The sequence below is a fragment of the Microbacterium sp. X-17 genome (assembly GCF_039615055.1).
The window spans coordinates 720697-777924 of record NZ_JBDHNI010000002.1 but is presented as its reverse complement, the minus strand read 5'-3'; the positions used below and the strand labels follow the sequence as shown (position 1 = coordinate 777924).

Genomic DNA, 57228 nt, shown 5'->3' with positions numbered 1-57228 from the left:
CCGCCCGCCTCGCGCACCGTCAGCACCGGCCGGTCCTCGTGGTCCCGACCGACGAGCCGGCGCGCGACGACGAGGAGCTCTGGCCGAGCTAACCGCGCAGCGCGCGGGTGACCTCGCGGGAGGCCAGGTCGAGCGCGGACGAGAGCGTGTCCACGACGGATGCCGGCAGGTCGCCTCCACGGGCCACGTGCATGCGAAGGTCGGCGCGGATTCGCGCGCGGAACTCCGCCACGATCGTCTCGGCGCGCTGCACCTCTCCGCGCGCGCGGACGCGGGGATCGTCGGACGTCGAGGCCGACGGCTGCGACGCCTCGGACTTCGCCGCCGCGGCCAGGTCCGCGCGGAGGCTCCGCATCGCGTCGCGCACGCTGCCGCGGACCTCGTCCGCGATGAGGCGCACGGAATCGGCCAGGTCGGCTTCGATCCCCTCCAGGTCGCCCGCCCGGGCGGCGACCTCGGCGCGGCCGGCATCCGTGATCGCGTAGATCGTCTTACGGCCGTCGACCGTCTTGGTGACGAGGCCCTCCTCCTCGAGCTTCGCGAGGCGAGGGTAGATCGTGCCCGCGCTCGGAGTGTAGGTGCCGCCCGTGCGGTCGGTCAGCGCCTGCATGATGTCGTAGCCGTGCCGCGGGCCCTCGTCGAGCAGGCTCAGGAGGTAGAGGCGAAGGTCGCCGTGCGAGAAGACGGGAGGCATCACCGCTCCTCGGTGGTCGCATCCACCGGCTGGCGGAGAACCGTGGTGTCGCCGGAGACCGAGTGCGTGCGGACGTCTGCGAACGAGCCGCTGAGCTCGCCCGACGACCCGGCGTAGTTGGTCGTGCGACCGGAGCCGCGGCCGGACTGCACCACGCCGTCGATCAGCACGCGTCCGCTCACGCTGCGCACGACGTAGTTGGCGGGAACGCCCTCGTCGAGCCGGATGGTCGCGTTGCCGCTCACCGTGTTGAGCGAGATCTCGTGCACGTCGCCGCGGGCGTCCGCCAGCATGCTGCCCGAGACGGTGTCGACGGAGACCTTGTGCAGCTCGCCGGTGACGGCGACGTCGCCGGACACGCTGTTCGCGTTGAGGCTGCCCGTCATGTTGCGCACCTGCACGTCGCCGGACACCGAGTTGGCGGTCACGTCGCCGGTCACGCCGTCGACGATGAGGTCGCCCGAGACGGTGTTGAGGGAGACGTTCCGCGTGAGCCCGGACACGAGCGCGCTCGCGCTCACCACGCCGAGCGTGAGAGCCACGTCGCGGGGCACCGCGACGGAGATCTCGGCCTTCCGGCTCGAGGGCCCGAAGTTCTGGAACACCTCCAGGAAGTTGTCCCAGCGCAGCTGGGGGTGATCGATCTCGACGTGGTCGTCGGTCGCCTCGATGCGCAGGTCCTTCGAGGTGACCGAGTGGACCTCGATCCGCACACCGGGCTCGTCATGGGCGACGATGTCGATCTGCCCGCCGACGAGGCCGACCTTCAGACTGCGGATCGGCTCGAGGTCGATCACACGGGTCTCGCCCGGGTGGACGATCCACTTCTCGAGTGTCATGCTGATTCCTCCGTGATCGCGATATAACGCGTTTATAGAGTAACACGATATATCGCGATCACAAGAGCGGGGGAGCATCCCGCTTGACCTTGACGTAACGTCAACCTCTACCGTCGAAGACATGACGACGGATGCCGGGGAGTACACGATCCACCAGCTCGCCCGGCTGACCGGGACGACGAGCCGCACGCTGCGCCACTACGACTCCGAGGGCCTGCTGTCGCCCGCGCGGCTGGGCGCGAACGGATACCGGTTCTACGGCCCCGACGAGCTCGTGCGACTGCAGCGGATCCTGTTGCTGCGCGAGCTCGGCGTCGGGCTTCCGCAGATCGCGGAGGTGCTCGATCGCGACGGCGACGAGATCGCCGCCCTGGAGACGCACCTCGTGTGGCTCCGGCGCGAGCAGGAGCGGCTGACGCGGCAGATCGCCGCCGTCGGCCGGACGATCGAGGCGAGGAGAGGAGGTGAGCATCTGATGGCAGAGGACATGTTCGACGGGTTCGACCACACGCAGTACCGCGAAGAGGTCACGCAGCGCTGGGGGGCCGAGGCCTACCGCGCCGGCGACCGCTGGTGGCGGGGCATGACGGCCGACGACCGGACCGCCTGGCAGCAGGCCAGTGCCGCGCTGCAGCGGGACTGGGCGGACGCCGCGGCGCGCGGCATCGCACCCGATTCCGACGAGGCGCGTGCCCTGGCGGCACGCCACGCGGCGTGGCTGCGCAGCATCCCCGGAACGCCCGCAGGCGAGGACTTCCCGGGCTACCTGCGCGGCCTCGGCGACCTCTACGTCGCCGATCCGCGGTTCACGCGCAACTACGGCGACCTGACCGGCGCGGAGTTCGTGCGCGACGCACTGCAGGACTACGCCGAGTCGCTGTAAGCGGCCGGAACGCGCGTCAGGTGTTGCGGCGCATGACCCTGAAGAGGAAGACGATCAGCGCGATGATGCCGACGATGATCGCGACCCACAACAGCCAGTTGAGCGCGGCGTTCAGTCCGCCGACGATCGCCAGCACGATCGCGACGATGATGATGATCAGCAGGGCGATGTTCATGGGATCCTCCTCGTTTCTCCCAGGTGCCGGGCGGACGGGCCCCGAACGTGTCAATACGTTAGGGACCCCGGCCGGGAGGGACGAGGGGCTTGCGCACGGCCCGCGATGGCCCTAGGGCGAAACGGAGCTCATCCGGAGGGGGGCGCTCGCACTAGTCTCGGGTCGTGGCATCCGCTCCGGCCTTCTCCTGGCGCTACGCGGGGCTCGTCGCCGGAGGCGGAGCGGTCGGCACGGCGATCCGGCTCGCGATCACGATCGCCCCGTGGGGCGACGCGACGGTCTACGTCGTGCCCGTCATCAACGTCGTCGGTGCCTTCCTGCTCGGCGTGATCACGTCGCTCGCCGTCCGCCGAGGCGACACGGAGCGCTCGCGTCGCATCCGGCACTTCTTCGGCGGCGGGGTCATGGGCGGCTTCACGACGTACAGCGCGTTCGCGGTCGCCGCGGTCGGGCCGCAGACGATCTGGCTCACGCTCGCGACCGCGGTCGTCGGCACGCTCGCGGGCTGGGCGGGGCTGATGCTCGCGCGGACCCGGAGGAGCGCGTGACCGTCGTCGTGTTCCTCGTGGCCGTCGTGGCCGGCGGGGTCGGCGCCGCGCTCCGGTACGCGGTCGACGTGCTGATCAGCGCGATCGTCGGGGTCCGCTTCCCGTGGGGCATCTTCGTCGTCAACGTGACGGGATCCTTCGCGCTCGGCATCGTCACGGGGGTCGCGGCGGGGACCGACCTGGCCTTCGTAGTCGGATCGGGTCTGCTCGGGGGGTACACGACGTTCAGCACGGTCGCGGTCACGACGGCGCTGCAGGCCGAGGAGCGTCGCCGGTTCGTCGCGTTCGCGTACGGCGCCGGGACGCTCGTCGCGACCGTCCTGGCGGCCGGGTTCGGTCTTGCCCTGACAGGACGCCTCGGCGGCTGAGGGCACCGCTCCTCATACGTCCGCATGCGATACTGTGCACGCCTGAGCGCGCCTCGGCATCCGATTTCTGCGCACCCTTTCACGAAGGCAGCCCGTGTCGAACCTCGCCGTCCTCAGCCTCAAGAACCGCGCGCTGATCGCGCTCGTCACGATCGTCGTGGCGGTGTTCGGCGCTCTCGCGCTCGTGAACCTCAAGCAGGAGCTCATCCCGTCGATCGACTTCCCGCAGGTGTCGATCGTCTCGACCTACCCGGGCGCCTCGCCCGACGTCGTCAGCCACGACGTCTCGGAGCCGATCGAGTCGGCGATCCAGGGAATCCCGGGTCTCAAGGACACGTCCGCGACGAGCACGACGAACGCCTCGGTCGTGCAGGCGTCGTTCGTCTACGGCACCGACCTGACGACGGCGGAGCAGAAGATCAGTCTCGCGATCAACCGGATCAAGAGCCAGCTTCCGACCGGGGTCGAGCCGAACGTCGTGACGGCCAGCATTTCGGACCTGCCGGTCATCCAGGTCGCGGTGACCGGCTACTCCGACGAGGCGACGATTCAGTCGCAGCTGGAGAACACGGTCGTGCCCGCGCTCCAGGACATCCAGGGCGTCAACGCCGCACAGATCGTGGGCGGCCGCGGCAATCGCGTGACGATCACGCCGGATGCCGCGAAGCTCGCGGCATCCGGTTACACGCGGCAAGCGATCACGGACGCGCTGAAGCAGAACGGCGTGCTGTTCCCGGGCGGGGCCGTGACCCAGGGCGACCAGACGCTCACCGTCCAGACCGGGGGCAAGGTCACCTCGGTCGATCAGCTCTCGGCGCTGCCACTCGTGCCCTCTACTGCCGCGCAGCTGCAGGCGGGGACGAAGACGATCGCCGACGTCGCCTCGGTCGTCGAGGAGCAGGATCCCGTCACGACCATCTCGCGGGTCAACGGCGAGCCCGCGCTCACGATCGCCGTCACCAAACTCCCGTCCGCGAACACGGTCGACGTCTCGCGCGCCGTGACGGCGGCGCTGCCGGGCCTCGCCGCGGGGCTCAACGGCGCTCAGTTCACGATCGTGTTCGACCAGGCGCCGTACATCCAGCAGTCCATCGACTCGCTCGCTCAGGAGGGCCTGCTCGGCCTGCTGTTCGCGGTCGTCGTCATCCTGATCTTCCTGCTGTCGGTGCGGGCGACCCTGGTCACGGCGATCTCGATCCCGACGAGCGTGCTCATCACGTTCATCGGCATCCAGGCGTTCGGCTACTCGCTCAACATCCTTACGCTGGGCGCCCTGACGATCGCGATCGGGCGCGTGGTGGACGACTCGATCGTCGTGATCGAGAACATCAAACGACATTACGTCGGCGATGCGGACAAGACCGCGTCGATCCTCCGCGCCGTCCGTGAGGTCGCCGGCGCGGTCACCGCATCCACGATCACGACTGTCGCGGTCTTCCTCCCGATCGCGTTCGTGGGCGATGTCACAGGCGAGCTCTTCCGTCCGTTCGCGCTCACGGTCACGATCGCGATGCTCGCGTCGCTGTTCGTCGCGCTCACGATCGTCCCGGTGCTCGCCTACTGGTTCATGAAGCCTGGCAAGCCGCTGCTCGACGCGGAGGGCCGGCAGGTCGACCCCGAATCGGCGACCGCGCCGCCGAGCCTGCTGCAGCGCGCGTACCTGCCGATCATCCGCTGGACGCTGCGGCACTCCTGGATCACTCTCGCGATGGCCCTCGTCGTCCTCGTCGGAACCGTGTTCCTCGCGCCGCTCATGAAGACGAACTTCCTCGGTGACTCGGGCCAGAACACGGTCACGATGACGCAGGACCTCGGGCCGGCAGCGAGCCTCGACGCGAAGGATGCCGCGGCCGCGCAGGTCGAGGCCGCGATCAAGCCGATCAGCGGCGTGCAGACCGTGCAGGTCTCGATCGGGTCGAGCGGTTCCGCGCTGCGCGACGCCTTCACTGGCGGCAGCTCGGGCATCACCTACTCGATCACGACGGACACGAACGCGGACCAGGCGGCCGTGCGCCAGGACATCCAGAACGCCGTCGCGCAGTTGCCTGACGCCGGGACGATCACGGTCGCGAGCTCCGGCGGGGGCTTCGGGTCCAGCAACGTCGCGATCGACATCACGGCACCCACCGAGCAGGCGCTCCAGGACGCGACGGACACGCTCACCGCCGCTCTTCAGGGCAAGCCGGGCATCGGCCAGACCACGAACAACCTGTCCGCGTCACTGCCGTACATCGCGGTCACCGTGGACCGGGACGCCGCGGCCCGACACGGTCTGTCGGAGACGGCCGTCGGTGCGATCGTCAACAGCACGATGCAGCCGCAGCAGGCCGGGACCGTCGAGATCGACGGGGCGAGCCAGACCATCTACATCCAGGCTGCGAATGCGCCCACGACCGTCGATGCCGTCAAGGCGATCCAGGTCCCGACGGCGGCGGGGCCCGTGCGTCTCGATTCGATCGCAACGGTCCAGCAGGCGGAGGGCCCGACCTCGATCACGACGAAGAAGGCGCACCGGATCGCGACGATCACGGTCACCCCGGCGACGGACAACCTCACGACGGCATCCGCGTCGGTCAACGCCGCGGTACGGGACACCGCACTGCCGGCGGGGGCCAGCGCGCAGATCGGCGGAGTCCTGTCGCAGCAGGGCGACGCGTTCGGTCAGCTCTTCCTCGCCGTGCTGGCTGCGATCCTGATCGTCTACGTCGTGATGGTCGCGATGTTCCGTTCGCTGCGCCAGCCGTTGGAGCTCCTGGTCTCCGTGCCGTTCGCCGCCACCGGCGCGATTCTCCTGCAGATCGTCACGGGCGTCCCGCTCGGGGTCGCGTCCATCATCGGTCTGCTCATGCTCGTCGGCATCGTCGTCACGAACGCGATCGTCCTCGTCGACCTCGTGAACCAGTACCGGCGGAAGGGGCTGGACGCGCACGACGCGACGCTCACCGGCGCCTCGCGCCGTCTCCGGCCGATCCTCATGACCGCGCTCGCGACGATCTTCGCCCTGACGCCCATGGCCCTCGGGATCACGGGCCACGGCGGGTTCATCTCTCAGCCGTTGGCGATCGTGGTCATCGGCGGATTGGTGTCCTCGACCGTGCTGACCCTGCTCGTGCTGCCGACGCTGTATAACCTCGTGGAAGGGGCGCGTGAGCGGCGCGAACGTCGACGCGCGAAGTCGGGCGGACCGACCACAGGACCCGCCGGCGACGGAGCGGCCGATGCGCTCGAGCCGGCATCGCGGCGGGGGCTTCGGCAGGCTGCCGAGCCGAGCTGAGCTCCCGCACCGCGACGGCGAGTGCGCGCACGAAGACGCCGGACCAGCCGAACATCGCGGTGAACGCGACGGCCTCGAAAGCGGCCGCGTTGATGATGCCGAAGCCGAAGAGCGTGCCGGCCACGGCGAGATAGCAGAGGACACCGACGGTCATCCGGCGCACGCGCCGCGACAACCCGTGCAGCATCCACGGCGTGGTCAGCAGCATCCCACCGAAGCCCGCGACCATGCCGTAGGCGACGACGTTGTGCATGACCTCGTTGACCGTCAGCGGGACGCAGCCCGCGAGCGACAGGTTGATGCCGAGCACCGTGAGGCAGGTGCGCGTGGTGGTGGCGGCACCGCGGCGCGCGACATCCCGGCCGAGGCGGGAGAGGTCGATGTGCAGACGGGTGGAGAAAGCGAGTACGGTAAGGCCTGCGAGGGTGAGCGTCGCGTTGAAGATGGTCCCGGACGCATCCGGGAACATGCCGAGGCGGCTGAAGTGCAGGTGCCACCAGATCGGGTCGGACGTCGTCAAGATCGCGAGACTGACACCGATTAGGACGATCGCCATCACCGCTGCGCCCCACCGTGTGGGAGACACGTCGGGGAGCCGCCAGACGACGGTTCGGCCGGAGAGGACCGTTGAGCTCATGCCGGGTACCCTTCACCCCAAAGGAATCCCGCCCCGACCGGGCTCATGCGCGGAAAGGGCCGACGCGAAGACCGCGTGCTTCGCGCACGGCCGAAGCCGTACGATCACGATAGCGTCACGAGCCACCGCGTGTCGTTACAGGGCCGTGACGTCGACCTGATATTTGATGCCCCAATCGAGCCCCCACGACTCGCCCGGCTCGAGCCAGCGCAGGCTCTGACCGGAGTTGAAGGCGTTCGCGGGCGCCGTCATCGGCTCGACCGCGACCGCGAGCGGATGCCCCGGAAGCCGGTCCGTCGTGAAGACCTGCAGGTAGTCGTAGCCGGGGCCGGCCCACAGATCCAGCCGCCGTCCGTCGGGTGTGCGGAGGATCGCGCGGATTCGTCCGGCCTCATCGCGACCGATGTCGCCGTACGCCGTGTCGAGCGAGACGTCGCCGAGTCGGCGCGGCGTGCGGAGGTCGTGTGGCGCGTCCACGGGCACCTGGCCGGTCGGGATCTGGGCCTCGTCGACGATGAGGTACGTCTCGGCATCCACCTCGATCGTGAGATCCGCGGTCGGGACATCGCCGACGCAAAGGTAGGGGTGCGCGCCGACGGCGACCGGGGCGGCGCCCGGGCCGACGTTGACGATCTCGTGTCGCACCACGAGTCCGTCGTCCTCGAGCGTGTACGTGACCGTGGTGTCGAGATGGAACGGGTACCCGGTCTGGGGGAAGACGCCGTGCTGCAGCGTGACGGAGGCGTCGTCCTGCGCGACGGCGCGGTACGGCGCGAACCGGAGCAGGCCGTGCGACGCGTTGCCGAGCTTCGGCTCGCTGATCGCGAGCTGGTACGTCTCGCCGCCGTGCGTCCACACCCCGCCGCGGATGCGGTTGGGCCACGGGACCAGCACGATGCCGGCGGCCGCGGGCGTCGGCAGGTCGTCGGGATACCGGGGGAAGAGGTCGATCCCGTCCAGCGTGAGGGCCCGCAGCGCCGCCCCGACCTGTGCGATCTCGGCGGTTCCGCGGGGCCCGGTGAGAACGAACCGTTCCCCGGTCGGGTCGGCGATGCTCATCGGTCCAGGATCCCCGGGGCGCGCATGCTCCCACCCTAGGGCGGAGAACTCTCAGGCACGACCGCGTAATGTAGGTCTGTCGGCTACGGACACCGCTCGATGCGGTCGCTTGTGAGTCTCGGGGCCGATGGTGCGCGCCGCTCGGCGCCCATGCCCATCCCACCCCCTCGCGCTGACGCCCGTCATCACGGCCGTCCGCGCGTGTCTGCGAGGAATCATGCCGAAGAACAAGAAGCCCGCCGGCGGTCGCCCGGCCCAGAACTTCGACCCGCGCCGCGGTGCGAAGCCGAACTTCCAGGACGCGAAGCGCCGCGGTGACGCGCGCCCCGCGACCGGCGCCGACAAGCCCGGCAGCCGGAGCCCCGGCCACCGCGGCTACCGCCCGGAGACCGACGAGGCGCCGGTGAAGCGCCGCTGGACGGCGCAGGAGAAGGCCGGCCGCGACGAGGCTCGCGCCATCCGCTCGCGGACCGACGGCGACCGCGCGCCGCGCCGCACGGACCGTGACGACCGCGCGCCGCGCGCGTACGGTCGCGACGACCGGGCCCCGCGCGGATACGGCAGGGACGACCGCGCCCCCCGTACATACGACCGCGATGCTCGGTCGGACCGGCCGACCCGCGACGACCGCGCGAACCGTGGTTACGCGCGCGACGAGCGTCCGCGTTCGTACGACCGCGACGATCGTGCTCCTCGCGCGTACGGCCGGGATGACCGTGCCCCTCGCGCCTCCGAGCGCGATGACCGCGCTCCCCGCGCCAACGGTCAGAACGACCGGGCTCGCTCGTTCGACCGGAACGAGCGCCCGCGCTCGTTCGACGGCGACGGCCGTCCGCGTTCCTTCGACCGGGACGACCGCGCTCCGCGCCGGGATGACCGCGGTCTCCGTCGCGACGACCGTGCTCCCCGTGCCTACGGCCAGAACGACCGGGCTCGCTCCTTCGACCGGGACGACCGCCCGCGTTCGTTCGACGGCGAGAGCCGGCCGCGTTCGTTCGACCGGGACGACCGCGCCCCCCGCCGGTACGACGGCGGCGACCGCACCCGCGCCCCGCGCTCGGACGATCGCGCACCGCGCCGGTACGACCGGGATGACCGCGCGCCGCGCCGGTACGACCGGGACGACCGCGCGCCGCGCCGCGACGACCGCGCTCCTCGTCGTGACGACCGGGCGCCGCGGAACGAAGAGCACATCGACGTCGTCCACGAGCGGCTGCAGGCCGAGGCCGTCGAGGCGACTACGACCGAGGGCGTCGGGTTCGCCGAGCTCGGCCTCGGCGAGAACATCGTGCGCGAGCTCGTCGAGCTGGGCGCGGCGCATCCGTTCCCGATCCAGGCGGCCACGGTCGCGCCGATCCTCGAGGGCCGCGACGTGCTCGCCCGCGGCCGGACCGGCTCCGGCAAGACGATCGCGTTCGGCGCGCCCCTCGTCGAGGCGGTACTCCGCGCGCAGGCTGGCCAGAAGCGCGAGTACGGCCGCTCGCCGCGCGCGCTCATCATGGCGCCGACGCGCGAGCTGGCGCTGCAGATCGACCGCACCGTGCAGCGTCTGGCGCGCAGCGTCGGCCTGTTCACGACGCAGATCTACGGCGGCGTCCCGCAGGCGCGCCAGGTCGGCGCGCTGAAGAAGGGCGTCGACATCGTCATCGGCACCCCCGGCCGCATCGAGGATCTCGAGCGTCAGGGGCACCTCGACCTCTCGCAGGTGCAGGTCGCGGTCCTCGACGAGGCCGACCACATGTGCGAGCTCGGCTTCCTCGAGCCCGTGCAGCGAATCCTGCGCCTCACGGCCGACGGCAGCCAGAAGCTCCTGTTCTCCGCGACGCTCGACCGCGAGGTCGCCGAGCTGGTGGACGAGTTCCTGGTCGAGCCGGCCGTCTACGAGGTCGCCGGCGAGACGCAGGACTCGGGCACGATCGACCACCGCGTCTTCGTCATCGACCACCGTGACAAGGCCGAGATCCTGGGCGAGCTCGTCGACCGCGAGGGCAAGACGCTCGTGTTCGCCCGCACGCGCGCGTACGCGGAGATGTTGGCCGAGCAGTTCGACGGTGCCGGCATCTCCGCCGTCGCGCTCCACGGCGACCTCAACCAGGCGAAGCGCACGCGCAACCTCGAGCGGCTGACGTCGGGTCGGGTGCGCGTGCTCGTCGCGACGGATGTCGCCGCGCGCGGCATCCACGTCGACGACATCGACCTGGTGATCCAGGCCGACGCGCCGGATGAGTTCAAGACCTACCTGCACCGCTCCGGCCGCACGGGCCGTGCGGGTCGCTCCGGTACGGTCGTGACGCTCATCCCGCGTCAGCGCCGGCGCCGGATGACGGAGCTCCTGGGCCGCGCCGAGATCGAGGCGCCCTTCGAGGACGTCCGTCCCGGCGACGACGCGATCGAGGAGCTGGCCGGCCGCCCGACGGCGGAGTCCCTCACCGCCTGACTCGAATCCCCCCTCTGAGATCAGGTGATTTCGCCTACTCAGGACGTTTCGCCCGCGGATCGTCCTGAGTCCGCGAGATCACCTGATCTCGCAGAGTGGGACGGAGCGGGCGGTTGAGACGCCGGGCGTCAGAACAGACGTGCGGGCTCCGTCGGGCCGGTCGCCCGGATCGGGCCCGGCCCGGAGATCATGCGCGGGTGTCGTCCTCGACCCGCCCGTCCAGACCGTGCCGGCGCAGAAGCGGACGGACCCGGCGCGCGAGCCACTGCCGGTACTCTTTCGGTGCGTTGACGGCGGCGCCGGGGTAGAGGCGCGCGTACGCGCGCACGAGCTCCGGATGCTCCGCCGACAGCCACTGCAGGAACCAGCGCTTGACCCCCGGGCGCAGGTGCAGGGCGCCGAACACGACCCGCGCCGCGCCGGCCTCGCGGATCCGGCCCAGCGCCTCGTCGAGCGCCGGGACCGCGTCGGTCAGGTGGGGGAGGACGGGCATCAGGAAGACGGTCACGCGGAAGCCCGCATCGGATGCCGCGCGCACGGTCTCCAGTCGGGCCGTGGCGGTCGGCGTCCCCGGCTCGATGCGGCGCTGCAGGGCGTCGTCGAAGACCGCGATCGAGGTCGCGATCGACACGTTGACGCGCGTCGCGGCATCCATCAGCTGCGGGAGATCCCGCCGGATCAGCGTTCCCTTCGTGAGGATCGAGAACGGCGTGCCCGATTCGGTGAGCGCGGCGATGATCCCGGGCATGAGGCGGTAGCGCCCCTCTGCCCGCTGGTAGGGGTCGGTGTTCGTCCCGAGTGCGACGTGCTCGTGCGACCACGATCCGCGCCTCAGCTCCCGCCGGAGCACGTCCGCCACGTTGGTCTTCACGACGATCTGCGAGTCGAAGTCCCGCCCGCCGTCGAGGTCGAGATACTCGTGCGTCCCCCGCGCGAAACAGTTGTGGCTGATCACACCATTGGCGACGAAGTCGCCGGTTCCCGTCGTGATATCGACGAGGTCCATCTCCGTTCGGAGATCTTCGATTGAGACCACGCGGAGATCGGCGACGGTCTTCACGGCGGTCCCGAGCAACGAGCGCTTGCGGCTGATCGCCGGCTCGGCCCAGTGGAAGAACCGGCGGACCGAAGGCAGACCCCCGGTGACACGGACGGCGGACACGCCGTCGGAACGCGGGCGCTCGACGATGAACGGTATGCCGGCGGCCCTCATCGCCTCCGCGGTCAGGCTGATCAGCTCCTCGTCGCCATTGTGAATCCGGATGATGTTCCGAGACGAGGACCCCTCAGCGTCGAAGATGCCCGCGAGGAAACCCGCCTGCCATTCAGGACCACGGACCGGGGGTGTGCGGGTCAGTTCTTCGACGCGGTGGACGGCCTCCCGACGGGCCGTATGGATCGCCGTCATCGCTCGTCGCGTCGCCGATGCCGTTGCGAACGGCCGCGTCTGTGTCACGATCCCCTCGACGGCAAGGTATTCGCGCGTGCGCTCGAGTGCCTCCGTGTCCGCGAGTGCGAGGCGAAAGGCGTGGATCTCGCGCGTACGTTCGGGTGCGGCATATGACCCGTGGAAGATCATGCCGTCTCCGCGGATCATCCCCAGCAGGTATCCGCGACGATAGCCGGCGGTCGTTGTGGAGCGTTCGGTGGCTGCTCCGCTGATCCCGAACCCCTGGAGCCGGTTCCGCGCTGTGAGGTACGGACGTTGCGAGGCACCGGTCATCGCTCCCGTGACGTGCTTCCACCCGCGGTCGGTGAGGAAGCGGTGATCACCGCTCGCGACGATCTCCGTGCCGTCGGCGAGCGTGATGCGGTGAGCCCGCTTGCGGGTCGTCCACCGCGCACGCACCACCGTGCGGACGTAACGACGGTAGGCACCGACTCGCTCGGTGCCGACGATCTGATCGCCGATCCGCAGCTCGGCGATCGGTCGCTGCCGCCCATCGGCCATGAGCACCAGGGTGTCGGGAGAGAGGCAGTATTTGCAAGCATGGGTGCAGCCCCGGTACGGGTTGATGGTCCAGGCGAACGGCATCGCGGAGGAGCCCGGCACGTGGTTCAGGGCGCTCTTGCACAGCACTTCGTGGAAGACCACGTCGGCGAACTCGGGCGTGGTCACGGAGCGGACGAGCGAGCCGAGCTGCTCCATGCCGGGCAGCGCCCCATCGTCTCTCTGTCCGAGTCTCTGCCCCTGCCATCGCATGCACTCAGTCGAACATAAATACTATGAAACGGCAAGGGCGGCAGAACCGGTGTTCGGGCGGGAAAATGGACGGGTGACCGACGGGCGACCTGATGACCGGCCCGCCACCCGGCGGGCGGCGCGAGCGGAGGCCGAGGCCTCCGTGGCGGTCGCACCGAGCCGGATCTCGCGGCGGCGCGGCGCGGTCGTCGCGATGGGCGGCCTCGTGGGGCTCCTGGTGCTCGTCCTCGCGTGGGCGGTGGCCGCGTTCCCGCGGGCCGAGACCACCGCATCCGTCCAGGATCCCCCGCCGCCGTACGTCGATGCGCTCCCCGTCCCGCTCGTGGCCGGCGCGCTCCCCACGGTCACGGCGACGCCCACGACGGCGGGCACGGCGCTGTGCTCGCAGCCCGCTCTCACGGCGGCGCTCGCGGCGGGAGACGATGCCGCCACGATCGCCGCGGCCGGCGGAGCGGAGGCGTTCCGTGCGGCTGTCGCGTCGGGCGCGGCCCCCTGCATCCGCCTCGACGATCCCGCGCGCGTGTGGACGGTGGTCAACAAGCGGCGCCCCTACGGTCAGGTCGACTACGTGCCGGCGGCGCTCGTGATCCCCGCCGGGGTCCGCAACATCCCCGGCGGCGCGATGCGTCAGGATGCCGCGACGGCGGTGCAGGCGCTCGTCCAGGGCGCCGGAAACGCCGGTGCCGGAGCCATCGCGATCGACAGCGCTTACCGCTCCTACACGACGCAGCAGTCGACCTACGCCCAGAACGTGGCAGAGAACGGTCAGGCCGGCGGGGACGCCGTGAGCGCACGGCCCGGCTTCAGCGAGCACCAGTCGGGCCTCGCCGTGGACCTGGCCGCGTGCAACGGCGGCTGCAGCGCGATCGAGGACTTCGGCCCGACGCCGCAGGGGCAGTGGGTCGCGGCGCACGCGTGGGAGTACGGCTTCATCGTCCGCTACGAGGCCGGGGAGACGCCGATCACGGGATACGCCCCCGAGCCCTGGCACCTCCGCTACATCGGCACGGAGCTCGCCCGCGCGTACCACGACGGCGGCTGGCACACGCTCGAGCAGTTCTTCGGGCTCCCGCCCGCTCCCGACTACGCAAACTGATCCGCCCATCGGGGGCTGTGCCAGGATGACACTCGACCGCAGGGTGCACGAAAGGGCAGGGGCACGATGGAGCGCGACATCTATGACGAGGACCAGGACGCCTTCCGCGACGTGGTGAAGGAGTTCGTCGCCCGCTACGCGACGAACGAGAAGCGCGAGCAGTGGGATGCCGACGGCGAGATCGACCGCCCGACGATGCTTGCGGCCGGCGAGGCCGGGCTCATCGGGCTCTCCGTCCCGGAGGAGCTCGGTGGTGCGGGGATGCTGCAGGACTACCGCTTCCGAGCGGTCGTGACGGAGGAGACGATCCGCGCCGGCGCGGGCTCGCTCGCCGGCGCCCTCGGCATCCAGGACGACCTCGCCGTCCCCTATCTCGCGCATTTCGGCACACCTGAGCAGCAGCAGAAGTGGCTGCCCCGGATGGCGACCGGCGAGGTGCTCGGAGCGCTCGCGATGACCGAGCCCGGCGCCGGCAGCGACTTGCGGGGTGCGCGGACGACGGCGAAGAAGGTCGACGGCGGATACCTCGTCAACGGTGCCAAGACGTTCATCTCCAGCGGCAAGACCGCCGACCTCGTGGTCACGTTCGTGAAGACCGGCGAGGGGGACAAGGCCAACGACTTCAGCCTGATCCTGCTCGAGAACGGCATGGCCGGCTTCGACCACGGCAAGAAGCTGAACAAGATGGGCTTCCACGGCCACGACACCGCGGAGCTGTCCTTCGACGACGTCTTCGTCCCGGACGAGAACCTCATCGGCGGCGAGGCCGGCCACGGCTTCGTGCAGCTCATGCGCAACCTGCCGCTCGAGCGGCTGTCCGTCGGGGTGGCCGCCGCCGCGGCATCCCAGGCCGCGCTGGAGTGGACGCTGGAGTACACGACGAGCCGCGAGGCGTTCGGGCAGCCGATCGTCGACTTCCAGAACACGCGCTTCCGCCTCGCCGACGTCGCCACGACGGTCGACGTGCTGTGGGCGTATATCGACCGCGCGATGCTTCTGTACAAGGAGGCGAGGCTGACGCCCGAGGAAGCGGCGAAGGTCAAGTTCTGGTCGACCGAGCGGGAGTGGGAGATCCTCGACACCTGCGTGCAGTTGCACGGCGGGTACGGGTACATCACGGAGTATCCGATCGCGCGCGCCTTCCTCGACGCCCGCGTCCACCGGATCTACGCCGGCACGAACGAGATCATGCGCGAGATCGTGGCGCGGCAGGTGACCGGCCGCCGGTAACCGGTGCGGGTCAGAGCCGGCGCTGCCGCCGGCGCAGCCGCACGGCGGGCAGCGGCGGGGCCGGCACCCGCTCCGCGCCGTGACCCACGACGTGCCCGAAGCGCGGGGCGCCGGACTCCCACGCTTCCCGCGCGTCGGCGATCTCCTCGTGCGAGCGGCCGACGAAGTTCCACCACATCACGATCTCGTCCTCGAACGGCTCGCCGCCGAGGAGGAAGGCGACGGATGCCGTCGTGGCCTCGATCTCGACGCTGTCGCGCCCAGTCCCGAGGTACAGCAGATGCTGGGGGCCGACGTCGACCGCCGGATCGGCGTGCACCACGAGGTCACCCGTGACGCCGACGATCGCGTGCTCCCACGTCGCGTCGAGCGGCACGCGCACGCGGGATCCGGCGGGCAGCCGCAGCTCCGCGCCGACGATCGGAGTGTGCGCGGATGCCGAGGACGTCACGCCGCCGAGCGCCCCGAGCACGACCGTCGCCTCGCCCGCCGACCCCGACACCGGTGTGAGCGGGAGGACGGGCAGGTCCTCGTGCCGCTCGAAGGCCGGCGCACCGTGTCGCCGCGATTCGGGCAGCGCGACCCAGAGCTGCAGGGCGTCGAGCGGGACGGGCTCCTCGCCGACGGAGTACTCGGAATGGGCGATCCCCTCGCCGCTCGTCATGAGGTTGAGCACGCCCGGCCGCACGGTGACGTCGCTGCCGACGGCATCCCGGTGCCGGACCTCGCCCACGATCGGCCACGTCACGGTCTGCAGCCCGATGTGGGGGTGCGGTTCGACGCGCATCCGGGTCTTCTGCGGGCCGAAACGGTCGAGGAAGCACCACGCCCCGACCATCGGGAGGTCGCGCTGCGGGAGCGCGCGGTGCACCGACATCGCGCGCACGCCGCCGAGCGGCACTTCGCGCGCCTCCAGCAGCACCGCCCGCGGGCCGTCGCACGCGACGGGCGACTCGCGGACGGCGTTCTCGGCCTCGTCGAGACGGCTCACGCGGTGGACTCGCCCCCGGCCGCGGCATCCATCGCGTCCGCCTCGTCGGGCCAGTCGACGACGAGGCCGGCGACGTCGTTGTCCTTCAGATACCGGGTCACGAACGGGCACCACGGCACGATCGTCTCCCCGCGTCGCGCGAGGTCGCCGAGCATGTCGCTGATGAGCACCGTCCCCAGCCCGCGACCGGAGAACTGCGGAAAGATCACGGTGTGCGGGAGGACGACGCGTCCTCGCGCGTCGATGCGGAACTCCGAGAACCCGCTGAAGGAGCCGCCCACATGGATCTCGTACCGCGATGCCTCGTCGTTGCGCGTGACCGTCGTGTCGTCCGTCATACCCGTCCCTCCGTCGTCCTCCCCCAACGTAGGCGGCCCCGCCGGGTTCCGCCAGGCGCGCTCGCCGGCGGGGGCGCCCGCTGTCGGCGGCCGCGGTTAGGGTGGTCGCGTGACTTCGCGGCCCGGTGACCCGGTCGAGGACGCCCCCGCGTTCGACGACCCCTACGCCGACCTGCCGTGGGATCCGGAGGAGCTCCCCCCGGCGGACGCGTGGGATGCTCCGCCTCCGCCGGAGTCGGTGCCCGCGGCATCCGCGGTTCCGGCATCCGCTGCCGCCCCGGCCCGCGACTTCACGGGCGCCGCGCCGCTCGCGGTGCTCGAGGAGGTCTACGGGTACGACGCGTTCCGCGGCGACCAGGCGGCGATCGTCGAGCACGTCGTCGCGGGCGGCGACGCCGTCGTGCTCATGCCCACCGGCGGCGGCAAGAGCGTCACGTATCAGGTCCCGGCCCTCGTGCGGCCGGGCACCGGGCTCGTCGTGAGCCCGCTCATCGCGCTCATGCACGACCAGGTCGAGGCGCTGCGCGCGAACGGTGTCCGCGCCGCGTACCTGAACTCGACGCAGCTGCCGCAGGAGCGGCAGGAGGTCGAGCGCGCATACCTCGCGGGCGACCTCGATCTGCTCTACGTCGCCCCGGAGCGCCTCAACCTGGCGCAGACCACGAGCCTTCTGCAGCGCGGGCGGCTGAGCGTGATCGCGATCGACGAGGCGCACTGCGTGTCGCAGTGGGGCCACGACTTCCGGCCCGACTACCTCGCGCTCGGCGACCTCGGCGAGCGGTTCCCCGGCGTCCCGCGGCTCGCGCTCACGGCGACGGCGACGCGGGAGACCCACCGCGAGATGACCGAGCGGCTGCGCCTCCCCGACGCGCGGCACTTCGTGGCGAGCTTCGACCGGCCGAACATCCAGTACCGGATCGTGCCGAAGGCCGAGGCGCGGAAGCAGCTCGTGGCGTTCATCCGCTCGCAGCCCGAGGGCGCGTCGGGCATCGTGTACGCGCTGAGCCGCAAGAGCGTCGAGCAGACCGCCGAGCACCTGCGCGCGCAGGGGATCGACGCGCTCCCGTACCACGCGGGGATGGATGCCGGCATCCGGGCCCGTCACCAGTCGCGCTTCCTCCGTGAGGACGGCGTGGTCATGGTGGCCACGATCGCGTTCGGGATGGGGATCGACAAGCCCGACGTGCGCTTCGTCGCGCACATCGACCTGCCGAAGTCGGTCGAGGGGTACTACCAGGAGACCGGCCGCGCGGGCCGCGACGGGGAGCCGTCGCTCGCGTGGATGGCCTACGGCCTCGCCGACGTGGTCCAGCAGCGGCGCCTGATCGACGGGGGCGAGGGCGATCTCGCCCGCAAGCGCCGCCAGCATCAGCACCTCGACGCGATGCTCGCGCTGTGCGAGACGGTCGGATGCCGCCGGCAGAACCTCCTCGCGTACTTCGGGCAGGAGTCCGCGCCGTGCGGCAACTGCGACACGTGCCTCGAGCCGCCCGAGACGTGGGACGGGCTGGTCGCCGCGCAGAAGCTCCTGTCCACGATCGTGCGGCTCCAGCGTGAGCGCGGCCAGGCGTTCGGCGCCGGGCAGCTCATCGACATCCTCCGCGGCAACGCGACCGAGCGCGTGCGTCAGCAGGGACACGACCAGCTGTCGACGTTCGGCCTCGGCGCCGACCTGTCCGAGCAGGAGTGGCGCGGTGTCGTCCGCCAGCTCCTCGCGCAGGGCTTCCTCGTGGCTCGCGGCGAGTACGGCACGCTCGCGATCGCCGACGCCGCGGTCGGCGTGCTGCGGGGCGAGACGCCGGTGCCGCTGCGCCGTGACGTGCTCACGCGCACCTCGGGCACGCGCACGAAGTCCGCCGCGGCCGCGACGGTCGCGCCCGCGGACGAGCCGCTGTTCCAGGCGCTCCGCGCCTGGCGCGCCGAGGTCGCCCGAGAGCAGTCGGTGCCCGCGTACATCGTGTTCGGCGATGCCACCCTTCGGGCGGTCGCGGAGCGGCGGCCCGCGAGCCTGGCCGAACTCGACGGCATCCCGGGCATCGGCGCGAAGAAGCGCGACGCCTACGGCGATGCCGTGCTCGCGGTCGTCGCCGCCGCCTGACCCCGCCCGCGCGCCCGACCCCGCGCGACCCCGCGCGCCTGTTTCTCGCACGCGCCACTCGAATTCGAGCGGCGCGTGCGAGAAACGGTAGCGCGGCACGCGGGCCATGGCCCGGGCTCGGCGCCCCGGCCATGCGGGCCGCGCAACAGCGACCGCCCGCGACCCACCCGTGGCACGATGAGGGCGTGCCCGCACCCGCTGTCGTCGTAATGGGCGTCTCGGCATCCGGGAAGTCCACCGTCGGCGCGGCGCTCGCGCGCGATCTGGGCGTGCCGTTCGTCGACGGCGACGACCTGCACCCGGCGGCCAATGTCGCGAAGATGTCGCGGGGCGTTCCCCTCGACGATGCCGACCGGATGCCGTGGCTCGACGCGATCGGCGCCCGCCTCGCGGAGGCGGCCGGGCACGGCGGCCTCGTCGTCGCGTGCTCGGCCCTCAAGCGCGCATACCGTGACCGGCTGCGCGCGGCCGCCCCGACGACGGTATTCGTGCACGTGTGGGCCGACCCGGAGACGCTCGTTCGCCGCGCCACGGCGCGCACCGGCCACTTCATGCCCGCGAGCCTCCTGGTCTCGCAGCTCGCGACCCTGGAGCCGCTCGCCGTCGACGAGCCGGGCGCGGTCTTCGATGTCTCGGCGGGGGACGCCGACCGGGTCGCGGCGGATGCGGCGCGCTGGGTCGCGCAGCACGCGGGGTCCAGCTTGTAGGTCGGCACAACCGGAGCGCCGCCCGCAGGTACGCGGATGTGGCATCCCTCCACACATGTTGGCTCCAACTTGTAGGCGACCTACCATCGGAATCGATCCCCATCCCCTCGCCGGAAGGTGTTGCCATGACCGACGCCGCTGTCCGAACCCCCGCCACCCCTGAGCCGAAGGATGCCGTCGCCGTACCATCGACCGCCGTCGGCACCGGCCCGCGCATCGACGTCCCCCGGGTGACGGACGCGCTCCTGGGCACCTGGGCGGACACTCGCCGGCAGTCGCGCGCGCTCATCAAGGACCCCGCGTTCTGGCGTATCGAGGGCCTTTCGCTGGCCGAGCAGCGTGAGCGCGTCCTGACGCAGCTGCACCTGCTCGCCAAGAACGGCGGCTCGAACCGCGCGATGCCGAAGGAGTACGGCGGCCTGGAGGACAACGGCGCCAACCTCGCCGGCTTCGAGGAGCTCGTGCTGGCCGATCCCAGCCTGCAGATCAAGTCGGGCGTGCAGTGGGGCCTGTTCGGCGCGGCGATCCTGCAGCTCGGCACCAAGGTGCACCACGACGCCTGGCTGCGCGACGTGATCTCCCTCGAGCTGCCCGGCGCGTTCGCGATGACCGAGACCGGACACGGATCGGATGTCGCGGCGATCGGCACGACCGCGACGTACGACCCCGAGACGCAGGAGTTCGTCATCCACACCCCGTTCCGGGGCGCATGGAAGGACTACCTCGGCAACGCCGCGCTGCACGGGCGGGCGGCGACGGTGTTCGCGCAGCTCATCACGGGCGGCGTGAACTACGGCGTGCACTGCTTCTTCGTCCCGCTCCGCGACGAGCAGGGCGAGTTCCTGCCGGGAATCGGCGGCGAGGACGACGGCGTGAAGGGCGGACTGAACGGCATCGACAACGGGCGCCTGCACTTCGATCACGTGCGCATCCCCCGGCAGAACCTGCTCAACCGGTACGGCGACGTCGCGGAGGACGGCTCGTACACGAGCCCGATCGCGAGCCCCGGTCGCCGCTTCTTCACGATGCTGGGCCAGCTCGTGCAGGGTCGCGTCTCGCTCGACGGCGCCGCGACCTGGGGTGCGGCGCTCGCGCTCGACATCGCGATCACGTACGCGAACCAGCGCCGGCAGTTCGACAACGGTGCGGGGACGCCGGAGGTCGTGCTGCTCGACTACGGCAAGCACCAGCGCCGGCTCCTGCCGCGCCTCGCGCAGGTCTACGCGCAGGCGTTCGCGCACGAGGAGCTCCTGCAGAAGTTCGATGGCGTCTTCAGCGGGCGCACCGACACGAGCGAGGAGCGCGAGGATCTGGAGACGCTCGCCGCCGCGTTGAAGCCCCTCTCGACGTGGAACGCGCTGGACACGATCCAGGAGGCGCGCGAGGCCTGCGGCGGCGCCGGCTTCCTCGCGGAGAACCGGCTCGTCGGCCTCCACCACGACCTCGACGTGTACGTCACGTTCGAGGGCGACAACAACGTCCTGCTCCAGCTGGTCGGCAAGCGTCTGCTGTCCGACTACGCGAAGCAGTTCAAGGGCAAGGATGCCGCGGCCCTCGCGCGCTTCGCCGCCGTGCAGGCCGCCGGCAAGGCGTTCCATGGGGCAGGCCTGCGCCAGCTCGGCCAGACCGTCGGCGACCTGGGCTCCTCGGCCCGGTCCGTCGTTCGCGGGCTCCGCGGCGACCAGCAGCAGGAGCTCCTCGCGGACCGCGTGCAGCAGATGGTGGCGGATGTCGCGGCGCGACTTCGTCCCGCGGCCAAGCTCCCCGCGGCCGAGTCGGCGGCGCTGTTCAGCGCGAACCAGGCGGACCTCATCGAGGCCGCCCGCGCGCACGGCGAACTCCTGCAGTGGGAGGCGTTCACGGACGGGATCGCGCGCGTCGCCGACCCGGACACCCGCGAGGTGCTGACGTGGCTGCGGGACCTGCTCGGCCTGACGCTGATCGAGAAGCACCTGTCGTGGTACCTCATCAACGGCCGGCTGTCGGTCAAGCGGGCGGCGACGGTCTCGCAGTACATCGGCCGGCTGTGCGCGCGGCTGCGGGCGCACGCCCAGGACCTCGTGGACGCCTTCGGGTACGAGCCGGAGCACGTGCGCGCCCCCATCGCGAGCGGCGCGGAGCTCGCCCGGCAGACCGAGGCCCACGACTACTACGCGGCCCTGGAATCCTCCGGCGAGGCCCCGGTCTCCGAGAAGACCCTCCCCCGCCGCCCCTGACCCCCGGCCACCCCACCCTGACCCCCGGCCACCCCACCCTGAGAACGCGCTTGTGTCACGAAATCGGCCCGATTTCGTGACACAAGCGCGTTCTCACGGGGGAGGTTCTAGGCTCGGCGGGTGACCGACCTCCGCACGGGTGCCGACGGGAGGGCGCGGTGCGCGTGGGTCGGGGACGATCCCGACTACGTCCGGTACCACGACGAGGAGTGGGGCCGCCCGCTCCGCGGCGACCGACCTCTCTTCGAGAAGCTGAGTCTCGAGGGGTTCCAGGCGGGGCTCTCCTGGATCACGATCCTCCGCAAGCGCCCGGCGTTCCGTCGCGCGTTCGCGGACTTCGAGCCCGCCGTCGTCGCTGCCTTCGACGAGACCGACGTCGCACGGCTCCTCGCGGATGCCGGCATCGTGCGCAACCGCGCCAAGATCGAGGCCACGATCGGGAACGCGCGCCTCCTCACCACCATGGCGCCGGGAGAGCTCGACGCCTTCCTCTGGTCGTTCGCGCCGGCCGGGCCGCGCCCGCGTCCCGCCACGATGGCCGACATCCCCGCTATGACGCCGGAATCGGATGCCGCGAGCAAGGGCCTGCGGGCCCGGGGCTTCCGCTTCGTCGGCTCGACCACGATGTACGCGCTCATGCAGTCCGCCGGGATGGTCGACGATCACCTCGCCGGCTGCTGGCGCGCCGCCGCCTGACCCGGGCTACCGGCCGGTGTCGGAGAGGTGACGCCCCGTGTGGCTGAGCACCTTCACGACCACGCCGCGCTCGCGGAGGGCCGTGACCGTGCGCGTCTCCTCCTCGGGGTCGCGCCCCAGGGCATGCACGTTCGCGATGACGAGCACGTCTCCGCGCCGGAGCGTGCCGATCAGCCGGACGAGGCGCTCCTCCCAGCTCTCGAGCGTCTCGGGAGCCGGGTGCCGGAAGTTGTGGATCGGAACCCCGAAGCGCGTGAGGTCGTCGCGCTGCTCCACGACCGACGGCATCCCGTCCCGCGCCACGACGAGCCCGACCAGGCGGGAGCCGGCGGGGCGGGCTCGCCACCAGTTGCGGTCGGCCTGGAGCTCGCGGAAGCACGTCGGGCACTCCGACGCTACGTGCGGGAGGTGGATGGGGCTCGTGTCCACGGCGGTCGCGGACGCGTCCGTCGTCAGCTCGCTCATGCGGGCCTCCTCAGATCCCTCCTATTGTGGCCTGCCCGCGCCGTCCGCGGGTACCGCCTCAGAGATCGTCGTCATCGCTCGAACGGAGCTCGATGCTGATCTGGTCGGCGTCGAGCTCGGCGAGCGTGTGGCGGAGGACCACGGTGCTGTACGTGCCGTATGCGGACAGCTCCGTGAGCCGCGTGCGCATCGCGTCGATCATCGCGAGGCGCAGGAACCGCATCTCCTTCACCCGCGTGGTCGTGTCGTCGTCCGGCGGCTCGGTGAGCCGCGAGCTCATCGCCGTGAGGAAGTCGGCCGAGTACGGCTCGCCGTCCGGTTTGCGCAGGCGCGGATCCGCCAGCGCCCGGGCGGCGGCCGTGCGCAGCTCGGCGAGCAGGCGTGCGTGCTCCTCCGGCGAGGGCCCCGCGTCCCCGGTCCCCTGCAGGCCGACGGCGCGCACGACGAGCGGCAGCGAGAACCCCTGCACGAGGAGGCTCCCCACCGCGACGAGGAACGCCACGAAGATGAGCAGCGACCGCTGGGCGGCATCCTCCGGAAGCGTCTGCGCGGCCGCGAGGGTCACGACGCCGCGCATGCCGGCCCACACGATGATCGCGCCGTGCCGCCAGTTGAGCGGGGTGGCCCGGTAGTAGTCCAGGTCCGCGAGCGCGCTCGTCACGCGGACGCGGAAGATCTTCATCCGCCGGTCCGGCGGGGGCCCCGCGTCCCGTTCGTCCAGCCCCGTGCTGATCTGCTCGAGGCGCTCCTGCCTTCGGACGCGGGAGCCCCTCGCTCTTCGCGCCTGCAGGGCGACCAGGATGACGACGAAGATCACGCGGACCGCCATGATGATGCCGACGGCACTGAGCGCGAGCCAGCCGCCGTGCCATAGGCCGTCGTGCTCCTGGAGGTTCGCGGTGAAGACCTCCTTGAGCTCCAGGCCCATGAGCAGGAAGACGCTGCCTTCCAGGACGAGCTCGATCGTGCGCCAGTTGAGCTCCTCGGAGATGCGCTGATCGGGGGTGAACCACCGCGCGGCGCCCTGGCCGGTCACGATGCCGGCGGCGACCGCGGCGACGAACCCGGAGCCGCCCAGCGCCTCCGTCGGGAAGTATGCCAGGAACGGAATGGCGAAGCTCAGGGCGGTGTGCGACGGCGAATGGCGGATCCACGCGCGGACGCGCAGGTTGAAGAAGCCGACGAGGCTGCCGATCACGACCGCGATGAGGGTGCTCCAGAGGAACGCGCCGACCGCCGCGCCGAACGAGAACCCGGCGGCCACCGCGGCGATTGCCGTGCGCAGCAGCACGAGCGCGGTCGCGTCGTTGAGGAGGCTTTCGCCCTCCAGCAGTGTCGTGACGCGGGACGAGATCCCGAGCCGCTTCACGATCGACGTCGCAACGGCGTCTGTGGGGCTGAGGATCGCGCCGAGCGCGATGCCCATCGCGATGCCGAGGCCGGGGATCACCCATGCGAAGAAGAGCCCGAGGAGCACGGCGCTCACGATCACGAGCGCGACCGCGAGCAGCGAGATGGGCCGGAGATCCCGCCGGAACTCGACGGCGGGAACGGACACCGCGGAGGAGTACAGCAGCGGCGGCAGGACGCCCGCGAGGATCCACTCCGGGTTCACGTGCAGGGCCGGGAAGAACGGCAGCACGGACACCGTGAGCCCGATCGCGACGAGCAGCAGCGGCGACGCGATCCCGAGGCGCTGGCCGACCGCGGCGACGAGCGCGACGCCGGCGATCACGGCGATGAAGATGAGGATGTAGGACTCCGGACCCACGCGACGAGCCTAGTTGGCACGGGTCCGCGGCCTGTCGCGTCGCCTCGGGTCAGGTCACGCTAGCGTGATCGCATGGGCTACCCCGCGGGACTCGACGAGGTGCTCTACCCGCCGATCGAGCCCTACGCGACCGGGATGCTCACCGTCGGCGACGGCCATCGCGTGTACTGGGAGCAGTGCGGCAATCCCGACGGCAAGCCGGTCGTGTTCCTCCACGGCGGTCCCGGCGCCGGATCCTCCGGATGGCACCGGCGGTTCTTCGATCCCGCCGCCTACCGGATCGTCTTGTTCGACCAGCGCGGCTGCGGCCGCAGCACCCCGCACGCGAGCGAGCCGCACGCGGATCTCAGCACGAACACGACCTGGCATCTCGTCGCCGACATCGAGCTGCTGCGCACGACGCTCGGGATCGAGCGGTGGCAGGTGTTCGGGGGGTCCTGGGGCAGCGCCCTCGCGCTCGCGTACGCCGAGACCTACCCTGATGTCGTGACAGAGCTCGTGCTCCGTGGGATCTTCACGCTGCGCTGGTTCGAGCTCGAGTGGTTCTACGAAGGCGGCGCCGCGGCGATCTTCCCGGACCTGTGGGAGAACTACCTCGCGCCGATCCCCGAGCTCGAGCGCTCGCACCTCATCGACGCGTACCGCCGGCGCCTCGTCCACCCGGACCCCGACGTGCACCTCCCGGCCGCCGTCGCCTGGACGCGGTGGGAGGCGTCGACCCTGACGCTCGAGCCGGACGCGGAGCTCGTCGCGGGGATGACCGAGCTGAACGCGGCGACCGCGTTCGCCCGGATCGAGAACCACTACTTCGTGCACGGCGGCTGGTTCGAGGACGGACAGCTCATCGAGCGGGCCCCCACCGTCGCCGGCATCCCGGGCGTGATCGTGCAGGGCCGCTACGACGTGTGTACGCCGGCGATGACCGCGTGGGATCTGCATCGCGCCTGGCCCGAGGCCGAGCTCGTGATGGTGGCGGATGCCGGCCACGCCGCGAGCGAGCCGGGGATCGCCCGCGCGCTCCGCGCCGCCACCGACCGTTTCCGAGGCCCGATCGAATAGCCGCACGACCGACCTATCTCGCTGGGAGGACACCATGACCGACGACGAACTGCTCGAGGTCTTCGACCGCCGCACGACCTCGAGCGCGGTGGGCCGAAATCGGCTCGGTGCCGAGCCGCTGCTGCCGGCGACGGCGTATCAGCTCGTCCACGACGAGGCGCTCCTCGACGGGAACGCGCGTCTCAACCTCGCCACGTTCGTGACGACGTGGATGGACGAGCATTCCGTGCGTCTGTACGCGGAGACGTTCGACAAGAACATGATCGACAAGGACGAGTACCCGTCCACGGCCGCGGTCGAGGACCACTGCTGGCGCATCCTCGCGGACCTGTGGAACGCGCCCAGCGTCGACGACGCGATCGGCACCTCCACGACGGGATCCAGCGAGGCGTGCATGCTCGGCGGCCTCGCGTTCAAGCGGCGCTGGCAGCACGCCCGACGGGCGGCGGGGAAGTCGACCGAGAAGCCGAACCTCGTCATGAGCGCGGCCGTGCAGGTCTGCTGGGAGAAGTTCTGCAACTACTGGGACGTCGAGATGCGCCTCGTGCCGGTCACGGCCGAGCATCCCGTCTTCGACGGGAGCGACCTCGAGAAGTATGTCGACGAGAACACGATCGGCGTCGTCGCGATCATGGGCGTGACGTACACCGGCGCGTACGAGCCGGTGCGCGAGATCGCGAGCAAGCTCGACGAGATCCAGGCGAAGACCGGTCTCGACATCCCGATCCACGTCGACGGCGCCTCCGGCGGCATGATCGCGCCGTTCCTGCAACCGGATCTCGAGTGGGACTTCCGCCTCGAGCGCGTGCACTCCATCTCCACGTCCGCGCACAAATACGGCGGCGTCTATCCCGGCCTCGGCTGGGTCGTATGGCGCGATGCGAAGTGGCTGCCGGAGGACCTCGTGATGCGCGTCTCCTACCTCGGCGGAGACATGCCGACGTTCGGGCTCAACTTCTCGCGGCCCGGCGCGCAGGTGCTGCTGCAGTATTACCTCTTCCTCCGCCTCGGCAACGCCGGCTATACGGCGATGCAGCAGGGCGCCCAGGACGTCGCGGTGCACCTGTCGCGCGCGATCGGGAAGATGGGCCCGTTCGAGCTCGTCAGCGACGGCACGGACATCCCGGTGTTCGCGTGGCGCCTCAAGGACGGCTACACGGAGAACTGGAACCTGTACCACCTGGGCGACCGGCTGCGGATGCACGGATGGCTCGTGCCGGCGTATCCGATGCCCGACGATCTGGCGGACGTCACCGTGCAGCGGATCGTGGTCCGCCGCGACCTCAGCATCGACATGGCCGACAAGCTCCTCGCGGACATCCGCATGGAGGTCGACTACCTTGACAAGCTCGAGAGCCCGATGCCGGTCGAGGGCCAGAAGCCGACCTTCCACCACTGAGCCCGCACCACCCGCCCGCGACCCCCCGCCACCCGCCCGCGAGAACGCGCTTGTGTCTCAGAATCGTGCCGATTCCGTGACATACGCGCGTTCTCGGGGGGAGGGGGCGAGGGGGGTCAGGCGCGGTAGGCGGCGGCGAGGGTGGCGGCGAGCCGGATCGGATCGCCGTCCACGAGGTTGCGCGTGAGGCCCTCGCTCACCGTGTTGGCCGTGCGCGCGCCCACGAACCAGGGCGGCGTCGGCAGCAGCGTCATCCGCCCGCCCGTGAGGTTCCGCGGGAACGGGCGGAACGGGCCGCGCAGGACGCCCCGCTCGACGTCGTCGAAGAGGTACGCGTTGTGCACCGTGCCGATCCCGCTGCCGACCTCCTCGAGGGTGCCGCCGGGGAACGCACCCCATGGCAGCGTCGGGGTGACGAATGCGGTTCCGGTCCACGTGTTGATTGCGATCGAGCCGTAGCGCAGCCGCTCGATCGCGTCCTCGAACCCGTCCCCGAGCTCGCGCTCCGTGTCCGGGTCGATCAGGACGTCGGCGCCGAGCGTGCCGGCGAGGCGGTCGTTGGCGTAGTCGACCGCGGCGTCGAGGAACGCCCGCCCCAGCCCCGGCAGCTCGCGGACGCCGAGCACGGGCGCGAAGTACTCGACCGTCTCGACGTCGTCGTCGCCCGCCAGGGGGACCAGCAGCCGGTCGGGCGCGAGGGCGGTGTCGGGGTGGGCGGCCCGGGCATCCGCGATCCGCTCGTCCGCCCGCGGGTACCAGACGGGTCGCTCGGGTGCGCGCCGGTACGCGGCGCGCAGCTCCGCGAGGAACGCGTCGCGCCGGTCCCAGTCCGCGGACACCACCACGACCTGGCCCGCGACGCAGTTGTGCCCGCTGTTGTTGAGGCGCATCGTCGCGATGTGCTGGGCCTGGAAGCGCAGGTCGGCGTCGCGCCACGGCCCCGGCACGACGATGACGGGGGAGACTCCACCGAGCTCGGCCGTGATCGGCGTCGTGAGTGCGGGACGATCCGCCGCGCGCCGCCCCGCGGCATCCTTCCCGGTGCCCCACACGATCGCGTCGAAGGTCGCGCCGGAACCGGTCACGTGGACGTGTTCGATCCGCGGATGCCGTGTGAGGGCGGCGCCCTCCGCGGGACCCCCCGTCACGATGCGCACGAGTCCGAGCTCGACGAGCGGGGCGAGCGCGCGCTCGAACACCGGCAGCAGCGGATCCATCGTGGGGTTGAGCTTCAGGAGCGACACCCGGTTCGCGCTCACGAGCTCGGACAGCACGTCGAGCACGGGGATCGAGGTGACGTTGCCCGCCCCGAGCACGAGCCCGATCCCGCCGGGCCGGCCCGGCGTGCGCTGCGCGAGTCCCGCGGCGGCCTTCGCTGCGCTCGCGGAGACTCCGGGCCGCAGCCAGACCTCGCCCGTGAAGCCCATGAGCAGCAGGTGCTCCCGCCGCGTGCGGGGGAACACGTCGAACACCGTGCGGCCGCCGCGCGTCGTCCGCGAGCGGAGCCGGCCGGCGGGCGATCGACCCGCGGCGAGCGCGCGCAGCGACGCAGCGACGGCGTCGAGCGCCGTGAGGAACGCGTAGGGGCCGGTGAGCCACTCCTCGCCGGCGGTGGGATGCCCGGGATCCAGGCCCTTGATCCGCGCCGCGGTCTCCGCCCATTCGGCGGCGACGGCACCCGCGCTCGCGTGCGTGCGATCGAGGAGCCGCGCGCGCTGGTCGAGCGTCAGACCCGACCAGAGCGCTGAGCCCTCCGCGAGCCGAGCGATCGCCTCGTCGAGCGCGGAGGACATCGCTGCCTCAGATGAGAGCGAGTTCGCGGAGCTTCGCCTCGACGTCGCCGTTGGAGGGCTCGACGTGGTGCGTGGCGTCCGGGTAGACCACGACGGGGATGTTGGTACGGCCGGAGATCTCGCGCGCCACATCGGCCGCAGCAGGCTCCGCCTCGAGGTCGACGTAGGCGTAGTCGACGCCGAGGGAGTCCAGCTGGGCCTTCGTGCGACGGCAGTCGGAGCACCACTCGGCGCCGAACATCGTGATCGTCCCCTCCGCGGGGGTTCCTGCTGAAGTCATGTTTCCAGCGTACGGCCGCCCCGAAAGGCGAGGGTCGATGCGGTCTCAGGCATGTCTCGATTGCCTGAGAACTCGCTATTGTTCGCTCTCCCCACTTCGCGCGGCGAATACCGCATGGCAACATGGACATAATCGTTCCCCGCGCGGGGCCGATCCCCCCGACGCGAAGGACCACGATCCATGAACGTCACGATAATCGTGCCGACGTATAACGAGGCACCGAACATCGCCGAACTCGTACGTCGGGTCACCACCGCGACCCGTGGCCTCCAGGCCGAGATCCTCTTCGTCGACGACAGCACCGACCACACCGCCGACACCGTGCGCGAGGTGGCCAAGACCGCCGCGATGCCGGTCCGGCTCATCCACCGCAACCACGCCTCGGGCGGCCTCGGCGGCGCCGTGGTCGTGGGCCTCCAGAACGCGCACTCGGACGTCTGCGTCGTCATGGACGGCGATCTGCAGCATCCGCCCGAGACGATCGTCGACCTCGTCGACCGGTACCAGGAGGGCGGTGTGGATGTCGTCGTCGCCTCCCGCTACGTGGCGGAGGGCTCGTCGGAAGGCCTGTCCGGCGGCTCCCGCGTCCTCGTCTCGCGCGGCTCGACGATGCTCACGAAGGCGATGTTTCCGATCCGCCTGAAGGATGTCTCGGATCCGATGACGGGCTTCTTCCTCGTCGACCGGCGGGCTCTCGATATCGACAACCTCAAGCCGCTCGGCTTCAAGATCCTCCTCGAGATCCTCGCGCGGAAGCCCCTGCGCGTCGCCGAGATCCCGTTCGTGTTCGCCGGCCGCCACGCGGGCGAGTCGAAGGCGTCGATGAAGCAGGGCTTCCACTTCCTCGCTCAGCTCGCGCTGCTGCGCTTCGGGAAGATGTCGCTGTTCGCCGTGATCGGTGTGGTCGGCGCGCTTGCGAACCTCGCGATCATGTGGGTCCTGCAGCACTATGGGATGAACTACATCCTCGCCGCCATCATCGCCTCGGTTCTCACGATCGTCGGGAACTTCGTCCTGCAGGAGCGGTATGTCTTCCAGGACATGAAGGGCGAGGCGTCCGGCGTCTGGTCCCGATTCGCGAAGTCGTTCGCGTTCAACGGCGCCGAGGCGATCATCCGCATCCCGATCATCGCGCTCCTCGTGAACACGTGGCACATCGTTCCCGTGATCGCCGCGGGGATCACGCTCATCGCCGCGTTCGTCGTGCGGTTCCTGTTCCACTCGCTCGTGGTCTACGCGCCGCGGCGCAGCGGCAAGAAGTCCGCCGCGCGCGAGTTCGTGGAGGAGCTCGACCGCGAGGCGATGTCGCCCGGCGAGCTCTGATCCGCGAGATCGCGGGGGCTCAGCCGACCGCCTTCGTGAACGCCGCCATCGTCTCGCCGTAGTCGACGCGGATGCAGGGGAGCGCGAGCTTGTCGGCGCCGGGGCGCACGTAGCCCTGCTCGATCGTCCGGGCCATCTCGAACCCGGCCTCCCGCAGCGCCGCCTTGGCGGTGTCGTTGTAGTGGCCGAACGGATACGCCATGACCTCGCGCACCCCGAGGATCTGCGCGGACCGCAGCATGTCGGCGACGATCTGGTCCTTCGTGTAGTTCACCATCCGGCCCTTGCCGTTGGCTCCCGCCTCGTGCATGTCGTCGGTGTGCGAGCGCTGCAGCACGTACAGCGACGGGGTGCCCTCGTGCCGCCACTTCGTGATGACGAACGACGTCGTGAGCACCTTGAACTTGTCGACGATCGGCACGGCGAGCTCGAGCCAGGTCTTGTCGGCGTCGTCGTCCGTGACGATGACGGACTTCTTCGGCAGGTAGAGGGCCCCGTCGATGAACGCGCTCAGCTCCGGCCAGGTCGGCAGGTAGAAGTGCTGGTCGGCGAGGTATGCGATCTGCTTCTCGAAGTCGCCGATGTAGATGTAGTTCCCCCTCAGCGAGTTGCTCTCGCCGTTCGCGTTGGTCGTGAACTGGTGGTACATCAGGATCGGGACGCCGGTGTTCTCGGCTGCGACATCCGCCGGCTTCTTCCACGCGCCGTACAAGGTCTCCTGCTGGTCGGCGCAGGCGACCGCCTCTGAGCCGTTGACGCGTGCGGTCTGCGTGAAGGCGGCCGCGTCCGCCGCGCTGCGATACCAGCCGCCGAAGACCTGGCCGTCGCGGCGCGGGATCGGCAGATGCTGGTAGAGCGTGCCCTGCTGCTCGAGGACGGGCGTATCCGTGATGCCGTCCCCGCGGAAGCTCACGGCGCACGAGTTCGCGTCCCCGCCCTGGGCGAGGATGAGCTGCTGCGCGTCGGACAGCTGCGGCGGGTTCTGCGCGACGCCTGCGTCGGCGGATGCTGCGGCACCGCGAGCGCCCAGCTGTACGAGGAGGGCGAGCACGACGATCAGGGCAACCGTCTCGATCGCGATGACGACGTAGAGCGCGACCAGATGCCCGCGGGAGGGGCCCGTTCGCGCGTGGCGCGGCGGCCGCGAAGCATGCATCACGGGTCCCGATTCTAGGCGCGCGGCGCCCGGCATCCCTGTCACCGCGATGTCTCCCGCCTGGGAGAACTCCTGATCTGGCGTATTCAGGAAGATCCGGCCGGAATTCGGCCTGATTCAGCGAGATCTCCTGATCGCGGGGGAGGGTTAGTCTGGCAGCTCACAGGACGGCGGACGTTCGGGGCGAATCCATGGAACGCAGCGAGATCGACGTGACGATCCCTCCCTCCGGCGCGGGGTGCGTGGAATGCGACGCGCTCGACGGCTGGTGGGTGCACCTGCGTCGCTGCGTCGAGTGCGGTCACATCGGATGCTGCGACGACTCGCCCGCCCGTCACGCGACCGGGCACTTCCAGGAGACGGGGCACCGCTTCATGCGCAGCTTCGAGCCCGGCGAGACCTGGTTCTGGGACTACGTCGCCGAGGAGCTGTTCGAGGGTCCGGAGCTGACGCCGCCGTCGAGCCACCCGGACTCGCAGCCGACGCCGGGACCGGAGGGGCGCGTGCCCGGGGACTGGCGCCGGGAGCTGCTGCGGCTGAGGCAGGGCTGACGCGGGCGGGCACCGAGAGCGGCGAGCCGGTTCGGTAACATCACTCGCGATGGTCGACACCGTTTCCGAGGGGGGCGCACCGCGCCGCGGGCGCTTCATCGTGCTCGAAGGCCTCGACGCGTCCGGGAAGTCCACGCAGGTCGACCGGCTCGCCGCGTGGCTCGAAACGCGCGGATCGCACGTGCACGTCACGGCCGAGCCGACGAGCGGCCCGATCGGGTCTCTCATCCGTCAGTCCTTCGCGGGCCGCGTGCCACTCGACGACCGGGTCATCGCGGCGCTGTTCGTGGCCGACCGCATCGACCACCTCACGAACGCGCGCGACGGCGTACTCGGCTTCTTGGAGCGCGGGATCGACGTCGTGAGCGACCGCTACGTCCTGTCCTCGCTGGCGTATCAGTCCGGGGACGTCGGGATGGAGTGGGTCCTGCACGCGAACGAGGTCGCGACCCGGCTGCTGCGGCCCGACCTCACGATCTACCTCGACCTCCCCCCGGCGGCGGCGTTGCGGCGCCTCGAGACGCGGCGGGGCATCCCGGACCGCTTCGAGGAGCTGGAGCGCCTGACGCGGGCGTACGCCGACTACGAGCTCGCGATCGAGATGCTGCACGAGAAGGACTCGATCGTCCGGATCGCGGCGACCGGGACGCCGGACGAGGTTGCCGAGCGCGTCCGGGCGGCGGTCGCCGGCGAACTCTGAGCCGGCTCGGTCAACCGAGGCGCGCGGCCTCACCGAAGTCGATCGAGAGAATCGCCCGCATCGCCTCGTCGAGGGCGGCGCGGGGATCCTCCGACAGGCGCGCGATCCGCCATCCGACGTGCTGATCCGGCCGCACGAGCAGCGCACCGGTCTCACCGATCTCGGCGAGCTCGCCCCACCGGCCGTACAGGTCGGCGACCTCGCCGCCCGCGCCGATCCGGAGCGCGGCGATCGGCACGCCGAGGTCGCGCGAGACCTCCTCGGCCGCGGTCAGCCACGCGGCGCCGCGCGCACGCGCGAGGAGGGTGAAGCGCTCGGCGCCGCACAGGTCGAGGGTGGAGACGGTGCGGCCGCGAAGCCCGACCCACGCGTGCGGGATACGGGAGCCGGGCCGGCTCGACATCTGGAAATGCAGCTCGGGGTCCCGGCCGTCGTCGACCGGCGGTGTGCCGTCGTCGATGACGGCGGAGGAGGCGTAGTGGTGGTTCATCTCGGTCCCGTGCGCGTGGTACGAGTAGTCGCGCGCCCGCTTCGCGGCCTGGAACGCGGCGCGACGGCGCTCCCCGGCGTCCGAGTCCTCGAACAGCACCTCGAACGCGGCCTGCCGCTCGGCCGCGGGTGCGGTCGGGTCGATTCCGAGCGAGCGGACCACCTCCGGGTTGTGACGCCAGCTGGCGATCGAGCGATCCACGACGACGCGACCGACCGGCTGCCGCTCGGCGGTGAAGGTGTCCAGCAACGCATCGCCCGCGCCCCAGCGGAGCACCGCCGCGAGCTTCCAGGCCAGGTTGAAGGCATCCTGCACGCACGTGTTGCCACCGAGTCCGCTGGTGGGCGGATGCCGATGCACGGCGTCGCCGGCGCAGAGCACGCGGGCGTCGCGGTACTCCTCGGCGACGACGTTGTTGATGCGCCAGGCGAACGTGTCGAGGATCTCGATGTCGATCGTGTCGTCGCCGATCAGCCCGCGGACCTCGGCCTCGATCTGCGCGAGGTCGCCGTCGGCCATCCGCTCGTCCAGGTAGGCGAAGCCGATCATCCATTCCGTCCACGGGCGCACCATGCGCACGATGGCGTTGCCCATCGCGCCCTCGCGTCCGGGCTGCAGGACCCAGAAGATCGAGCCGGGCCGGTCGGCGACGTACCGGGACAGGTCGGCGCGGACGTGGACGTTGAGCGCGGGGCTCAGCCCGTCGGTTCCGCTCATGGGCAGGCCGAGCGCCTCCGCGACGGCGCTGCGGCCGCCGTCCGCGCCGATCACGTAGCGGGAGCGCACGGTGATCTCGGTGTCGGTGAGCGCGTCGTGCAGCGTCGTCGTCACGCCCTCGGCGTCCTGTTCGAGCGCGATGAAGCTCGTGTGGAACCGCACTTCGACGCCGCGGCGCATCGCCTCCCCGACGAGGATCGGCTCGACACGGTTCTGTGGGAGGTCGCAGCCCGTGCCGGGGCTCGCGGCCGCGTACTCGCCGGCGCGCGCGGGGTCGTTCCCCCAGGTCCACATCCGGCCGAACTCGAGCCCGGCCAGCGAGGTCATCATGGGGAGGTTCGCCATGAGCTCCCCGGGCGTCGCGACGGCGCGGGATGCCTCCTCCAGCCCGAGCGAGCGCAGGACCTCCATCGTGCGCTGGTTGGTGATGTGTGCCCGCGGCGAGCCGGCCACCCAGGCGGAGCGGCTCACCATCATGGTGTCGATCCCGTGCCGCGCGAGCGCGACCGCGGCGGTGGCGCCGGTCAGGCCCGCGCCGACGATGAGGACCTCGGTCTCGATCTGCGTCATGACGACTCCCGATAGTTATGAGGACATGACTATCATGCGGCATGATGGCCGTCATGGTCGATCCGGATTTCGTGTTCGCCGAGCTCGCGGATCTGGCGACCGACGTCGCGCGCGAGATCCGCCAGCACGGACGCGCGAAGCTCACGCCGACGCAGATCCAGGTCATGCGCTACGTGCACCGGCATCCGGGCATCACGCCGTCGGAGATCGCCGCCGCCACGGAGCTGCGCCGCGGGAACGTGAGCCCCGTGCTGACCCAGCTGCGCGGGATGGGGTTCGTGCGCGACACCCCCGACCCGGATGACGCGCGCTCGGTGCGGCTCACCGCGACCCCGCTCGCCGACGAGACGCTCGCCGCCCTGCGCGCGTCGTGGGCCGAGCTCATCGCCCGCTGCTGGCCGGAGGATGCCGACGCCCGCGCGGTCGCGCAGGCCTTGCGCGATCTGCGCGCCGCCCTCGCCGCCGAGCGCGCTCGCGAGCCGGACGAACTCCCCTGACCGACCGCGGTCAGTCGCTCCGCGGTGTCTCGTCCCCGTCGTCCGCTGCGGGCGGTTCGGGAGGATACGCCGAGTACTCGTCGGCGGACTTCTCCGAGATCGTGGCCGACGGCCGCCCGAGGTAGATCGCGTTCGCGCTCTCGCCGGCCCCGCTCGCGCTCGCGCGCGCCGTCGAGCGAGCGCTGCGGCTCACCGCCGCCGCGACGACCCAGACGCCCAGGGCGACCACGAGGACCGGGAAGACCCACTGCCCCACGAACGCCGCGTGCGCCGAGAAGCCGAGGATGCTGGCGACCACATAGGCGCCTCCCGCCAGCACCGCGACGGCGAGCACCACCCACCCCGTGATGCGAACGGCCCGTGATCTACGCATGGTTATCTCCACATCCTCGTGCGTGTGCACCGAGCGTTCGAGGTCGGATGGGGATGAAACTACAACACAGATCGCCTGTTTGTTGGAGTTTCCACAGGCGGGAGCAACGTCACTTGGAGCGTCCAGAGCTTCCTCGCCCATGGAGGCCCTGCAGGCGCCAGGAGGTGTGGAAGTGGTGGAGGGGGCCGGGGCCGGCTCCCACGTCGAGGTCGTCGGCCGACGCGAGGCTGTCCGTGAGCCAGGCCTTCGTCGTGTCGAGTGCGGCGATCCAGTCGCCCAGGCGGGCGCGGTTCGTCGCGAGCGCTGCCGACAGCGAGCATCCGGTGCCGTGCGTGTTCCGTGTCGCGACCCGTGGGGCGGAGATCTCGTGGATTCGCCGGCCGGTCCCGAGCCTGTTCCCGGCATCGACGAGCGCGTCGGGCGAGGCGGGGCCGGCGAGGTGGCCTCCGGTGACGAGGACCGCGACCCCGGATGCCTCGGAGAGCCGCAGCGCCTGCCCGACCGCGGACTCCCAGTCGGATGCGCGCGGTTCGCCCGCGAGGACGGCCAGCTCGTCGAGGTTGGGCGTGATGACGTCGCAGCCGGACAGGAGTTCGCGGAGCGCGCCCACGAGGTCGCCGGAGCCCAGGTCCCCGCCGGTGCTGGCCTTCAGCACCGGGTCGAGCACGACGACCGGCGGGACGGTGCGCGCGAGCCACGCGGCCACCACGGCCGCGTTCTCGCGGGAGCCCAGCATCCCGATCTTGACCGCGTCGATCGTGACGTCGTCGCTCACGGCGTCGAGCTGCTCGGCGAGGAACCCCGCCGGCGGGGTGTGGATCGCGCGGACTTCGGTCGTGTTCTGCGCCACGAGGGCGGTGACGACCGCCATCCCGTAGCCGCCGTTCGCGGCGATGCTCTTCAGGTCCGCGTGGATCCCCGCACCGCCCGTGGGGTCGGTCCCGGCGATGCTGAGCACGCGGGGGATCATGGGCGGCCTTCCGTCGGGGGAGCAGCGTCACGATAACAGGCGATGTTGTAGGGTTTCGCGTATCCACACGGGTGCCCTCGCAAGGGCTGAGATCGGGCTGACGCGGCCTGCGACCGTTCGAACCTGTCCGGGTCATGCCGGCGAAGGAAGTAGGAGCCCTCGATGGGATCTGCCCGTTCTGCACACTCTCTGGCCCATCTGCACGACACGGAGCACGACATCCACGTGCCCGTCAGTCGGATCGCACTGGAGCCGTCGCCCGACGGCTCGGTCAACGAGCCGCTGACCGTGTACCGCACGGAGGGGCCCGGCAGCGATCCGGTCCGCGGGCTTCCGCCCCTGCGGGAGGGGTGGATCGCCGCCCGCGCGGACACCGAGACCTACCCCGGTCGCGACCGCAACCTCGAGGACGACGGGCGTTCTGCGCTGCGCCGGGGCGCGGCATCCGCGGAGTGGAAGGGCGTGAAGCCCCCGATCCGCCGCGCGAAGCCGGGGCGCACCATCACTCAGATGCGCTACGCCCGCGACGGCGTCATCACGCCGGAGATGCGGTTCGTGGCCCTGCGGGAGAACTGCGACGTCGAGCTGGTCCGCGCGGAGGTCGCCGCCGGCCGGGCGATCATCCCCAACAACGTGAACCACCCGGAGTCGGAGCCGATGATCATCGGCAAGGCGTTCCTCGTGAAGATCAACGCGAACATCGGCAACTCGGCCGTGACGAGCTCGATCGCCGAGGAGGTCGCGAAGCTGCAGTGGGCGACCACGTGGGGCGCGGACACCGTGATGGACCTCTCCACCGGCGACGACATCCACACCACACGGGAGTGGATCCTCCGCAACTCGCCCGTCCCGATCGGCACCGTGCCGATCTACCAGGCGCTGGAGAAGGTGAACGGCGACGCGTCCGCGCTCACCTGGGAGGTGTACCGGGACACGGTCATCGAGCAGTGCGAGCAGGGCGTCGACTATATGACCGTCCACGCCGGGGTGCTGCTCCGGTACGTGCCCCTGACGGCGGAGCGCGTGACCGGGATCGTCTCGCGCGGCGGATCGATCATGGCGGGATGGTGCCTGGCCCACCACGAGGAGAACTTCCTCTACACGCACTTCGACGAGCTCTGCGAGATCTTCGCGCAGTACGACGTCGCGTTCTCGCTCGGCGACGGCCTGCGGCCGGGGTCGATCGCCGACGCGAACGACGCCGCCCAGTTCGCCGAACTGGACACGCTCGCGGAGCTCACGAAGCGTGCGTGGCGGTACGACGTGCAGGTGATGGTCGAGGGTCCGGGGCATGTGCCGTTCCATCTCGTGCGGGAGAACGTGGAGCGCCAGCAGGAGCTCTGCGACGGCGCCCCGTTCTACACGCTCGGGCCGCTGGTGACCGATGTCGCGCCCGGGTACGACCACATCACCTCGGCGATCGGCGCCACCGAGATCGCCCGGTACGGCACGGCGATGCTCTGCTACGTGACCCCCAAGGAGCATCTCGGCCTCCCCGACCGGGACGACGTGAAGACCGGCGTCATCACGTACAAGATCGCGGCGCACGCCGCCGACCTGGCGAAGGGCCACCCCGGCGCTCAGGCCCGCGACGACGCGCTGTCGAAGGCCCGGTTCGAGTTCCGCTGGCGGGACCAGTTCGCCCTGTCGCTGGATCCGGACACGGCCGAGGAGTTCCACGACGAGACGCTGCCGGCCGAGCCAGCGAAGACCGCGCACTTCTGCTCGATGTGCGGCCCGAAGTTCTGCTCGATGCGGATCTCGCAGGACATCCGCGACCAGTTCGGCGGCGTCACCGAGCAGCAGCGGGTGGCGGGGATGGCCGCGAAGTCGGCCGAGTTCGCGGAAGCCGGCGGGCGGGTCTACCTCCCGACGCCGACGCTCGGCCAGCGGTGACCGATCTCGAGGGGCGGGAGGGCGGCGCGCAGCCGCCGCGCGCTCTCCGCGGGATCGTCCGCCTCGGTGATCGCCCGCACCACCACGACCCGCTCGGCGCCGGCGGCGACGACCTCGCCGATCGTCGCGTGGTCGATGCCGCCGATGGCGAACCACGGGCGGGACGAGGATCGCTGCGCGACCTGGCCGGCGGCGTAGCGGACGAGGTCCGTGCCGACCGCCGCCCGGCCGGGCTTGGTCGGGGTCGCCCAGACGGGTCCGACGCAGAAGTAGTCCAGATCGTCCGCGCCGACCGCGGCATCCACCTGGGCGGTCGTGTGGGTGGACAGTCCGAGGATCGTCTGCGATCCGACGACAGTGCGCGCGAGATGCGCGGGCAGGTCCTTCTGACCGAGGTGGAGGACCGGCGCCCCCGCGATGCGGGCGATGTCGGCGCGGTCGTTGACGGCCCACAGCGCGCCGTGCCGGGAGGCCGCCTCGGCGAGCGTGCTCAGCACCTCGAGCTCCTCGCCGCCTTCGAGCGTCTTGTCCCGCAGCTGGATGATGTCGACCCCGCCGGTGAAGGCGGCGTCGACGAAGTCGGCGAAGTCGCCCTGGCGGCCGCGGGCATCCGTGCAGAGGTAGAGCTGGGCGGCGGCGAAGGGCATGACGTCAGCGTATCCGCGGTGCGTCCGCGCTCCGATCGGACGGCCGTCGACGTCGCCGTCATCGGGGCCGGGATCATCGGCCTGAGCATTGCGTGGCGGGCGGTGCAGAGCGGCCGGTCCGTGCGCGTGATCGACCCCGAGCCCGCGCGCGGCGCGACGTTCGCCGCGGCCGGGATGCTCGCCCCGGTCGGCGAGTACCACTACCAGGAGCACGACCTGCTGCCGCTCATGCTCGCGTCGGCCGCCCGGTACCCCGAGTTCGTGCGCGAGCTCTCGCCCTCGGGCGAGCCCACCGGATACGTCCGCAACGAGACGCTGATGGTCGGCGTCGACCACGGCGACCGGCAGGAGCTCGCCGACGTCCACCTCGCCCACCGCCGGTGGGAGCTGGAGGTCGAGCCGATGACGACGCGCGAGGCGCGGCTGCGGGAACCGCTCCTCGGCCCGCAGGTGACGTCCGCGTACCGCGTCTGCGGCGACCACCAGATCGATCCGCGCATCCTCGCGGCCCGGCTGCTGGACGAGCTGGCGCGCAGCGATGCCGCGGAGATGGTGCACGAGCACGTGATCGGACTCGTGCGCGGCGACGCGGCCGATCCGGAGTCGCGCGTCGTGGGGGTTCGCCTCGCGGATGGCACGACCCTCGCGGCCGGGGAGGTCGTCGTCGCGAACGGCCTGGGTGCGACCGCGGTCGAAGGGCTCCCGGACCGGCTCGACCTCCCGCTCCGCCCGGTCTTCGGCGACATCCTCCGGCTCCGCGTCCCGGGCACGCTCCGTCCGCTGCTCACGATGACCGTGCGCGGGCGCGTCCACGGCAAGAACGTCTATCTCGTCCCGCGCACCGACGGCACGCTCGTGGTCGGTGCGACCCAGCGCGAGGACGGCCGGCCCGGCATCTCGGTCGGCGGCGTCCACGACCTGCTGCGGGACGCGCAGGAGATCGTGCCCGCGGTCGCGGAGCTGGAGCTGATCGAGGCGACCGCTCGCGCCCGGCCGGCGACGCCGGACAACGCGCCGCTCCTCGGCCGGGTCGGCCGGGACGGGGGTGGCGACATCCCGGGCCTGGTCGTCGCGACCGGCTTCTTCCGCCACGGTGTGCTGCTCGCGCCGGCCGCCGCGGACATCTGCCTCGGCCTCCTCGAGGACCGCGGCGACGCGCGCTGGGACGCGTTCCGGCCCGACCGCTTCTCCCGACCGGACGCCGCCGCGACGGCAGGAAGGACCCTCCGATGATCCGCATCACCGTCAACGGCGAGCCGCGACGCATCGACGCGCGACCGACCGTCGCCGACCTCGTCGAGGAGCGCACCGGCATCCGCGTCGCCCCCGACGGAGGCCTCGCGGGAGCGGCGCTGGGGATCGCCGTCGCCGTCAACGCCGCCGTCGTCCCGCGCGGCGGCTGGTCGGCGACCGTGCTCGCCGACGGGGATGCCGTCGAGATCGTCAGCGCGACGCAGGGAGGCTGACGTGAACCCGGACCCCCTCCGTATCGACGGCGTCGAGCTCACCTCGCGGCTCATCATGGGCACGGGCGGTGCGGCCAGCCAGGTCGGTCTCGTCGACGCCCTCACCGCGTCCGGGACGCAGCTGACGACGGTCGCGATGCGCCGTCACGATCCCTCCGCGGCCGGCTCCCTGTTCCGGGCGATCGTCGACGAAGGCATCCGCCTGCTGCCCAACACCGCGGGCTGCCTCACGGCCCGGGAGGCGGTGCTCACGGCGGAGCTCGCGCGCGAGGCGCTGGGGACGAACTGGATCAAGCTCGAGGTGATCGCGGACGAGGACACCCTGCTCCCGGATGGCGCGGAGCTCGCCGCCGCGACGGAGCAGCTCGTCGCCCGCGGCTTCGTCGTCTTCGCGTACACCAACGACGATCCGGCGCTCGCGCTCCGGCTCGAGCAGCTCGGCGCGGCCGCGGTCATGCCGCTCGGCGCGCCGATCGGCACGGGTCTCGGCATCCTCAATCCGCACAACATCTCCCTGATCGTCGAGCGCGCGAGCGTCCCGGTCGTGCTGGACGCGGGCATCGGGACCGCGTCGGATGCCGCGCTCGCCATGGAGCTCGGCTGCGACGCCGTGCTCCTCGCGACCGCGGTCACCCGCGCGCAGGACCCGGTCGGGATGGCCGCCGCGTTCCGGCACGCCGTGATCGCGGGGCGGCTCGCGGCCCTGTCCGGGCGGATCCCGCGGCGCGACCGGGCGCTGGCCTCGTCCGCGATGGCCGGACGGCCGGATCTGTGAGCCCTCTCGTCGAACCGGCACCCGGGCTGGAGCCGCAGGAGCTCGACCGGTACTCCCGGCACATCCTCCTGCCGGAACTGGGTGAGATCGGGCAGCGGAGGCTGAAGAACGCGCGCGTGCTCGTCGTCGGGGCCGGCGGCCTGGGCTCCCCGGTGCTGCTCTATCTCGCGGCGGCCGGCGTCGGGACGATCGGAATCGTCGACGACGATCGCGTGGAGGCGAGCAACCTGCAGCGTCAGGTGGTCCACGGCGTGGAGGACGTCGGACGCCTCAAGGTCGAGTCCGCCCGCGATGCCCTGCGCGCGATCAACCCGCTCGTCCGCGTGGAGACGCATCCCGTCCGGCTGACCACGGACAACGCCGGGGAGCTCTTCGCGCGGCACGACCTCGTGGTCGATGGCGCCGACAACTTCGCGACCCGCTATCTGGTGTCGGATGCCGCGGAGCTCGCCGGGAAGCCGGTGGTGTGGGGCTCGATCCTGCGGTTCGGCGCCCAGGTCAGCGTGTTCTGGAGCGCCCACGGTCCGACCTACCGCGACCTCTACCCGGATGCGCCACCCCCGGAGTCGGCCCCCTCGTGCGGTGAGGCAGGCGTGCTCGGCATGCTCTGCGGCGTGGCCGGGTCGATGATGGCGGCCGAGGCCGTGAAGCTCATCACCGGGTCGGGTCGGTCCCTGCTCGGCCGCCTCTCGGTCTTCGACCTGGCCGACGCCACCTGGCGGGAGCTGCGGGTCGTCCCGGATCCCGCGCGACGGCCGGCGTCGAGGCTCGAGCCCGCGCCGGATGCGTGCGCGGTTGAGGCGGCCCCGCGCTCGCTCGATGTGCACGAACTCGCCGGGCTGCTCCACGAGCGCACCGAGGGTCGGGCCGCGTTCGACCTCATCGACGTCCGGGAGCCCGACGAGGTCGCGCTCGCCCGCATCCCCGGCTCGCGCTCGGTTCCGCTCAGCCGGCTCCGGCGCGAGGGCGTGCTCGACGGGATCCCGCGCGAGAGCCGGATCGTCCTGTACTGCAAGGCCGGCCCCCGCGCACGTGCCGCCGCATCCCTCCTCCGCGAGACGGGTTACACGGACGTCCGCGTCTTCGATGGCGGCATGGACGAGTGGGGACGGGCAGCCCGAGCCGCGTCGTGACGATGCCATGATGTGAAGTTCCCCCCACTCGCAAGGAGCTTCCATGACCACGCACCAGGGCGTTCGGGCGCCTGATCGCCGACTTTCGCTTCACGCGATGCTGCTGTGGACGGTCGCGGCGGGTGCGGCGGGTGCGGTCGTCGTGGCGGCGTTCTCGCCGTTCAGCGCGGCGACGGCGGCCTTCTCCCCGCCCCTCTATGCGCTCCTCGCCGGCGCGTACAGCTTCTTCCCGTTTCTCGTGCGCCGGGTCCTCGGATACCCGTGGGCGGCGACGGCGGCCGGGGTCGTCGCCGGCGCCCTCTCCGCGCCGTTGAGCCCGATCGGCGTCCTCGTCCTCGTTCCGTTCGTCGCCGGCGGAGCCGCCTACGACACGGTCCTGTGGGCCGTCGCGAGAATCCGCCGGGGTCAGCGCACGCCGGCCTGGGCCTACGCGGTCGCGGCGGTGGCATCCGCACTCGTCCTGCTCGTGGTCTCCCTGCCGCTTCTGTCGCCGGTGCACCAGCTCCCGTTCGCGCTGGCCGCCGTCTTCGCGGGCCGCGTAGCGGGGCAGTTGACCGCGTCGGGGTTGGCGGGTGTCGCCGGCCGCCGGCTTCTCCGCGCCGGCACCGATCGATGAGCGACCGACCGGACGATCCGGACGCGGTCACGGCCGATTGGCAGGGGTCGGAGTTCGCATCGTCGGTCGCCGCCGGCGACCTGGCGGCGGCGAACGCGCAGGTCCGCCGGTCGTGGTTCGAACTGCTCCGATCGCACGGGGACGATCTCCGCGTCGCCCTGGACTCGATCCCCGCCGCCCGGCTGCGCGACTACCCGCTGCTCACGATGATGTTGGGGGTCTGCTACAACGGCATTCCCCATCGGCGGATGCGGGCGCTGCGCCACTTCGCCACTGCGGTCCGCGCCGCCCGTTCCGAGCGGGTGGCGCTCGACACGGTGGACCGTGCGTTGATCCTCGTGAGCGAGAGTGCCGTCTACCGGCTGATCGGACGCCCCGCGATGGGGATCCGACCGGCGCGCTCGGCGATCCGGATGCTGAATGCGATGTCCGCGTCCGACCTCGAGACCGTCAGCTCGCTCCCTCGGATCTACTCGCAGGCAGGGGTCAGCCTGTACTACGCGGGGGAGATCGACGACGCCCTGGCGGCATTCCGGACGGGCCTGTCCGAGGCGTCGGACCAGCAGTCATCCGACGGGTTCAGCAGCCTCGCCATGCTCGCCGGCATCCACGCGTGGCGGGGGGAGCTCCCCGAGGCTCGCGTCTACATCGAGCTCGCGCGCGGCGCGGAGTGGTCGGACGAGCAGCGCTCGATGTACACCGGCACGTTCTACCGGCTCGCTGAAGCGCTCGTCGCTCTCGAGCGTTTCGACCCGATGACGGCTCGCGACCAGCTGTCGGCCATGGTCAACGACCCGCGCACGATCGAGCACTGGATCGCCATCGCCGTGACCCGTGCCCGGACCGCCCTCGTCTCCGGCCAGCCGGGCGACGGGCTCTCGGGGCTCGACGCATACGCCGCGACCCGCAGCGAGGGGCGATCCGCGGGCGCCCGCGCCCAGTTGGCGTCGACGCGGGCGCTGCTTCAGCTGGCGATGGGCGGACGCGATGCGGCGGCGGTCATCCTCCGACGCGACGCGCCTTCCGGGCCGCAGCGCCATGTCGCTCAGGCCCGGGTCGAGCTCGTCGCCGGCCGCAACGGCGCAGCGCTCCACGAGCTCGGCAAGATCGCCGGCGAGGATGTCGCCCCGCGCCTCACCGCGGAGGCGGCCGCGATCGAGGCCGCCGCATTGCTTCGTCTTCCGTCCAGCGTCCGTGCCGCCGCGGCGATCGAGCACCTCGGTTCGGTGCTGGAGCACACCGGGCTGCGCTCGCCGCTGGCATTCGTCCCGCCCGCCGACCTCGATCGGTTGCGTGGCGCCCTGGTCGCGCAGGGATACGGCCGGCTGTTCGACGGACTCGACATCCGATCGGTTCTGCCCGATCCGGGCGCGGCCACGGTCCTGAGCGAACGTGAGCTCGTCGTCCTCGCCGCACTCATGCGTCAGGGGTCGCCGGCGAAGATCGCGTCCGAGCTCGTCGTGTCGGTGAACACCGTGAAGACGCAGTTGCGCAGCATCTATCGCAAGCTCGGTGTGTCCAGCAGAGACGAGGCCATCGCGGTCGCTCTGGACCGGCATCTCCTGGTGCGTCCCGACCGCTGAGCCGGCTGGGTGATCCCGGGGTGAAGTCGCCCGCCCGCGCTTGCTGCGCGTTCGCCCGTCCCGATTCGCTGTGAGGGCGGGCCTCAGAGCCCGCGGTCGATTCGGGTCGGTCGCTGCCTGCGCCGGGATAAGGGGACACACGTGTCAGAACACTCCATCGCACGGCAGGACCGGAAACGGTGGGGGACACGGCTGCACCGGTTCGTGGCGGCAGGCCTCGGCGTGCTGCTCGCGGTCGCCGGTCTCGCCGTGGCGACTCCCGCGGTCGCGGCGCCGCAGTATCAGATCACCGGAGAGTGGGCGCCCGGAACCCCCTCAACGGTCAAATCCGGCGATGTCGTCACCGGTGTGTGGCGGGTGAACGTCAACGACGACGCGCCCGCCCCCGGCAACGCCCCCGTGCAGAACGTGACCGTCACGGTCGCCGCGCAGAACGGCGTCTTCACCAGCGTCCCGGACGCCTGCCTCACCTCCGGCGTGACCCCGGCCTCCGGCATCTCGGCCGACGGCGGCACCCTCACGTGCAACCTCGGCACCCACGACGAGGGCACCTCCGTCATCCTGCAGGCGCCGATCACCGCGAGCGGGCCGACGGGCAGCCAGATCCAGGCGACCGGCAGCATCGGCGGTCAGAACGCGGCGCTGAGCCCCATCGACATCGTCAACCAGTTCGGAATGGACATGCGCTGGGGCACCGGCATCGCGAACTACGCCCAGGGCAGCGGCTACTTCCTGGTCAGCTACGAGTGGACCCTGAGCAAGCTCCGCGGATCGGATCCCGGCCAGCAGTCGCTGACCTACGACCTGAACATCGCATCGGCGCAGGGAAGCGGCATCCAGGTCGACCCGCAGGGATGCACCCCGTACTCGACCGCGCTCGTGGCGGACGGGCACCCGTGGTCGGGCGGCAGCCACCCGGCGAGCCAGACGACGGCCTTCCCCGGCACGTGCAGCATCACCCAGACCGGGGCGAACACCTTCCAGCTCACCCTGACCGGGATCGACTACGCGCCCGCGTCGCCGCCGACCCTCGACTCCGCCGGCAACCGGCTCCCCGTCGACCAGGTCGCGCTCGCCTCCGGGTCGGTGTGGATCCGCGTGCTCACGGCCGCCGCCGGCTCCGCGACCGTCACCTCGAACGCTCCCACGTACACCTCGACGACGGGTCAGACCGCGCAGGACGACCCCGCCAACAACGCCGAGTCGAAGTCGTGGACGCTCCCCGGAACGTACTCCTCCGGCTGGGGCCGCGGCTACACGAACAGCGGCGGGACCACGTGGGATGACACCTACCGTGTCTCGGCGGGGACCACGGTCGGCCAGTACATGGATACCGGCTGGCAGCGGTTCGCGGACCGACCCGGAGCGCGCCTCGTCGGAATGTGCTCCGCCCTGGACACGAAGTACGTGACGTTCAACCGGTTCCAGTGGAGCTCGCCTCCGGGGGGCGTCGCCGGATCCACCGTCGAGTACTACACCGGCAGCGACGCCCACCTCGACGAGAACAGCGCGAGCTACGACCCGAACGGCTTCGACTGCACGCCGAACACCGGCTGGAGCACGACGCCGCCCGTCGATCCGACCCAGGTTCGCGCGGTCCGCGTGATGATGACCGAGGACCAGGCCCGCGTCTACGCCAACACGTTCATCACGCCGGTCGTCTTCCAGACCATCAAGCCGACGACGCCCGCCGGCACCGACGTGTGGTCCTTCTTCTCCGGGATCGAGGATGTGCCGCTGAACAACTGGTGGAACGCGGCCGGCCCGATCACGAACACGCCGGGCTCTCGCTATCCCTACACGACGGGCTTCCGCGACGTCCTCCGCATCGTGTCGGCGACCCCCGCGATCGCCAAGTCGGTCGACCGCTCCGTAGTCACGCCCGGTGCGCCGGCGGTCTACACGCTCACGTACTCCGCGAACGGCGCCGGCGCGATTCCCGCCACCGTCGACGGATACCAGCTCGTGGACACGCTGCCCGCCGGTGTCACGTACGTCCCGGGGAGCGCTGCGCCGGCGCCGTCCGTGGCCACGAACGGCTCCGGGCAACAGGTCCTCACCTGGACGGTGAACGGGGTGACGACGAACGCCGATCACGCCCTGACCTACCAGGCCGTCGCCGACAACACGGTGACCCCGGGCGCCGCGCTCACGAACTCCGTGTCTGCGGCGTACGGCGGGATCACCAAGACGGCATCCGCACAGGTGACCGTCGCCACCGACGGGTACACGACCATCCTGAAGACCGCGGATGCCCCGTTCATCCCCAACGTGACCGGAGACGGGCGCGGCGCGGGGTCGTGGACGGTGACGACGCGCTCCTACGACCCGCTTCCGCAGCCGTTCACCGACACGATCGACATCCTCCCGTACCGCGGCGACGGTCGCGGCACGTCGTACTCGGGGAGCTACACGCTCACGTCCGTCACGCCGCCCGGCGGTGCGCAGGTCTACTACACGACGGCCGACCCGGCCACCCTGTCGGACGATCCGTCCGCCGGCTCCAACGGCGCGGCCGGTGACATCACCGGCAACACGGTCGGCTGGTCGACCACCTACACCGCGGCGGCGACGGCGGTCCGCGTGATCGGCGGGTCGCTCGCCCCCGGGGCGACGCAGCAGTTCGGGGTGCACATCGGCACGGATGGGGCGAGAGGCGGCGACCAGCTCGTCAACCGCGCCCAGGGCATCGCCGGTCACACCGGCCTGGTCATGCGCACGTCCGCGCCGATCACGATCGCGAACTACTACTCGGCGACGCTCCTCAAGGAGGTGCAGGACGTGAACGGGGTGTGGCACGACGCCAACACCGCTCTCGACTACCCGACCTTCCACTACGGCGACACGGTGAAGTACCGCATCACCGCGACGAACACGGGCCAGGGCACGCTCACGAACGTGAACGTGACCGATGACAAGAACCCCTCGGCCGGCGCGTTCCACATCGCGTCGCTCGCCCCCGGGGCATCCCAGTCGCACGAGTACTCGATCGTGCTGGACCCGTCCGTCGGCGGCACGATCGTCAACACCGCCTGCGCCTCGGCGGATCTTCCCGCCGACTCGCAGGTCGCGGCGACGATCCCCTGCGATCCGGCCGGCATCGACATCGTCGGGTACCACGTGGCGAAGACGTCCGATCCGGCGGCCGGCACGGCCGTCACCCCCGGCCAGAAGATCACGTACACCGTCACCGTGACGCAGCGCGGCTCGGTCCCGGCCGCCGCCGTCTTCACCGACACCCTCACGCGGGTGCTCGATGACGCGGACTACAACGGCGATGTCACCGCCGATGTCGGCACGGCCACGGTCACGGGGAGCACGCTCGCGTGGTCGGGCACGCTCCCGGTCGGCGGGGTCGCACACGTCACGTACTCGGTGACGGTGAAGGCGACGCAATCCCTCGGCGACAGCAGCATCGACAACCTGGTCACCAGCCCGGGCTGCGACATCGCGGCGGACTGCCTCACCCACCACGACGTCGGCAGCTACACCTACTCGAAGACGTCGAACCCGGCATCCGGCACGCCCGTGCGGGTGGGGGACGCCGTGACGTACTCCGTCGCGGTCGCCCAGGTCGGTCGCGCGCCCCAGGCGGGCGTGACGGTCACCGATGACCTCTCCGGCGTCCTGGACGACGCCACGTGGGTCGGCAACCAGGCGGCGTCGTCCGGGGCCGTCACCCGGGCTGGAAACACCCTGACCTGGACCGGTGATCTCGCGGTCGGACAGACCGTGACCATCACGTATGCGGTGCGCGTCACCGGTGGCGGCGATGCGAAGCTCGCGAACCAGGTCGTCTCGGCGGCCGGCAGCTGCGTGCCCGCGCCGGACCAGAACCCGGACTGCCGCACCCAGCATCGGATCGACCCGGTCGCAGCCCTCGCCGTCACCGGCGGTGGCGCCGTCGGGGGCTGGATCTTCGCCGGGCTCACGCTGTTCGGTGCCGGCTTCGCGGCGCTGATCGTCGTGACCGTGCGCCGACGCCAGAACTCCTAGCGCCGCCGGCTCGGATGCCGGACTCAGCGGGGCAGTTCGCACACGCGGGCTGCCCCGCTGAGTCGTGCCCGCGGACGTCCTGGCTTCCCGTGCAAAATAAAGAAGCCCCTGCGATGTAGAAGCTACGCAGGGGTTTCCGTGGCTCCGACCGGCATCGATCCGGTGACCTTTCGATTTTCAGTCGAACGCTCTACCAACTGAGCTACAGAGCCGAACGGCACGGATGCCGCATCCAAGAGGAAGCGACCCTGACGGGACTTGAACCCGCGACCTCCGCCGTGACAGGGCGGCACGCTAACCAACTGCGCTACAGGGCCATGATGTGTGGAGTTATGTTGTCGTGAGTGTGACCCCAACGGGATTCGAACCCGTGCTACCGCCGTGAAAGGGCGGCGTCCTAGGCCACTAAACGATGGGGCCGGTATGAACCCGGGGGCTCACTCGCCGACGCTCAAGCATACGCATTCGCTGGGAGATCCGCCAATCGAGCGGAGGCCCGATCCGGGCGCGCTCCGCGCGTCTCCGCGGCGCGCGAGAGTCGCCGCCGCATCATGGGCGTGGCCGACTCTCTTCGCCGCGGCGGGAGAGACGGCGTCCTCTTTGGTGGTTCGCGCGTGAGACGGTACCTGTTGCGCGTGTGACGCATGTTGCTAATGTGGACGAAGTTGTGCCGCGATCGGAAGGAGACGCGCGTGCCCAGCGAAGAGGTGCCGGTCGAGGAAGAGTGCGACTGCGCGCCCTCCGAACGGGAGCGTAGCCAGCTCTGGCCGAGTCCGATGAGCCGCCGCGGGATGATCGGACTCAGTGTTCTCGGAGTCCTCGCCGCCGGCGCTGCGACGGCATCCGCGACCGTCTCTCCGTTCGTCACCCGCGCGTATGCCGCCGACTATCCCTCGTGGGATGACGTGCAGGCCGCGCGGTCGAACGAAGCGGCGAAGGCCGCCGAGGTCAGCAACATCCAGGGGCTGATCCAGCAGCTGAACGCGGAGGTCGACCGCACGAAGCAGGTCGCCCAGCAGAAGGGCCAGGAGTTCTACGACGCCCAGCAGGCGTTCTTCGACGCCGCCCACCGCGCCGACGACCTCCAGTCGCAGGCCGACGCGCAGGCGAAAGCCGCGCTCGCCTCCGCGCAGGAGGCGGGCCGGGTCGCCGCGCAGCTCTATCGGTCCGGCGGCGATCAGGCGTCGCTCGAGCTGTTCCTGACCGGATCTGCGGCGAGCGCCGATGACCTCCTGGCGCGGCTCGGCACGATGGACAAGCTGCTGGAGCGCAACAAGGCCGTGTACGCGACCGCGGTCTCGGCGCGCGACTCGGCCCAGAACCTCAGCAACCAGGCCCAGGCCGCCCGCGACGAGCGCGACCGGCTGCAGCAGGTGGCGAATGCCGCGATGCAGGCCGCCCAGCAGGCCGCGACCGACGCGCAGAACGCCCTCGACGCGCAGAACGCCCACCTCGGCGACCTGCAGGCGCAGCTCGCCGCGCTCCAGGACACGACGGCGAAGACCACCGCCGAGTACCAGCAGGGCGAGGAAATCCGCAAGCAGCAGGAGGCCGCGGCGGCTGCCGCCGCAGCCGCTGCTGCAGCCGCCGCCGCGGAGGCCGCCCGCAACAACAGCGACAACGGTGATGGCGGCGGTGGCGGGGGAGGCGGTGGCGGAGGCGGCGGTCCCGCGTCGTCCGGCTGGAGCCGCCCCGCGTATGGCCCCCTCGGCGACGGCTACGGTCCGCGCGCCCAGACCTGCGGCCCGAGCTACTGCTCGACGTCGTTCCACGAGGGTGACGACATCGAGGCCGGTTGCAACGCCGGGATCTACGCCGCGAACAGCGGCCGCGTCGTGTACGCGGGATACAACGGCGGCTACGGCAACTACATCCACATCGACCACGGTGGCGGCGTCGGCACGGGGTACGCGCACATCCGCGACGGCGGGATCGCCGTCGGCTGGGGGGACAGTGTCGGCTCGGGGCAGTACATCGCCGCCGTCGGCAACACCGGGAACTCCTTCGGTTGCCACTTGCATTTCGAGGTCTACATCAACGGCTCGACCGTGAACCCCTACCCGTTCATGGCCGACCGCGGCATCTACCTCTGACGGCGCCGATCCGGTCGGACCGGCGCCGCGCGGGCTCTAACCCTCGAAGCGCGCGAACGCCTCGCCGACCAGGCGCTCGGCCTCGGCCGCGCCCGCCCACTCGTCGACCTTGACCCACTTGTTCGGCTCGAGGTCCTTGTAGTGCTCGAAGAAGTGCGCGATCTCCTTCTTCGTCCACTCGTCGATGTCATCGACGTCCTGGATGTGGTTCCAGCGCGGGTCCTTCGCGAGCACCGCGACGACCTTGTCGTCGCCACCGGCCTCGTCGCTCATCTTCAGCACCGCGACGGGCCGGACGCTGGCGTGGATGCCGGGGTACAGGTCGCGGTCGAGCAGCACGAGCACGTCGAGCGGGTCGCCGTCCTCGCCGAGCGTGTTGTCGAAGAACCCGTAGTTCGCCGGGTACCCGAAGACCGTGTAGAGGATGCGGTCGAGGAAGACGCGCCCCGTGCCGTGATCGACCTCGTACTTCACGCGGCTGCCGCGGGGGATCTCGATGACGGCGTCGTACGCGCCCATGCGTGTGCTCCTTCGGAAGGCGAACGGATTCCCGTCCACCGCGGGACGGATGCGGCACCAGCCTATCCGCGCGTCTGATCCCCTGCCGCCGCGCACAACTCCTGCAACTCGGGCTGCCGAGGCCCGCGCAGGCCCCGATCCGGCCGGTTCCGGAGCGGATCGCAGGAGTTGTGCGAAAGGCCGGGCGGATAGCGTGGACCCGTGCAGCACCGGCCCGCGCTCGACCCCGCCGTGGCGGAGGTGCGCCGCGCCGTCCGGGCGGTCCTCGCGGGGCTGCCCGCGGATGCCACCGTCGTGGTCGCGCTGTCCGGCGGCGCGGACTCGCTCGCGCTCACGGCCGCCGCCGCGTTCGAGGCGCCGAAGCTCGGCCTCCGCGTCGAGTCGGTCACGGTGGACCACGGACTGCAGCCCGGATCCGCGGAGGTCGCGGCCCGGGCGGCGGCCGTGGCGGCGGGCCTCGGGCTCGCGGCGCGCGTGGTCGCCGTCGAGGTGTCGGGCGCCGGCGGACCCGAGGCGGCGGCGCGCGAGGCACGCTACGGGGCGCTCCGGGCCGCGGCCCGCGCCGCGGGCGCCTTTGTCGTCCTGCTCGCGCACACGCTCGACGACCAGGCCGAGTCGGTCCTGCTGGGGCTCGCGCGCGGTTCCGGCGCCGCGAGCCTCGCTGGCATGGCCCCCGATCGCGTCGACGCGGACGGCATCCGGTGGATCCGCCCGCTCCTCGCCGTACGGCGGACGACCACCCGCGCCGCGTGCCGGGCGGCGGGACTCGACCCCTGGGACGACCCGCACAACCACGAACCGCGCTTCGCCCGCGTGCGCGTGCGCGAGGCCGTGCTGCCGGTCCTCGAGCGCGAGCTCGGCCCCGGCGTGGCGGAGGCGCTCGCGCGCACGGCCGAACAGCTCCGCGAGGACAACGCCGCGTTCGCGGCGATGATCGAGGAGACGATCGAGGACATCGTCGAGCACGCCGAGGCGGGCATCGCCGTCTCCGTCTCGGCGCTCGCCGCCAACCCGCCGGCGCTACGGCACCGCATCATCCGCCACGTCGTCGCCAGCGAGTTCGGCACGAGCCTCAGTCGCGCGCAGACGATCGAGGTGGCCCGCCTCGCGACCGACTGGGCGGGGCAGGGTCCGGTCGACCTGCCCGGATGCTCCGCGCGCCGCGTCGCGGGCCGGATCGAGTTCTCCTCGGGCGCAGCGCGGCCGCCGCTGTCCCCGCAATAGGGTGGGGCCATGCGCGCCGCGGACCTCGCCGACGACCTGACGACCGTGCTCGTGACGGAGGAGCAGATCCGCGCGCGGCTCGAGGAGATCGCGCAGCAGGTCGCCGCCGACTATCGCGGCCAGAACCTCCTCCTCGTCGGCGTCCTGAAGGGCGCCGTCATGGTGATGGCCGACTTCGCCCGTGCGCTGCCGATGGTCGTGCCGATGGACTGGATGGCGGTGTCGTCCTACGGCACCGGCACGCGCTCGAGCGGTGTCGTGCAGATCCGGAAGGACCTCGACACCGACATCCACGACCGCCACGTGCTCATCGTCGAGGACATCATCGACTCCGGGCTGACCCTCTCGTGGCTGCTCGACAACTTCGCGTCGCGCGGTGCGGCATCCGTGGAGGTCTTCGCGCTCCTGCGCAAGCCGGATGCCGCCAAGGTGCACGTCGACTGCCGCTACGTCGGTTTCGACATCCCGAACGAGTTCGTCGTCGGCTACGGCCTGGACTTCGCCGAGCGCTACCGCAACCTCCGCGACGTCGCCGTCCTCTCCCGCCACGTCTACGCCTGACCCCGCCCCCGGAGCCGCGCCCCCACCCCGCGAGAACGCGCTTGTGTCACGAAATGGGCCTGGTTCCATGACATACGCGCGTTCTCGCGAAGAGGGGGGCCTGGGGAGGGGGCGTACGCCGTGGGCGAATGCACAGTCCCGGCATAGCGGGGCCGCGATACCCTGAATCCACTGTCCGAAGGGACTGGCCGACGAAAGGGTGGGGGGCTTCCCCCGCAACATGGACTTCAAGAAGATCGCCCGCAACCCCATCGTGTACGTGATCATGGTGGGGGTCCTCCTCGTGGTGGGGTTCTCCCTGATCTCGAGCCTGGGCGGCGCGAAGCAGATCTCGACGCAGGAGGGCCTCACGCTCCTCAAGGGCGGCACGGTCACGAAGGTCGTCAACACGGACGGCGACCAGCGCGTCGACATGACCCTCTCGCAGCCGTACCAGGGCTCGACCGACGTGCAGTTCTACTATGTCGGTGCCCGCGCGAACGAGGTCGTCCAGGCGGTGGATGCCGCCAACCCGTCCGGCGGGTACAACGACGCGGTCCCGAAGGCGTCGTGGTTCGACGGCTTCCTCTCGCTCCTCCTGCCGATCCTGCTGCTCGGCCTCCTCTTCTGGTTCCTGCTGTCGTCCGCGCAGGGCGGGGGCAACAAGGTGATGCAGTTCGGCAAGTCGAGGGCGAAACTCGTCACGAAGGAGTCGCCGACCGTCACCTTCCAGGACGTGGCCGGCTCCGACGAGGCGATCGAGGAGCTCCAGGAGATCAAGGACTTCCTGAAGGAGCCCGCGAAGTTCCAGGCCGTCGGCGCCCGGATCCCCAAGGGCGTCCTCCTCTACGGCCCTCCCGGCACCGGTAAGACTCTGCTCGCCCGCGCCGTCGCGGGGGAGGCGGGCGTCCCGTTCTACTCGATCTCCGGCTCGGACTTCGTGGAGATGTTCGTCGGCGTCGGCGCGAGCCGCGTCCGCGACCTCTTCAACCAGGCCAAAGAGAGCGCCCCGGCGATCATCTTCATCGACGAGATCGACGCGGTCGGCCGTCACCGCGGCGCCGGCCTCGGCGGCGGTCACGACGAGCGCGAGCAGACGCTGAACCAGATGCTCGTCGAGATGGACGGCTTCGACCCGAAGGCGAACGTGATCGTCATCGCGGCGACGAACCGCCCCGACATCCTCGACCCGGCGCTCCTGCGTCCCGGCCGCTTCGACCGGCAGATCGGCGTGGACGCACCCGACCTGCAGGGCCGCAAGCGCATCCTCGAGGTGCACGGCCGCGGCAAGCCCCTCGCCGACGGCGTCGACCTCGAGGTCGTCGCGCGCAAGACGCCCGGGTTCACCGGCGCGGATCTGGCGAACGTCCTCAACGAGGCCGCGCTCCTCACCGCCCGCTCGAACGCGCAGCTGATCGACAACCGCGCGCTCGACGAGGCGATCGACCGCGTGCTCGCAGGGCCCCAGCGTCGCACCCGCGTCATGAAGGACAAGGAGAAGCTCATCACGGCGTACCACGAGGGCGGTCACGCGCTCGCGGCAGCGGCGATGAACTACACCGACCCCGTGACGAAGGTGACGATCCTTCCGCGCGGTCGCGCGCTCGGTTACACGATGGTGCTGCCGGTGGACGACAAGTACTCGATCACCCGCAACGAGCTGCAGGACCAGATGACGTACGCGATGGGCGGCCGCGTCGCGGAGGAGATCGTCTTCCACGACCCGACCACGGGTGCGTCGAACGACATCGAGAAGGCCACCGGCATCGCGCGGAAGATGGTCACCGAGTACGGCATGACCACCGACGTCGGCCCGGTCAAGCTCGGCAGCGCGTCCGGCGAGGTGTTCATGGGCCGCGACATGGGTCACGGCCGCGACTACTCCGAGTCGATCGCGGAGCGCGTCGACAAGCAGGTGCGGCAGCTCATCGAGCAGGCGCACAACGAGGCGTACCAGGTCATCAACGACAACCGGGAGATCCTCGACCGGCTGGCGCTCGAGCTGCTCGAGAAGGAGACGCTCGACCACCTCGAGCTCGAGAAGCTCTTCCGCGACGTGAAGAAGCTGCCGGAGCGCCCGCAGTGGCTCTCCAGCTCCGATCGCCCGGTGTCCCTGCTCCCGCCCGTCGAGGTGCCGCATCACGCGCAGCCCGCCGGCGTGGCCGCGGACACGGAGGCCGAGTCCGGTGCGGAGAAGAAGGCGGTGCGCCCTCGCCGCCCGCAGGGGCAGGCGCGTCCGGCGACCGCGTAGGCTCGGCGCATGGCCGTCGATCGTGAACGCGTCAAGGCCCTCGTCCACGAGTTGCTGCTCGCCATCGGCGAGGATCCCGACCGTCCCGGCCTGACCCTGACGCCGCAGCGCGTCGCCGACGCATACACCGAGTTCTTCGCGGGGGTGGGGCAGGATGCCTCCGCCCCGCTTGCACGGACGATCTCGGTCGCGCGCGGGCCGGCGCCGGAGGCGCTCCCGTCCGGCGCGGTCATGATCCGCGACGTCCGCTTCCGCTCCATCTGCGAGCATCACCTCCTCCCGTTCCTCGGGACGGCCCACCTCGCCTACCTCCCGGACCAGAAGGTGGTCGGGCTCGGTGCGCTGACGCGCGTCGTCGAGATCCTGTCGGCCCGCCCGCAGGTGCAGGAGCGCCTCGGCGAGCAGATCGCCGACACGCTCATGCTGTCCCTTGAGGCGAAGGGCGTGCTCGTCGTGCTCGATGCGGAACACTCCTGTCTCACGATGCGCGGGGAACGGCAGCCGGATGCCTCGACGGTGACGATCGCGGCGCGCGGCGAGCTCGCGGATCCCTTCGCGCGGGGCGAGCTGATCTCCCTCATCAACTCGGGGCGGCGATGAGGACACGGATCATGGGCGTCGTCAACGTGACGCCGGACTCCTTCAGTGACGGCGGCCGATTCCTGGATCCGGATGCCGCGGTGGCGCACGGCCTGCGTCTGCGCGGCCAGGGTGCCGACATCCTCGACGTGGGCGGTGAGTCCACGCGGCCGGGTGCGGATCGGATCGACCCCGCGCGCGAGCGCGAGCGCGTGCTGCCGGTGATCGACGCGCTGGCGGGCGAGAGTGTCCTGGTCAGCGTCGACACCATGAACGCGGAGACCGCCGTCGCGGCGGTGGCCGCGGGTGCGCGCATCGTCAACGACGTCTCGGGCGGCCTCGCCGACCCGGACATGCTCGCGGCGGTCGCCGGCACCGCCGCTGACGTCGTGCTCGGTCACTGGCGCGGCCCGTCGGCGGCGATGTACGACCGCGCCGACTATGCCGACGTCCCCCGCGAGATCGCGGCGGAGCTGCTCGGCCGCCTCGAGGCGGCCGCGGCGGCCGGCATCGCGCCGGGGCGGGTGATCCTCGATCCGGGGATCGGCTTCGGCAAGCGCGGCGCCCAGAACTGGGCGGCTCTCCGCGGCCTGCCGGGCCTCGTCGGACTCGGTCCGCGGGTGCTCGTGGGTACGAGCCGTAAGCGCTTCCTCGGGGAGGTGCTCGGCGAGGATGCGTCGACCGCGCGCCGCGACCTCGCGACCGCGGTCACGAGCGTGCTGGCAGCGCGCGACGGCGCCTGGGCCGTGCGCGTGCACGACGTGCTCGCGACGCGCGACGCGCTGCGCACCGCCGCGGCCTGGGAGGCGGGGGCCGCGTGGACCGGCTAGACGAGATCGCCCTGACCGGGTTGCGCGTCCGCGGCTTCCACGGGGTGTTCGAGCACGAGCGGCGCGAGGGGCAGGACTTCGTCGTCGACCTCGTCCTGCACCTCGACACCCGTCCGGCCGCGGCATCCGACGACGTCGCCGACACGGTGCACTACGGCGAGCTCGCGGAAGAGGTCGCGGCGGTCGTCGCGGGCGATCCGGTCGATCTCATCGAGACGCTCGCCCAGCGCATCGCGGATGCCGTGCTGGCGCACGCCCGTGCGCAGCGCGTTCGCGTGACCGTGCACAAGCCGCACGCGCCGATCCCGCTCGCGTTCGCGGACGTGAGCGTCACGATCGTGCGCGAGAAGGGCGCTGCGTGAACCGCCGCTTGACCGAGGACATCCCCGTGCCTCCGCGATCGGAGCGCACGCCCGTCGTCGCCGTCGTCGCGCTGGGCGCGAACCTCGGCGACCGTGCCGCCACCCTGGCCGCCGC

Annotated in this window: 51 protein-coding genes, 3 tRNA genes and 1 riboswitch (2 of these 55 cut by a window edge); of the genes, 34 read left to right on the top strand and 20 right to left on the bottom strand. The window is 71.2% G+C overall.

The features are described 5' to 3' along the window. Positions 1-92, top strand: partial view of a universal stress protein gene (locus ABCS02_RS12185; RefSeq protein ID WP_345835904.1) — the 3' portion only. The gene continues 436 nt to the left of window position 1, outside the view; the window shows 92 of its 528 coding nt (coding positions 437-528); the start codon falls outside the window, past its left edge; it ends in the stop codon at positions 90-92. Here the strand turns inward: ABCS02_RS12185 and ABCS02_RS12180 are convergent. Then, positions 89-694: a PadR family transcriptional regulator gene (locus ABCS02_RS12180; RefSeq protein ID WP_345835903.1), complete on the bottom strand. Its 606-nt coding sequence runs from the start codon at positions 692-694 to the stop codon at positions 89-91. The two genes, ABCS02_RS12185 and ABCS02_RS12180, sit on opposite strands and share 4 nt — an antisense overlap. After that, positions 694-1533 carry a DUF4097 family beta strand repeat-containing protein gene (locus tag ABCS02_RS12175; protein ID WP_345835902.1) on the bottom strand — a complete coding sequence of 280 codons (840 nt, stop codon included), beginning with the start codon at positions 1531-1533 and terminating at the stop codon, positions 694-696. Before ABCS02_RS12175 ends, ABCS02_RS12180 begins: the two co-directional genes overlap by 1 nt. A 121-nt stretch (positions 1534-1654) precedes the next feature. Here ABCS02_RS12175 and ABCS02_RS12170 point away from each other — a divergent pair, with 121 nt between their 5' ends. Continuing rightward, the gene (locus tag ABCS02_RS12170) at positions 1655-2416 is read left to right on the top strand and encodes a MerR family transcriptional regulator (RefSeq protein ID WP_345835901.1); all 762 of its coding nucleotides are present in this window, start codon (positions 1655-1657) and stop codon (positions 2414-2416) included. Between the two features lie 16 nt (positions 2417-2432). On the opposite strand, the gene ABCS02_RS12165 is transcribed toward ABCS02_RS12170, so the two are convergent. After that, positions 2433-2591: a hypothetical protein gene (locus tag ABCS02_RS12165; protein ID WP_345835900.1), complete on the bottom strand. Its 159-nt coding sequence runs from the start codon at positions 2589-2591 to the stop codon at positions 2433-2435. A 164-nt stretch (positions 2592-2755) separates the two neighbouring features. On the opposite strand from ABCS02_RS12165, the gene ABCS02_RS12160 reads away from it, so the two are divergent. The 3 genes from ABCS02_RS12160 (at position 2756) to ABCS02_RS12150 (ending at position 6781) form a co-directional block, all read left to right on the top strand. Beyond that, positions 2756-3139: a CrcB family protein gene (locus tag ABCS02_RS12160; protein WP_345835899.1), complete on the top strand. Its 384-nt coding sequence runs from the start codon at positions 2756-2758 to the stop codon at positions 3137-3139. Further along, the gene (locus ABCS02_RS12155) at positions 3136-3507 is read left to right on the top strand and encodes a CrcB family protein (RefSeq protein ID WP_345835898.1); all 372 of its coding nucleotides are present in this window, start codon (positions 3136-3138) and stop codon (positions 3505-3507) included. Before ABCS02_RS12160 ends, ABCS02_RS12155 begins: the two co-directional genes overlap by 4 nt. Before the next feature lie 94 nt (positions 3508-3601). After that, positions 3602-6781, top strand: a complete 3180-nt coding sequence (locus ABCS02_RS12150) for an efflux RND transporter permease subunit (RefSeq protein WP_345835897.1) — start codon at positions 3602-3604, stop codon at positions 6779-6781. 772 nt (positions 6782-7553) lie between these two features. Here the strand turns inward: ABCS02_RS12150 and ABCS02_RS12145 are convergent. Further along, positions 7554-8477: an aldose 1-epimerase family protein gene (locus tag ABCS02_RS12145; RefSeq protein WP_345835896.1), complete on the bottom strand. Its 924-nt coding sequence runs from the start codon at positions 8475-8477 to the stop codon at positions 7554-7556. A gap of 217 nt (positions 8478-8694) precedes the next feature. Here ABCS02_RS12145 and ABCS02_RS12140 point away from each other — a divergent pair, with 217 nt between their 5' ends. Beyond that, positions 8695-10914 (top strand): DEAD/DEAH box helicase, encoded by a 2220-nt coding sequence (locus tag ABCS02_RS12140; RefSeq protein WP_345835895.1) that lies wholly within the window; start codon positions 8695-8697, stop codon positions 10912-10914. Positions 10915-11101: 187 nt separating this feature from the next. Here ABCS02_RS12140 and ABCS02_RS12135 read toward each other — a convergent pair whose 3' ends face one another. Beyond that, entirely contained in the window at positions 11102-13117 is a 2016-nt protein-coding gene (locus ABCS02_RS12135; RefSeq protein WP_345835894.1) for an intein-containing Rv2578c family radical SAM protein, read from the bottom strand. A 73-nt stretch (positions 13118-13190) separates the two neighbouring features. Between ABCS02_RS12135 and ABCS02_RS12130 the strand changes: the two genes are divergently transcribed. Next, the gene (locus tag ABCS02_RS12130) at positions 13191-14213 is read left to right on the top strand and encodes a M15 family metallopeptidase (RefSeq protein WP_345835893.1); all 1023 of its coding nucleotides are present in this window, start codon (positions 13191-13193) and stop codon (positions 14211-14213) included. Positions 14214-14279: 66 nt separating this feature from the next. Beyond that, positions 14280-15443 (top strand): acyl-CoA dehydrogenase family protein, encoded by a 1164-nt coding sequence (locus ABCS02_RS12125; RefSeq protein ID WP_345835892.1) that lies wholly within the window; start codon positions 14280-14282, stop codon positions 15441-15443. 10 nt (positions 15444-15453) lie between these two features. Here ABCS02_RS12125 and ABCS02_RS12120 read toward each other — a convergent pair whose 3' ends face one another. Both ABCS02_RS12120 and ABCS02_RS12115 read right to left on the bottom strand, forming a co-directional pair. Then, positions 15454-16434 carry a pirin family protein gene (locus ABCS02_RS12120; RefSeq protein WP_345835891.1) on the bottom strand — a complete coding sequence of 327 codons (981 nt, stop codon included), beginning with the start codon at positions 16432-16434 and terminating at the stop codon, positions 15454-15456. Continuing rightward, positions 16431-16772, bottom strand: coding sequence for a GNAT family N-acetyltransferase (locus ABCS02_RS12115; RefSeq protein ID WP_345835890.1), 342 nt, complete (start codon positions 16770-16772; stop codon positions 16431-16433). The genes ABCS02_RS12120 and ABCS02_RS12115 overlap by 4 nt, the downstream gene beginning before the upstream one ends. 109 nt (positions 16773-16881) lie before the next feature. Between ABCS02_RS12115 and recQ the strand changes: the two genes are divergently transcribed. From recQ to ABCS02_RS12095, 4 genes are all read left to right on the top strand, one after another. Beyond that, positions 16882-18870: a DNA helicase RecQ gene (recQ, locus tag ABCS02_RS12110; protein ID WP_345835889.1), complete on the top strand. Its 1989-nt coding sequence runs from the start codon at positions 16882-16884 to the stop codon at positions 18868-18870. 185 nt (positions 18871-19055) lie between these two features. Beyond that, complete coding sequence (locus ABCS02_RS12105; RefSeq protein ID WP_345835888.1) at positions 19056-19577, top strand: gluconokinase; 522 nt, start codon at positions 19056-19058, stop codon at positions 19575-19577. A gap of 125 nt (positions 19578-19702) precedes the next feature. Then, entirely contained in the window at positions 19703-21793 is a 2091-nt protein-coding gene (locus tag ABCS02_RS12100; RefSeq protein ID WP_345835887.1) for an acyl-CoA dehydrogenase, read from the top strand. Between the two features lie 120 nt (positions 21794-21913). Further along, positions 21914-22489: a DNA-3-methyladenine glycosylase I gene (locus tag ABCS02_RS12095; protein WP_345835885.1), complete on the top strand. Its 576-nt coding sequence runs from the start codon at positions 21914-21916 to the stop codon at positions 22487-22489. Positions 22490-22495: 6 nt separating this feature from the next. Here the strand turns inward: ABCS02_RS12095 and ABCS02_RS12090 are convergent, their stop codons facing one another. After that, positions 22496-22954 carry a recombinase family protein gene (locus ABCS02_RS12090; protein WP_345835884.1) on the bottom strand — a complete coding sequence of 153 codons (459 nt, stop codon included), beginning with the start codon at positions 22952-22954 and terminating at the stop codon, positions 22496-22498. A gap of 58 nt (positions 22955-23012) precedes the next feature. Then, positions 23013-24725, bottom strand: a complete 1713-nt coding sequence (locus ABCS02_RS12085) for a sodium:proton antiporter (RefSeq protein WP_345835883.1) — start codon at positions 24723-24725, stop codon at positions 23013-23015. A 72-nt stretch (positions 24726-24797) separates the two neighbouring features. On the opposite strand from ABCS02_RS12085, the gene pip reads away from it, so the two are divergent. Beyond that, positions 24798-25784, top strand: a complete 987-nt coding sequence (gene pip, locus ABCS02_RS12080; RefSeq protein ID WP_345835882.1) for a prolyl aminopeptidase — start codon at positions 24798-24800, stop codon at positions 25782-25784. Positions 25785-25818: 34 nt separating this feature from the next. Further along, positions 25819-27183 (top strand): glutamate decarboxylase, encoded by a 1365-nt coding sequence (locus tag ABCS02_RS12075; RefSeq protein WP_345835881.1) that lies wholly within the window; start codon positions 25819-25821, stop codon positions 27181-27183. Between the two features lie 116 nt (positions 27184-27299). On the opposite strand, the gene ABCS02_RS12070 is transcribed toward ABCS02_RS12075, so the two are convergent. Next, entirely contained in the window at positions 27300-28976 is a 1677-nt protein-coding gene (locus ABCS02_RS12070; RefSeq protein WP_345835880.1) for an aldehyde dehydrogenase family protein, read from the bottom strand. Between the two features lie 7 nt (positions 28977-28983). After that, a complete protein-coding gene (locus ABCS02_RS12065; protein WP_345835879.1) occupies positions 28984-29256 on the bottom strand; it encodes a glutaredoxin domain-containing protein in 273 nt (90 codons plus the stop codon). Positions 29257-29436: 180 nt separating this feature from the next. On the opposite strand from ABCS02_RS12065, the gene ABCS02_RS12060 reads away from it, so the two are divergent. Then, entirely contained in the window at positions 29437-30579 is a 1143-nt protein-coding gene (locus tag ABCS02_RS12060) for a glycosyltransferase (protein WP_345835878.1), read from the top strand. Between the two features lie 19 nt (positions 30580-30598). Here the strand turns inward: ABCS02_RS12060 and ABCS02_RS12055 are convergent, their stop codons facing one another. Beyond that, positions 30599-31735 carry a polysaccharide deacetylase family protein gene (locus ABCS02_RS12055; RefSeq protein ID WP_345836335.1) on the bottom strand — a complete coding sequence of 379 codons (1137 nt, stop codon included), beginning with the start codon at positions 31733-31735 and terminating at the stop codon, positions 30599-30601. Positions 31736-31926: 191 nt separating this feature from the next. Here ABCS02_RS12055 and ABCS02_RS12050 point away from each other — a divergent pair, with 191 nt between their 5' ends. Together ABCS02_RS12050 and tmk are read left to right on the top strand one after the other, a co-directional pair. Beyond that, on the top strand, positions 31927-32286 hold the full coding sequence (locus ABCS02_RS12050; protein ID WP_345835877.1) for a UBP-type zinc finger domain-containing protein: 360 nt from the start codon (positions 31927-31929) through the stop codon (positions 32284-32286). A gap of 49 nt (positions 32287-32335) precedes the next feature. Beyond that, positions 32336-32986: a dTMP kinase gene (gene tmk, locus ABCS02_RS12045; protein ID WP_345835876.1), complete on the top strand. Its 651-nt coding sequence runs from the start codon at positions 32336-32338 to the stop codon at positions 32984-32986. A 10-nt stretch (positions 32987-32996) separates the two neighbouring features. On the opposite strand, the gene ABCS02_RS12040 is transcribed toward tmk, so the two are convergent. Beyond that, positions 32997-34763, bottom strand: coding sequence for an FAD-dependent monooxygenase (locus ABCS02_RS12040; RefSeq protein WP_345835875.1), 1767 nt, complete (start codon positions 34761-34763; stop codon positions 32997-32999). 53 nt (positions 34764-34816) lie between these two features. Between ABCS02_RS12040 and ABCS02_RS12035 the strand changes: the two genes are divergently transcribed. After that, positions 34817-35260: a MarR family transcriptional regulator gene (locus ABCS02_RS12035; RefSeq protein ID WP_345835874.1), complete on the top strand. Its 444-nt coding sequence runs from the start codon at positions 34817-34819 to the stop codon at positions 35258-35260. 10 nt (positions 35261-35270) lie between these two features. Here the strand turns inward: ABCS02_RS12035 and ABCS02_RS12030 are convergent, their stop codons facing one another. Then, on the bottom strand, positions 35271-35633 hold the full coding sequence (locus ABCS02_RS12030) for a hypothetical protein (RefSeq protein WP_345835873.1): 363 nt from the start codon (positions 35631-35633) through the stop codon (positions 35271-35273). Between the two features lie 109 nt (positions 35634-35742). Further along, positions 35743-36591: a bifunctional hydroxymethylpyrimidine kinase/phosphomethylpyrimidine kinase gene (gene thiD, locus ABCS02_RS12025; RefSeq protein ID WP_345835872.1), complete on the bottom strand. Its 849-nt coding sequence runs from the start codon at positions 36589-36591 to the stop codon at positions 35743-35745. Positions 36592-36660: 69 nt separating this feature from the next. Beyond that, positions 36661-36769: riboswitch (TPP riboswitch) on the top strand. Between thiD and thiC the strand changes: the two genes are divergently transcribed. Further along, a complete protein-coding gene (gene thiC, locus ABCS02_RS12020) occupies positions 36766-38499 on the top strand; it encodes a phosphomethylpyrimidine synthase ThiC (RefSeq protein WP_345835871.1) in 1734 nt (577 codons plus the stop codon). It overlaps the preceding riboswitch by 4 nt. Here the strand turns inward: thiC and thiE are convergent. Further along, the gene (thiE, locus tag ABCS02_RS12015) at positions 38466-39146 is read right to left on the bottom strand and encodes a thiamine phosphate synthase (RefSeq protein ID WP_345835870.1); all 681 of its coding nucleotides are present in this window, start codon (positions 39144-39146) and stop codon (positions 38466-38468) included. The genes thiC and thiE overlap by 34 nt on opposite strands. An 18-nt stretch (positions 39147-39164) precedes the next feature. On the opposite strand from thiE, the gene thiO reads away from it, so the two are divergent. From thiO to ABCS02_RS11980, 7 genes are all read left to right on the top strand, one after another. Continuing rightward, entirely contained in the window at positions 39165-40379 is a 1215-nt protein-coding gene (gene thiO, locus ABCS02_RS12010; protein ID WP_345835869.1) for a glycine oxidase ThiO, read from the top strand. Then, positions 40376-40612 carry a sulfur carrier protein ThiS gene (gene thiS / locus ABCS02_RS12005; RefSeq protein WP_345835868.1) on the top strand — a complete coding sequence of 79 codons (237 nt, stop codon included), beginning with the start codon at positions 40376-40378 and terminating at the stop codon, positions 40610-40612. The genes thiO and thiS overlap by 4 nt, the downstream gene beginning before the upstream one ends. After that, complete coding sequence (locus tag ABCS02_RS12000; RefSeq protein ID WP_345835867.1) at positions 40575-41387, top strand: thiazole synthase; 813 nt, start codon at positions 40575-40577, stop codon at positions 41385-41387. The genes thiS and ABCS02_RS12000 overlap by 38 nt, the downstream gene beginning before the upstream one ends. Beyond that, positions 41384-42520 carry a molybdopterin-synthase adenylyltransferase MoeB gene (gene moeB, locus ABCS02_RS11995; RefSeq protein ID WP_345835866.1) on the top strand — a complete coding sequence of 379 codons (1137 nt, stop codon included), beginning with the start codon at positions 41384-41386 and terminating at the stop codon, positions 42518-42520. Before ABCS02_RS12000 ends, moeB begins: the two co-directional genes overlap by 4 nt. A gap of 43 nt (positions 42521-42563) precedes the next feature. Next, the gene (locus tag ABCS02_RS11990) at positions 42564-43136 is read left to right on the top strand and encodes a hypothetical protein (RefSeq protein WP_345835865.1); all 573 of its coding nucleotides are present in this window, start codon (positions 42564-42566) and stop codon (positions 43134-43136) included. After that, positions 43133-44719 carry a LuxR C-terminal-related transcriptional regulator gene (locus tag ABCS02_RS11985; protein ID WP_345835864.1) on the top strand — a complete coding sequence of 529 codons (1587 nt, stop codon included), beginning with the start codon at positions 43133-43135 and terminating at the stop codon, positions 44717-44719. The genes ABCS02_RS11990 and ABCS02_RS11985 overlap by 4 nt, the downstream gene beginning before the upstream one ends. A gap of 141 nt (positions 44720-44860) precedes the next feature. Further along, positions 44861-48715 (top strand): hypothetical protein, encoded by a 3855-nt coding sequence (locus tag ABCS02_RS11980; RefSeq protein ID WP_345835863.1) that lies wholly within the window; start codon positions 44861-44863, stop codon positions 48713-48715. 139 nt (positions 48716-48854) lie between these two features. On the opposite strand, the gene ABCS02_RS11975 is transcribed toward ABCS02_RS11980, so the two are convergent. From ABCS02_RS11975 to ABCS02_RS11965, 3 genes are all read right to left on the bottom strand, one after another. Then, positions 48855-48927: transfer RNA gene (locus tag ABCS02_RS11975), tRNA-Phe, on the bottom strand. A gap of 31 nt (positions 48928-48958) precedes the next feature. Continuing rightward, positions 48959-49032 (bottom strand) — tRNA-Asp (locus ABCS02_RS11970). Between the two features lie 30 nt (positions 49033-49062). Beyond that, positions 49063-49135, bottom strand: a tRNA-Glu gene (locus ABCS02_RS11965). A gap of 272 nt (positions 49136-49407) precedes the next feature. Here ABCS02_RS11965 and ABCS02_RS11960 point away from each other — a divergent pair. After that, positions 49408-50808, top strand: a complete 1401-nt coding sequence (locus tag ABCS02_RS11960) for a peptidoglycan DD-metalloendopeptidase family protein (protein WP_345835862.1) — start codon at positions 49408-49410, stop codon at positions 50806-50808. A gap of 36 nt (positions 50809-50844) precedes the next feature. On the opposite strand, the gene ABCS02_RS11955 is transcribed toward ABCS02_RS11960, so the two are convergent. Further along, positions 50845-51327, bottom strand: coding sequence for an inorganic diphosphatase (locus tag ABCS02_RS11955; RefSeq protein ID WP_345835861.1), 483 nt, complete (start codon positions 51325-51327; stop codon positions 50845-50847). Between the two features lie 201 nt (positions 51328-51528). Here ABCS02_RS11955 and tilS point away from each other — a divergent pair, with 201 nt between their 5' ends. The 7 genes from tilS to folK form a co-directional block, all read left to right on the top strand. Then, positions 51529-52551, top strand: a complete 1023-nt coding sequence (gene tilS, locus ABCS02_RS11950; protein ID WP_345835860.1) for a tRNA lysidine(34) synthetase TilS — start codon at positions 51529-51531, stop codon at positions 52549-52551. A 9-nt stretch (positions 52552-52560) separates the two neighbouring features. After that, positions 52561-53112: a hypoxanthine phosphoribosyltransferase gene (gene hpt / locus ABCS02_RS11945; protein WP_345835859.1), complete on the top strand. Its 552-nt coding sequence runs from the start codon at positions 52561-52563 to the stop codon at positions 53110-53112. A 220-nt stretch (positions 53113-53332) separates the two neighbouring features. Continuing rightward, a complete protein-coding gene (ftsH, locus tag ABCS02_RS11940) occupies positions 53333-55342 on the top strand; it encodes an ATP-dependent zinc metalloprotease FtsH (protein WP_345835858.1) in 2010 nt (669 codons plus the stop codon). Between the two features lie 9 nt (positions 55343-55351). Next, positions 55352-55942, top strand: a complete 591-nt coding sequence (gene folE / locus ABCS02_RS11935) for a GTP cyclohydrolase I (protein ID WP_345835857.1) — start codon at positions 55352-55354, stop codon at positions 55940-55942. 11 nt (positions 55943-55953) lie between these two features. Continuing rightward, positions 55954-56751, top strand: coding sequence for a dihydropteroate synthase (gene folP / locus ABCS02_RS11930; protein WP_345835856.1), 798 nt, complete (start codon positions 55954-55956; stop codon positions 56749-56751). Next, entirely contained in the window at positions 56739-57113 is a 375-nt protein-coding gene (gene folB / locus ABCS02_RS11925) for a dihydroneopterin aldolase (protein WP_345835855.1), read from the top strand. Before folP ends, folB begins: the two co-directional genes overlap by 13 nt. 26 nt (positions 57114-57139) lie before the next feature. Beyond that, positions 57140-57228: the beginning of a 2-amino-4-hydroxy-6-hydroxymethyldihydropteridine diphosphokinase gene (gene folK, locus ABCS02_RS11920; protein ID WP_345835854.1), read on the top strand. Its footprint extends 412 nt past the window's final position; the window shows 89 of its 501 coding nt (coding positions 1-89); it begins with the start codon at positions 57140-57142; its stop codon lies beyond the right edge, outside the window.

Bases quoted from the DNA above. Each gene is read 5' to 3' on its own strand.
- ABCS02_RS12180 (WP_345835903.1), bottom strand. From the start codon at position 694: ATGCCTCCCGTCTTCTCGCACGGCGACCTTCGCCTCTACCTCCTGAGC.
- ABCS02_RS12175 (WP_345835902.1), bottom strand. From the start codon at position 1,533: ATGACACTCGAGAAGTGGATCGTCCACCCGGGCGAGACCCGTGTGATC.
- ABCS02_RS12170 (WP_345835901.1), top strand. From the start codon at position 1,655: ATGACGACGGATGCCGGGGAGTACACGATCCACCAGCTCGCCCGGCTG.
- ABCS02_RS12165 (WP_345835900.1), bottom strand. From the start codon at position 2,591: ATGAACATCGCCCTGCTGATCATCATCATCGTCGCGATCGTGCTGGCG.
- ABCS02_RS12145 (WP_345835896.1), bottom strand. From the start codon at position 8,477: ATGAGCATCGCCGACCCGACCGGGGAACGGTTCGTTCTCACCGGGCCC.
- ABCS02_RS12140 (WP_345835895.1), top strand. From the start codon at position 8,695: ATGCCGAAGAACAAGAAGCCCGCCGGCGGTCGCCCGGCCCAGAACTTC.
- ABCS02_RS12135 (WP_345835894.1), bottom strand. From the start codon at position 13,117: ATGCGATGGCAGGGGCAGAGACTCGGACAGAGAGACGATGGGGCGCTG.
- ABCS02_RS12125 (WP_345835892.1), top strand. From the start codon at position 14,280: ATGGAGCGCGACATCTATGACGAGGACCAGGACGCCTTCCGCGACGTG.
- ABCS02_RS12115 (WP_345835890.1), bottom strand. From the start codon at position 16,772: ATGACGGACGACACGACGGTCACGCGCAACGACGAGGCATCGCGGTAC.
- ABCS02_RS12100 (WP_345835887.1), top strand. From the start codon at position 19,703: ATGACCGACGCCGCTGTCCGAACCCCCGCCACCCCTGAGCCGAAGGAT.
- ABCS02_RS12090 (WP_345835884.1), bottom strand. From the start codon at position 22,954: ATGAGCGAGCTGACGACGGACGCGTCCGCGACCGCCGTGGACACGAGC.
- pip (WP_345835882.1), top strand. From the start codon at position 24,798: ATGGGCTACCCCGCGGGACTCGACGAGGTGCTCTACCCGCCGATCGAG.
- ABCS02_RS12075 (WP_345835881.1), top strand. From the start codon at position 25,819: ATGACCGACGACGAACTGCTCGAGGTCTTCGACCGCCGCACGACCTCG.
- ABCS02_RS12070 (WP_345835880.1), bottom strand. From the start codon at position 28,976: ATGTCCTCCGCGCTCGACGAGGCGATCGCTCGGCTCGCGGAGGGCTCA.
- ABCS02_RS12065 (WP_345835879.1), bottom strand. From the start codon at position 29,256: ATGACTTCAGCAGGAACCCCCGCGGAGGGGACGATCACGATGTTCGGC.
- ABCS02_RS12060 (WP_345835878.1), top strand. From the start codon at position 29,437: ATGAACGTCACGATAATCGTGCCGACGTATAACGAGGCACCGAACATC.
- ABCS02_RS12055 (WP_345836335.1), bottom strand. From the start codon at position 31,735: ATGCATGCTTCGCGGCCGCCGCGCCACGCGCGAACGGGCCCCTCCCGC.
- ABCS02_RS12050 (WP_345835877.1), top strand. From the start codon at position 31,927: ATGGAACGCAGCGAGATCGACGTGACGATCCCTCCCTCCGGCGCGGGG.
- tmk (WP_345835876.1), top strand. From the start codon at position 32,336: ATGGTCGACACCGTTTCCGAGGGGGGCGCACCGCGCCGCGGGCGCTTC.
- ABCS02_RS12040 (WP_345835875.1), bottom strand. From the start codon at position 34,763: ATGACGCAGATCGAGACCGAGGTCCTCATCGTCGGCGCGGGCCTGACC.
- ABCS02_RS12035 (WP_345835874.1), top strand. From the start codon at position 34,817: ATGGTCGATCCGGATTTCGTGTTCGCCGAGCTCGCGGATCTGGCGACC.
- ABCS02_RS12030 (WP_345835873.1), bottom strand. From the start codon at position 35,633: ATGCGTAGATCACGGGCCGTTCGCATCACGGGGTGGGTGGTGCTCGCC.
- thiC (WP_345835871.1), top strand. From the start codon at position 36,766: ATGGGATCTGCCCGTTCTGCACACTCTCTGGCCCATCTGCACGACACG.
- thiE (WP_345835870.1), bottom strand. From the start codon at position 39,146: ATGCCCTTCGCCGCCGCCCAGCTCTACCTCTGCACGGATGCCCGCGGC.
- thiS (WP_345835868.1), top strand. From the start codon at position 40,376: ATGATCCGCATCACCGTCAACGGCGAGCCGCGACGCATCGACGCGCGA.
- ABCS02_RS12000 (WP_345835867.1), top strand. From the start codon at position 40,575: ATGCCGTCGAGATCGTCAGCGCGACGCAGGGAGGCTGACGTGAACCCG.
- ABCS02_RS11990 (WP_345835865.1), top strand. From the start codon at position 42,564: ATGACCACGCACCAGGGCGTTCGGGCGCCTGATCGCCGACTTTCGCTT.
- ABCS02_RS11985 (WP_345835864.1), top strand. From the start codon at position 43,133: ATGAGCGACCGACCGGACGATCCGGACGCGGTCACGGCCGATTGGCAG.
- ABCS02_RS11955 (WP_345835861.1), bottom strand. From the start codon at position 51,327: ATGGGCGCGTACGACGCCGTCATCGAGATCCCCCGCGGCAGCCGCGTG.
- hpt (WP_345835859.1), top strand. From the start codon at position 52,561: ATGCGCGCCGCGGACCTCGCCGACGACCTGACGACCGTGCTCGTGACG.
- ftsH (WP_345835858.1), top strand. From the start codon at position 53,333: ATGGACTTCAAGAAGATCGCCCGCAACCCCATCGTGTACGTGATCATG.
- folE (WP_345835857.1), top strand. From the start codon at position 55,352: ATGGCCGTCGATCGTGAACGCGTCAAGGCCCTCGTCCACGAGTTGCTG.
- folP (WP_345835856.1), top strand. From the start codon at position 55,954: ATGGGCGTCGTCAACGTGACGCCGGACTCCTTCAGTGACGGCGGCCGA.